Origin of the sequence: Nostoc sp. (assembly GCF_036917315.1) — a bacterium.
Lineage (GTDB): Bacteria > Cyanobacteriota > Cyanobacteriia > Cyanobacteriales > Nostocaceae > Nostoc.
The window spans coordinates 57,672-115,342 of the sequence record NZ_JBALDR010000006.1; the positions used below are offsets into that span (position 1 = coordinate 57,672).

Annotated in this window: 49 protein-coding genes and 2 pseudogenes (2 of these 51 cut by a window edge); 23 read left to right on the forward strand and 28 right to left on the reverse strand. The window is 41.8% G+C overall.

Going from position 1 to position 57,671, the window contains the following annotated elements; all coding sequences use genetic code 11:
* Window positions 1-670, reverse strand: the 5' portion of a protein-coding gene (locus tag V7K84_RS02755; RefSeq protein ID WP_334836168.1) for an aspartyl/asparaginyl beta-hydroxylase domain-containing protein. The gene continues 125 nt to the left of window position 1, outside the view; only the first 670 of its 795 coding nucleotides appear in the window; its start codon is at window positions 668-670; its stop codon lies off the left edge, out of view.
* A 117-nt stretch (window positions 671-787) separates the two neighbouring features.
* Between V7K84_RS02755 and V7K84_RS02760 the strand changes: the two genes are divergently transcribed.
* On the forward strand, window positions 788-2,287 hold the full coding sequence (locus tag V7K84_RS02760; RefSeq protein WP_334836169.1) for an amidohydrolase family protein: 1,500 nt from the start codon (window positions 788-790) through the stop codon (window positions 2,285-2,287).
* A 5-nt stretch (window positions 2,288-2,292) separates the two neighbouring features.
* Here V7K84_RS02760 and V7K84_RS02765 read toward each other — a convergent pair whose 3' ends face one another.
* The 6 genes from V7K84_RS02765 to V7K84_RS02790 all read right to left on the reverse strand — a co-directional run bounded on the left by V7K84_RS02765 (window position 2,293) and on the right by V7K84_RS02790 (window position 9,729).
* Window positions 2,293-3,204, reverse strand: coding sequence for a DUF4437 domain-containing protein (locus V7K84_RS02765; RefSeq protein WP_334836172.1), 912 nt, complete (start codon window positions 3,202-3,204; stop codon window positions 2,293-2,295).
* Between the two features lie 109 nt (window positions 3,205-3,313).
* Complete coding sequence (locus V7K84_RS02770) at window positions 3,314-3,604, reverse strand: protealysin inhibitor emfourin (protein ID WP_334836174.1); 291 nt, start codon at window positions 3,602-3,604, stop codon at window positions 3,314-3,316.
* A gap of 158 nt (window positions 3,605-3,762) precedes the next feature.
* Window positions 3,763-4,842: a M4 family metallopeptidase gene (locus tag V7K84_RS02775; protein ID WP_334836176.1), complete on the reverse strand. Its 1,080-nt coding sequence runs from the start codon at window positions 4,840-4,842 to the stop codon at window positions 3,763-3,765.
* A 413-nt stretch (window positions 4,843-5,255) separates the two neighbouring features.
* Window positions 5,256-5,972, reverse strand: a complete 717-nt coding sequence (locus V7K84_RS02780) for a class I SAM-dependent methyltransferase (protein ID WP_334836178.1) — start codon at window positions 5,970-5,972, stop codon at window positions 5,256-5,258.
* Window positions 5,973-6,217: 245 nt separating this feature from the next.
* Entirely contained in the window at window positions 6,218-7,216 is a 999-nt protein-coding gene (locus V7K84_RS02785) for a nodulation protein NodZ (protein ID WP_334836180.1), read from the reverse strand.
* A 242-nt stretch (window positions 7,217-7,458) separates the two neighbouring features.
* Entirely contained in the window at window positions 7,459-9,729 is a 2,271-nt protein-coding gene (locus tag V7K84_RS02790; protein ID WP_334836182.1) for a RelA/SpoT family protein, read from the reverse strand.
* Between the two features lie 348 nt (window positions 9,730-10,077).
* On the opposite strand from V7K84_RS02790, the gene patD reads away from it, so the two are divergent.
* A complete protein-coding gene (gene patD / locus V7K84_RS02795; RefSeq protein ID WP_334836184.1) occupies window positions 10,078-10,431 on the forward strand; it encodes a heterocyst frequency control protein PatD in 354 nt (117 codons plus the stop codon).
* Window positions 10,432-10,633: 202 nt separating this feature from the next.
* Here patD and V7K84_RS02800 read toward each other — a convergent pair whose 3' ends face one another.
* Window positions 10,634-11,230, reverse strand: a complete 597-nt coding sequence (locus tag V7K84_RS02800; RefSeq protein WP_334836187.1) for a TetR/AcrR family transcriptional regulator — start codon at window positions 11,228-11,230, stop codon at window positions 10,634-10,636.
* A gap of 278 nt (window positions 11,231-11,508) precedes the next feature.
* Between V7K84_RS02800 and V7K84_RS02805 the strand changes: the two genes are divergently transcribed.
* The 4 genes from V7K84_RS02805 to V7K84_RS02820 all read left to right on the forward strand — a co-directional run bounded on the left by V7K84_RS02805 (window position 11,509) and on the right by V7K84_RS02820 (window position 19,578).
* Window positions 11,509-13,098, forward strand: a complete 1,590-nt coding sequence (locus V7K84_RS02805; protein ID WP_334836189.1) for a DHA2 family efflux MFS transporter permease subunit — start codon at window positions 11,509-11,511, stop codon at window positions 13,096-13,098.
* Window positions 13,099-13,733: 635 nt separating this feature from the next.
* Window positions 13,734-14,459: a phosphoadenosine phosphosulfate reductase gene (gene cysH, locus V7K84_RS02810; RefSeq protein ID WP_334836191.1), complete on the forward strand. Its 726-nt coding sequence runs from the start codon at window positions 13,734-13,736 to the stop codon at window positions 14,457-14,459.
* A gap of 158 nt (window positions 14,460-14,617) precedes the next feature.
* On the forward strand, window positions 14,618-15,871 hold the full coding sequence (locus V7K84_RS02815; protein WP_334836193.1) for an exonuclease SbcCD subunit D: 1,254 nt from the start codon (window positions 14,618-14,620) through the stop codon (window positions 15,869-15,871).
* A gap of 176 nt (window positions 15,872-16,047) precedes the next feature.
* Entirely contained in the window at window positions 16,048-19,578 is a 3,531-nt protein-coding gene (locus V7K84_RS02820) for an NB-ARC domain-containing protein (RefSeq protein ID WP_334836195.1), read from the forward strand.
* Between the two features lie 284 nt (window positions 19,579-19,862).
* Here V7K84_RS02820 and hemL read toward each other — a convergent pair whose 3' ends face one another.
* From hemL to hemF (V7K84_RS02850), 6 genes are all read right to left on the reverse strand, one after another.
* A complete protein-coding gene (hemL, locus tag V7K84_RS02825) occupies window positions 19,863-21,161 on the reverse strand; it encodes a glutamate-1-semialdehyde 2,1-aminomutase (RefSeq protein ID WP_442940916.1) in 1,299 nt (432 codons plus the stop codon).
* Window positions 21,162-21,248: 87 nt separating this feature from the next.
* The gene (locus V7K84_RS02830; RefSeq protein ID WP_334836197.1) at window positions 21,249-21,854 is read right to left on the reverse strand and encodes an SOUL family heme-binding protein; all 606 of its coding nucleotides are present in this window, start codon (window positions 21,852-21,854) and stop codon (window positions 21,249-21,251) included.
* A 47-nt stretch (window positions 21,855-21,901) separates the two neighbouring features.
* A complete protein-coding gene (locus V7K84_RS02835) occupies window positions 21,902-22,648 on the reverse strand; it encodes a DevA family ABC transporter ATP-binding protein (protein ID WP_334836198.1) in 747 nt (248 codons plus the stop codon).
* 84 nt (window positions 22,649-22,732) lie between these two features.
* Window positions 22,733-23,920 carry an ABC transporter permease DevC gene (devC, locus tag V7K84_RS02840; protein ID WP_334836199.1) on the reverse strand — a complete coding sequence of 396 codons (1,188 nt, stop codon included), beginning with the start codon at window positions 23,918-23,920 and terminating at the stop codon, window positions 22,733-22,735.
* A 124-nt stretch (window positions 23,921-24,044) separates the two neighbouring features.
* Window positions 24,045-25,238 (reverse strand): ABC exporter membrane fusion protein, encoded by a 1,194-nt coding sequence (locus V7K84_RS02845; RefSeq protein WP_334836201.1) that lies wholly within the window; start codon window positions 25,236-25,238, stop codon window positions 24,045-24,047.
* 70 nt (window positions 25,239-25,308) lie between these two features.
* Entirely contained in the window at window positions 25,309-26,346 is a 1,038-nt protein-coding gene (hemF, locus tag V7K84_RS02850; protein WP_334836203.1) for an oxygen-dependent coproporphyrinogen oxidase, read from the reverse strand.
* A 455-nt stretch (window positions 26,347-26,801) separates the two neighbouring features.
* Between hemF (V7K84_RS02850) and V7K84_RS02855 the strand changes: the two genes are divergently transcribed.
* Entirely contained in the window at window positions 26,802-27,092 is a 291-nt protein-coding gene (locus V7K84_RS02855) for a hypothetical protein (RefSeq protein ID WP_334836205.1), read from the forward strand.
* On the opposite strand, the gene hemB is transcribed toward V7K84_RS02855, so the two are convergent.
* The 9 genes and pseudogenes from hemB to V7K84_RS02900 form a co-directional block, all read right to left on the reverse strand.
* On the reverse strand, window positions 27,013-28,005 hold the full coding sequence (gene hemB, locus V7K84_RS02860) for a porphobilinogen synthase (RefSeq protein ID WP_334836207.1): 993 nt from the start codon (window positions 28,003-28,005) through the stop codon (window positions 27,013-27,015). The two genes, V7K84_RS02855 and hemB, sit on opposite strands and share 80 nt — an antisense overlap.
* A 225-nt stretch (window positions 28,006-28,230) precedes the next feature.
* Window positions 28,231-29,217 carry a hydroxymethylbilane synthase gene (gene hemC, locus V7K84_RS02865; RefSeq protein ID WP_334836209.1) on the reverse strand — a complete coding sequence of 329 codons (987 nt, stop codon included), beginning with the start codon at window positions 29,215-29,217 and terminating at the stop codon, window positions 28,231-28,233.
* A 150-nt stretch (window positions 29,218-29,367) separates the two neighbouring features.
* A complete protein-coding gene (hemE, locus tag V7K84_RS02870) occupies window positions 29,368-30,435 on the reverse strand; it encodes a uroporphyrinogen decarboxylase (RefSeq protein ID WP_334836211.1) in 1,068 nt (355 codons plus the stop codon).
* A gap of 314 nt (window positions 30,436-30,749) precedes the next feature.
* On the reverse strand, window positions 30,750-31,889 hold the full coding sequence (locus V7K84_RS02875; RefSeq protein WP_334836213.1) for an aromatic ring-hydroxylating dioxygenase subunit alpha: 1,140 nt from the start codon (window positions 31,887-31,889) through the stop codon (window positions 30,750-30,752).
* A 307-nt stretch (window positions 31,890-32,196) separates the two neighbouring features.
* Window positions 32,197-33,480: pseudogene (locus V7K84_RS02880) on the reverse strand (glutamyl-tRNA reductase); the annotation flags it as partial.
* Between the two features lie 83 nt (window positions 33,481-33,563).
* Complete coding sequence (locus V7K84_RS02885; protein ID WP_334836215.1) at window positions 33,564-34,997, reverse strand: FAD-binding protein; 1,434 nt, start codon at window positions 34,995-34,997, stop codon at window positions 33,564-33,566.
* Window positions 34,998-35,002: 5 nt separating this feature from the next.
* On the reverse strand, window positions 35,003-35,656 hold the full coding sequence (locus V7K84_RS02890; RefSeq protein WP_334836217.1) for an L-2-amino-thiazoline-4-carboxylic acid hydrolase: 654 nt from the start codon (window positions 35,654-35,656) through the stop codon (window positions 35,003-35,005).
* Window positions 35,657-36,638: 982 nt separating this feature from the next.
* Window positions 36,639-37,643, reverse strand: a complete 1,005-nt coding sequence (gene hemF, locus V7K84_RS02895; RefSeq protein ID WP_099100160.1) for an oxygen-dependent coproporphyrinogen oxidase — start codon at window positions 37,641-37,643, stop codon at window positions 36,639-36,641.
* Between the two features lie 845 nt (window positions 37,644-38,488).
* Window positions 38,489-38,981: pseudogene (locus V7K84_RS02900) on the reverse strand (ISAzo13-like element transposase-related protein); the annotation flags it as partial.
* A gap of 377 nt (window positions 38,982-39,358) precedes the next feature.
* Here V7K84_RS02900 and V7K84_RS02905 point away from each other — a divergent pair.
* From V7K84_RS02905 to V7K84_RS02920, 4 genes are all read left to right on the forward strand, one after another.
* Entirely contained in the window at window positions 39,359-39,604 is a 246-nt protein-coding gene (locus V7K84_RS02905) for a hypothetical protein (protein WP_258169471.1), read from the forward strand.
* Window positions 39,601-40,434: a hypothetical protein gene (locus V7K84_RS02910; protein ID WP_334836220.1), complete on the forward strand. Its 834-nt coding sequence runs from the start codon at window positions 39,601-39,603 to the stop codon at window positions 40,432-40,434. The genes V7K84_RS02905 and V7K84_RS02910 overlap by 4 nt, the downstream gene beginning before the upstream one ends.
* A gap of 194 nt (window positions 40,435-40,628) precedes the next feature.
* Complete coding sequence (locus tag V7K84_RS02915) at window positions 40,629-40,811, forward strand: hypothetical protein (protein WP_334836221.1); 183 nt, start codon at window positions 40,629-40,631, stop codon at window positions 40,809-40,811.
* A gap of 335 nt (window positions 40,812-41,146) precedes the next feature.
* On the forward strand, window positions 41,147-41,992 hold the full coding sequence (locus tag V7K84_RS02920; RefSeq protein ID WP_334836223.1) for a DNA/RNA non-specific endonuclease: 846 nt from the start codon (window positions 41,147-41,149) through the stop codon (window positions 41,990-41,992).
* A gap of 66 nt (window positions 41,993-42,058) precedes the next feature.
* Here the strand turns inward: V7K84_RS02920 and V7K84_RS02925 are convergent, their stop codons facing one another.
* Window positions 42,059-42,460 carry a nuclease A inhibitor family protein gene (locus V7K84_RS02925; protein ID WP_334836225.1) on the reverse strand — a complete coding sequence of 134 codons (402 nt, stop codon included), beginning with the start codon at window positions 42,458-42,460 and terminating at the stop codon, window positions 42,059-42,061.
* Between the two features lie 526 nt (window positions 42,461-42,986).
* Here V7K84_RS02925 and V7K84_RS02930 point away from each other — a divergent pair.
* The 8 genes from V7K84_RS02930 (at window position 42,987) to V7K84_RS02965 (ending at window position 51,233) form a co-directional block, all read left to right on the forward strand.
* Window positions 42,987-44,144 carry a sulfate ABC transporter substrate-binding protein gene (locus V7K84_RS02930; protein ID WP_334836227.1) on the forward strand — a complete coding sequence of 386 codons (1,158 nt, stop codon included), beginning with the start codon at window positions 42,987-42,989 and terminating at the stop codon, window positions 44,142-44,144.
* Between the two features lie 87 nt (window positions 44,145-44,231).
* Window positions 44,232-45,233, forward strand: a complete 1,002-nt coding sequence (locus tag V7K84_RS02935) for a PstS family phosphate ABC transporter substrate-binding protein (RefSeq protein ID WP_334836229.1) — start codon at window positions 44,232-44,234, stop codon at window positions 45,231-45,233.
* A gap of 49 nt (window positions 45,234-45,282) precedes the next feature.
* A complete protein-coding gene (gene pstC / locus V7K84_RS02940; protein WP_334836231.1) occupies window positions 45,283-46,224 on the forward strand; it encodes a phosphate ABC transporter permease subunit PstC in 942 nt (313 codons plus the stop codon).
* A gap of 5 nt (window positions 46,225-46,229) precedes the next feature.
* Complete coding sequence (gene pstA, locus V7K84_RS02945; RefSeq protein WP_179064466.1) at window positions 46,230-47,129, forward strand: phosphate ABC transporter permease PstA; 900 nt, start codon at window positions 46,230-46,232, stop codon at window positions 47,127-47,129.
* Window positions 47,130-47,181: 52 nt separating this feature from the next.
* Window positions 47,182-48,009 (forward strand): phosphate ABC transporter ATP-binding protein PstB, encoded by an 828-nt coding sequence (gene pstB / locus V7K84_RS02950; RefSeq protein WP_334836234.1) that lies wholly within the window; start codon window positions 47,182-47,184, stop codon window positions 48,007-48,009.
* Window positions 48,010-48,270: 261 nt separating this feature from the next.
* Window positions 48,271-48,480, forward strand: coding sequence for a hypothetical protein (locus V7K84_RS02955; protein WP_334836236.1), 210 nt, complete (start codon window positions 48,271-48,273; stop codon window positions 48,478-48,480).
* A gap of 116 nt (window positions 48,481-48,596) precedes the next feature.
* The gene (locus V7K84_RS02960) at window positions 48,597-49,022 is read left to right on the forward strand and encodes a hypothetical protein (RefSeq protein WP_334836238.1); all 426 of its coding nucleotides are present in this window, start codon (window positions 48,597-48,599) and stop codon (window positions 49,020-49,022) included.
* A gap of 81 nt (window positions 49,023-49,103) precedes the next feature.
* Window positions 49,104-51,233 (forward strand): single-stranded-DNA-specific exonuclease RecJ, encoded by a 2,130-nt coding sequence (locus tag V7K84_RS02965; RefSeq protein WP_334836240.1) that lies wholly within the window; start codon window positions 49,104-49,106, stop codon window positions 51,231-51,233.
* A gap of 78 nt (window positions 51,234-51,311) precedes the next feature.
* Here the strand turns inward: V7K84_RS02965 and psb30 are convergent, their stop codons facing one another.
* Window positions 51,312-51,455, reverse strand: coding sequence for a photosystem II reaction center protein Ycf12/Psb30 (psb30, locus tag V7K84_RS02970; RefSeq protein WP_069068686.1), 144 nt, complete (start codon window positions 51,453-51,455; stop codon window positions 51,312-51,314).
* 242 nt (window positions 51,456-51,697) lie between these two features.
* On the opposite strand from psb30, the gene V7K84_RS02975 reads away from it, so the two are divergent.
* The 3 genes from V7K84_RS02975 to V7K84_RS02985 all read left to right on the forward strand — a co-directional run bounded on the left by V7K84_RS02975 (window position 51,698) and on the right by V7K84_RS02985 (window position 52,927).
* A complete protein-coding gene (locus V7K84_RS02975) occupies window positions 51,698-52,048 on the forward strand; it encodes a YkgJ family cysteine cluster protein (protein ID WP_334836242.1) in 351 nt (116 codons plus the stop codon).
* Between the two features lie 97 nt (window positions 52,049-52,145).
* A complete protein-coding gene (locus V7K84_RS02980; protein WP_334836245.1) occupies window positions 52,146-52,577 on the forward strand; it encodes a TMEM165/GDT1 family protein in 432 nt (143 codons plus the stop codon).
* Window positions 52,578-52,624: 47 nt separating this feature from the next.
* Window positions 52,625-52,927 (forward strand): TMEM165/GDT1 family protein, encoded by a 303-nt coding sequence (locus V7K84_RS02985; RefSeq protein WP_099100177.1) that lies wholly within the window; start codon window positions 52,625-52,627, stop codon window positions 52,925-52,927.
* A 125-nt stretch (window positions 52,928-53,052) separates the two neighbouring features.
* On the opposite strand, the gene V7K84_RS02990 is transcribed toward V7K84_RS02985, so the two are convergent.
* Entirely contained in the window at window positions 53,053-53,979 is a 927-nt protein-coding gene (locus V7K84_RS02990) for a cobalamin-binding protein (RefSeq protein ID WP_334836248.1), read from the reverse strand.
* 448 nt (window positions 53,980-54,427) lie between these two features.
* Here V7K84_RS02990 and V7K84_RS02995 point away from each other — a divergent pair, with 448 nt between their 5' ends.
* Window positions 54,428-56,656, forward strand: a complete 2,229-nt coding sequence (locus V7K84_RS02995; RefSeq protein WP_334836250.1) for a hybrid sensor histidine kinase/response regulator — start codon at window positions 54,428-54,430, stop codon at window positions 56,654-56,656.
* Between the two features lie 47 nt (window positions 56,657-56,703).
* Here the strand turns inward: V7K84_RS02995 and V7K84_RS03000 are convergent, their stop codons facing one another.
* Together V7K84_RS03000 and pruA are read right to left on the reverse strand one after the other, a co-directional pair.
* Window positions 56,704-57,159: a GNAT family N-acetyltransferase gene (locus V7K84_RS03000; protein ID WP_334836252.1), complete on the reverse strand. Its 456-nt coding sequence runs from the start codon at window positions 57,157-57,159 to the stop codon at window positions 56,704-56,706.
* Between the two features lie 306 nt (window positions 57,160-57,465).
* Window positions 57,466-57,671 carry the end of an L-glutamate gamma-semialdehyde dehydrogenase gene (pruA, locus tag V7K84_RS03005; protein WP_334836255.1) on the reverse strand. 2,767 nt of this gene lie beyond the right edge of the window, so only the last 206 of its 2,973 coding nucleotides appear in the window; the start codon falls outside the window, past its right edge — the gene reads right to left on this strand; it ends in the stop codon at window positions 57,466-57,468.

Below are 57,671 nucleotides of genomic sequence, written 5' to 3' on the forward strand. Positions count from 1 at the left end.
CTTGCTCTTTCTCAAATCGGATCGCTTCATCTCTAGGCTTATCCGGTTTAAAAAAGTCTACAACCAAAACAGTTCTATCATAATTAGTGTAATTATGTGGACAGTGTGGATAGCTATGATCTAAAACCAAGAACTTTCCTTCATGCCAATAAAGTTGATCGTGGCATATTTTCATAGCCACATCTCCCTCTGGCACTATTAATCCTAAATATCCACGATTTGTATGAGGGTTATAGTTTACATGCAGCTTAATATCCAAGCCTGGATGGAATGTACCATAATAGACGTTTCTGATGATATCATCATCAATTAAATTCACATTTTTTATCAAATTAGCTAAATTTGGAAAATACTTTTCTCTTAATAAAAGTGCTTTTTTTGATGCCTCATCTGGCCCATAATCAGGATATTGTATTTGATAAGCTTGAATATATTGTTCAATAAAAAGACCTTGAAATAAAATACCAAAAGCGCTGTATTTTGCATCACCCTTGGTTTTAATCGTTTTACTTTTAGGACCCAGAATATCGTAAGTTAACTTTCTCTCTTCATCAGATGCCTGGTTAATAAAGCGTTTAAATTCCTCTCTAATCACTTGCCAGTTATCTTCAAAAGTTTTGAGAAAAGTAAATTCCTTTGGGTCTATATGATACTCATTAAAAGTTTCCATTGTCTTTTCTCCTGAAGATGATTTCATAAAAAACCGTTATATAATAATGGGATTTGGTCTTCGTCCAGATTCGATGTTGGAATTCCTGACTAAACTCATTTTAGTGTGAGGTCTGCTGTGTCTGAAACTCCCGTATTAGATCAAATCATCAAAAATGTGCGGGTAGTTCGTCCCCATCAGGATGTAATCGAACTACTTGATTTAGGCATTAAGGATGGGAAATTTGCTCAGATTGCCCCTAATATTAGCCCAGACACAAGCAAAGAGGTATTTGATGGCAAAAACTTGCTGGTTTTTCCTGGGGTCGTGGATGCCCACATGCACATAGGTATCTATCAACCCCTAGACAAAGATGCTGTAACTGAAACCAAAGCAGCCGCAATGGGAGGCGTAACCACCAGCTTAAATTACATCCGTACAGGGCAGTATTATCTTAACAAAGGCGGCTCCTACCGCGATTTTTTTCCAGAGGTTTTGTCCTTATCCGCAGGTAATTTTTTTGTAGATTACGCCTATCACATTGCACCTATAGCAAGCCAGCATATCGACGAAATACCTCTATTGTTTGAGGAACACGGTATATCTTCGTTTAAAATCTTCATGTTTTATGGCGGATATGGGTTGCATGGTTTGTCAGACCAGCAAAACCTCTTTTTGATGATTAACAAAGAGGAAAGATACGACTTCGCCCATTTTGAATTTATTATGCGCGGTTTAACTCGCTTAATGGAAAAACATCCAGAAGCGCGAGATACTATCAGCTTGAGTTTGCACTGTGAAGTTGCAGAAATTCTCAATGCCTATACCAAAATAGTTGAAAATGATTCTAGTCTGAGCGGATTACACGCTTACAGTGCAGCGCGTCCGCCTCATTCTGAAGGTTTAGCAATTTGTATTGCTTCTTATTTGGCGCATGAGACTAACTGTGCAAATATCAATTTGTTGCACCTGAGTTCGCGTAAAGCAATGGAAGCAGCTTTGACTATGCAAACTGCTTTTCCTCATATCAATTTTCGGCGAGAAGTTACTGTTGGACATTTGTTATTAGATGTGGATACTCCTAATGGTATTTGGGCAAAAGTTAACCCTCCTATCCGTCCCCGTGCTGATGTGGAATATTTGTGGCAAGCAGTATTAAACAATCAAGTAGATTGGATAGTTAGCGACCACGCTTGCTGTTCTGCTGAACAAAAAAGAAATGTTAAAGACCCGAATAATATTTGGTTAGCAAGGTCTGGTTTTGGCGGTACAGAATATTTACTTTCTGGCGTATTCAGTGAAGGTAGCAAGCGGGGGATGTCTTACAGCCAGATGGCTAAATTGCTATGTTGGAACCCATCGCGGCGCTTTGGGTTGTTAGAAAAAGGCGATATTGCTATTGGTTATGATGCTGACTTGGTATTAGTAGACCCCAATGAAACCTTTGTGGTACGTGCTGCTGAGTCAGAATCACAACAAGGTTATACACCTTTTGAAGGAATGGAATTAACTGGAAGGGTAAAAAGTACCTTTTTACGTGGTAATTTGATTTACAACAATGGAGAGGTTATAGGTTCACCTATTGGGCGCTATTTAAAAAGACTTTCTAATATTCCCCATACAAACCCCGCTGCTTAAAAAAGCTATGTGTCTTGGGGCGCATATGACAATACTGTTGCAACTTGTGATAAATCTCTATCAACGCGGATAAAGAATAAGCAACCATCATCTGTTCTGTGCCAAGGAGAGGTGGTAAAGGTGGGGACATAGCCAAAGTAATCCTTTAGAAATCGGTAGTCTCCAATATCACAGTATCCAGCTAGGCAATACCCTTCCTCGTTATAACATTGAATCATTGGTGACTTGCCATCATAATGTGGCAAGATAGCAAGCAGCCAGACTCCACCCCCGTTATTATCCTTCCTTAGCCATTTCTTATTTGCTTGTACAAATTGAACTGTTTCTGTATTGCCCCACGGTAGCAATTTGCTATCCAACGCTGGGATGAAGTCACGTAGTCTAGCATCTGGATGATCGTTTAGCGCATATTTATAATTGAGAGAGCCGTTTTCCATCCAGAGGATTTCCGCTTCTTCATCACCTAGCACTTTCCAAGGTCCTACTCTCACTCCTGCGGGAATAAAGGAGTAACCATGCTTACTTAACTGCCACTCTCCCACTTGGATTGCACCCCTAAGTACGAAAATCTCCAAATCAGAAGTAAAGAAGCCAGATGGTGCTTCAAACTGCCGTGATATTACAACTCTTGAGGTTGATGCACCACTGTCATGCCAAGTAATTAATCGACGGCTTCCAGCTACTACATTCTCTGGCATTCCACTGACGCGCCATGCGTGTTCTTCTGGTAAAGCATTCGTATCAAAGTACTGGTACTGGCGAGGTACATACTCTTTAGAGATTGCTGTACGCCTTGCTGATAAATTCATGCGCCCTCTGCCGTCTCCACCCCAATCCTCTTTTACAGAGGCTACGTGCAAAAAATCATCAGTTTGGTTTTCTTTTGCGGAATTAAAATTTATATTTTCTTCGCCCACGACTTCGCATTCTCCTAATTATATGCTTCTCTTTAGGCATTCAATTTTATATTGCGTTGACTGAATTTTTAGAGAAAAATCCAATTGTTAATTCAGCAGATTACCTTTTCTATGCTAAGTTTTGTAGCCATTCAATCAAAGGTCTTAAAGTTCCTGGCAATGCTGCTTCGCTAACAGTTACCGTATGTTGTTTACCGTTATCTTCTACTGTTAATTTATACTGAAAGCGATCGCTCTGGGGATTTGGTGAAGTAATTACTTCAGGTAGCCTAAAGAAATCAGCAGCCTCAACCAGTCGGGGAAGTGTGGCAGCTTCATCTGGCGAGAGAGTGTCTGTATCAACGGTTGTTCTCTTGGTAATCCCAGCAAAACCGCCTGTGCGTTCAAACGATATCCGCATTTTTTTGCTCTCCGTTGTGCTACTTGGTTGGGAGAAATACAAAGACTGGGAGATGATAGTTTTCACCTCCCAGTTTAGCAACAACAAGTAGTACATCTAAAATTTAAGAGTTAAGAATTAGGAGTTAGAAGTTACGAAAAAACTCCTAACTCCTAATTCTAAATAACTCCTACCTTTTTCCAAGCGTTCTGTACAGCTTTTTGCTCATCACTGTCATTACCGTAGAGTTCGCCAGCAACTTGAATGGTGACGCTAGCAGCTTTTTTAAAATCTGCTTTGGCACGCAAGCGATCGCGTAAAGCTATGTACCATATTTTGCCAGCTTTTTCCCAGGCATACCCACCAATCTCAACAGCCGCTAGATAAAAGGCATGATTAGGGATTCCTGAGTTGATATGCACCCCAGCGTTATCTTCATCACCAGTATATTTATCTTTAACATGGGCTGGTTGGGGATCTTTACCCAATACCGAATCATCGTATGCTGTTCCTGGTGCTTTCATTGAGCGGAGGGCAGTACCTTTGACAGTCGGGACTAAAAGCCCTTCGCCAATCAGCCAGTCTGCCTCTTGTGCAGTCTGATTTTTGGACTTTTGTTTCACCAAGGAACCAAATACATCAGAAAACGATTCATTTAGTGCGCCTGGTTCGCCATAATACTGCAAACCCGCTTCATACTGAGTTATCCCATGAGCTAACTCATGCCCAATCACATCGATTGACTTTGTGAAGCGTTGAAACATTTCTCCGTCGCCATCACCATAAACCATTTGGTCGCCGTTCCAAAAGGCGTTGTCGTATTTAACGCCATAATGCACGGTGGAGTCTAAACGTAGTCCTTTGTCATCAATAGAATTGCGATCGAATATTTCATGAAATAAGTCATAAGTAGCACCAGCAGCATCGTAGGCTTCATTCACTGCTACATCACTGCTTGGTGGATCTCCTTCAGCACGCACTAATGTGCCAGGGAGTTGCTGTCCATTTTTGGCATCGTAGATGGTGCGGCGTTTCTCACCCGGAGAAGGTGCAAAGGAGACAGTACCTATAACATCTCTGCGTCCGCGAAGCTGTGCTGAAACATTTAATGTATGAAAAGCCCAACTCCGCTGCTGAGGATTGCCATTCACCACGACATTTTCCAGCATGTGGGGCGGAATAATACAACAAATAGGGCATCTAGAGACAAGTGGATGCTCATACTTAAACCCGGCTGATTTCTTTTTATTTCGAGCCATCCAAGATATTCTCCTTTTGAAACTAAGTGATGGCAAACAGTGGCTTTAACTCCACTGGAGAAAGGAGCAGAAAAACGGATCCAAATCGCGTGTCCCTGGTTTTTTCTGAAGGAAGTTTTCTACTCTGTATTTTCGGATAGGTCTGTAGAGGATTGATAGTATCCTCACGGGTACTTATGATGTGGAAATATTGTATAAAAACACCAAGCCAGTTTAATTAACACAAGTTTTAGCTAAAAGCCTTGTGTGAGTTAGCAAGACCTCCTTTACAGACCTAATGCGTTTATATGTTAGTTCTTATCAACAGAAATAATATTATTTATTACTGTTTTGTTACTATCAAGTTGTTAATGCTATAAATGCCTATTGGAGACAAGGGAATCTCAAATTTAGGCATCCAAAACCTAAAATTTTCACAAACAGCCACCAAATACCGCCAGACCATAATATTTCCAAGGTACTGCAACTGTATTAAATCCAGCTTTGCTCAACATTTGGAAATGAGCATCTAAGCTAGCTAACTGGTCTTGACTAGAATAACCTTGAGTAGTGCTGGTAGCACGTTTAGCGCGAATCTCTGTCAAATTAATTCCCTGTTCAACTGCCCATTCCTCTCGTGCCGCCTTGTAAACTTCTGCTAAGGCTGGCGATTCTGGTAAAGTAGGGTCTGCATTCCAAAAACAGCCGTCTTGAGTGAGGCTAGCAGCAATTCGCTCAAATAATTTCAACTTCATCTCATCTTGGAGATGGTGAATTGCCAAAGATGAGACACAAGCATCAAATTTACTACCAATATTCAAGTTCTCTGGATTATTTGCCCAGTCACCAAAATCTGCTTGTATAGCAGTCCAGCGTTGTTGATATCCAGCTGCTGTGATTTTATCTTGGGCAAATTGCAACATTCTAGGTGAGTAATCTAGGGCAATTACTTGGGCATCTGGAAAGCGGTTGAGTATCTTGAGACTAAGTTCGCCTGTACCACAACCTAATTCTAAAATACGCCGACTTGTGGAAGGTAAACAACGGCTAATTACCTCCAACATCTCATCGTATCGCGGTAAAAGTTGGCGAATACCAGTGTCAAAATCCGTAGTGTTGGCAAATACCTCTCCAGGAAATAATTGTTGCATAAGGATTGGAACTAATATATACACTAATCACTATTCCCAAGCAATTTTGGGGACGCCTTCTCAAGATGTGACATCATCTAAAATTAAGAATCTATTACACCTCAATTGATAATCATTATAGTCAAGTCGCTTTACTTCAATTAAAAATTAATTAAAAATTCAATCAGTTGGGCTTGTACCCAAAATTAATTAAAAATCATTATTATTCTCAATTTTAATTTTTAACTTTCTAATTCAAAAAAAGATCACGAAAGAACTGTTTTTTCTCTGAGCCAAGCAATTAAGTTTTTGACTTTTCCTTTTAAACTGTATTGAGAAGTATCAATTGTATTAGCTTCTGGAATATCAGAAATCAACTTTGCGACTACACCAAAAGTAGAAGTTTGGTTGTATATTAGATAATTACATTTACTTAATAAATAGATATCTATTAAAGCTTGAACGCCATTTTCAAATCTATCTGGACATTCAGGATTCTGATGTAAAGAAGATCCTGAAGCAGGATACCACTTATCTGTAACTAAAATATTAGTATATTTCTCTCTAAAAGAATCTTCTACTGCGTGATTATCAGTAGCTAAAAATATTAAACTTTTAGGATGTTTTTCAAGAATCTTATCAACAAATTTTAAATAGAGGTTTTTGGAAGTTTTTCTATCAGTATATCTAACATGAACCCCGATTACTATATCTTCAAAAGAACTATCTACAGTTTTTTTAATAATTGCTTCAATATTAGGTTGTAAACTCAGATTTTCTCTAATTATCTTTTTTAAAATAGTTTCATTACTCAGACTTTGTAGATAAGCGAAATCTCCTAAAAAATGCCGTCTTAGCTTATAAGTCTCTGTTACATACGACCATCTAATCAAAATATCTTCACTATAATCTATGCGAGACATATTAGTAGTATATTTTGCCCATATTTTTGGGTTGTTATATCGCAAATCATCTGGCGATTCGTATGATAGCAGTACTTCATTTACAGATTTATCTAAGCTATTCTTCCAGACACTTGGATAAACAGATTGAGTAGAAGGTATTTCTGAAGCTTGAGTGACATTATGAAGATTAAAAAAGTCAGGAAAAACATTGCTGCGATTATTCGAGTAAACCTCATCGCTCCAATCAACAACTATCTTTCTATTAGTAAGTTGAGCATATAAAATACTGTCCAAGAGAGCGAGAAAACGATTTCCCATCCCTGCTTTGCCTTTCACTAATAAAAACTTCTCTGAAATCATTTTTGATTGCTCCTAACAATTTTAAACTCAAAAAATCGTTGACGAACCCGCCAGGGAAGATTTTATTCATATTTTCTATATCGCCAGAATAATATCACTCATGATCGGTCAAATCAATAGTTGACGAACCTGCCAGGGAAGGTTTTATCTCTTTAGACGGAGTTTATAGCCGCCATATTGAGTTCCCAGACAGGCTGCTAGGTAAGCAAGAGAAGGTTTTTTTGGGGATATTGATACCCCTGTTACTCGTCAATTTGACCGACGCGGCGGATATTCAAAATGTCGCTCATTTTCTTAATTTGGACGAAGACTTGCTCTAGTTGAGAGCGATCGCGTATATCTATTCCTAAGTCGATCAATGCAGGTTGGCCAGTAGAGGTTTTCACCTGGGCATGACGGACGTTGATCCCTTGGTCGCTTAACCGTGACAAAATATCCTTCAGCACCCCAACACGATCCAGAGCTTCAATTTGTACATCTACTGGGTACGTATGCGGACGACCACTATTTTCTGCGGCTGGGTTCCACCTAACTGGTACTAAGCGTTCGTACTCCACAGTCTCTAGATTATGGCAGCCTTGGCGATGAATTGAAATCCCCCTACCTCGCGTCACCACACCAATAATTGGTTCGCCAGGAATCGGGGTACAACACCCAGCTAAATAATATACCAAACCTTCCACCCCAAAAATTGGCGAATCAGTGAAACGTGAGGTAGTTGGAGGTGCATCTCGCAAAGCTTTTGATGTCGCTGGTTCTTTGGGGATAAATAGCGGCACAGTGGAAATTGGTTGTTGTCCCTTCGCGACTTCTCGCCAGCGATTTAGCACTAGGTTCAACGTAATTTCTCCATAACCCAAACCAGCGAGTAAATCTTCCACGCTATGGTAGTTACACTTTTCGGCGACAATCTGCATTGCATCCGACTTCAGCAAACTATCAAAACCAGTTTTACCCAGTTCCTTTTCTAACAATTCCCGTCCACGGGCGACATTTTCTTCCCGGCGCGATCGCTTGTACCATTGTTTTATGCGATATTTTGCCGCCGAAGTTCTAACAAAGTTCAACCAATCCAAACTCGGATGGCAGTTCTTTTGGGTGAGGACTTCTACAATATCGCCATTGTGCAGCCGCGTTGACAGTGGCACCATTCGCCCATTCACCCGCGCCCCTGAACAGTGGTTTCCGACTTCTGTATGAATGCGATAAGCAAAATCTACAGTCGTAGCACCGGGACTTAAAGGCACAACATCCCCCTTAGGGGTGAAGACATAGACATCATCTTCAAATAGATTATCTTTGACGCTATCAAGATATTCTTGGGCATCCTTGAGATCGGTTTGCCATTCCAGCAGTTGCCGCAGCCAAGTAAACTTGTCATCTGTGCCTGTCAAATGGCTAATGCTAGAACCACCTGTTTCTTTATACTTCCAATGAGCGGCAATCCCATACTCGGCGATATGATGCATTTCGATTGTCCGAATTTGCACTTCTAAAGGACGGCCAGTTAATCCAATCACCCCAGTATGCAACGACTGGTAACGGTTAGGCTTTGGCAGTCCAATGTAGTCCTTAAATCTTCCAGGAATTGGGCGAAAAGCATCATGAACCACCGCCAAAGCCCGATAGCATTCCTCATTGCTTTGAACAATTATTCGCAGCGCTGCCAAATCGTAAATTTCATGAAATTCCTTTTGCTGGCGGTGCATTTTTTGGTAAATGCTATAAAGGTGTTTGGGACGACCGCTAATATCCTGAAAGCGGATTCCGGCTTGCTGCAAACGCTCTTGCAACATATTCGTAGCTTTAGCCAACTTTTCTTCTCGCGCCGTCCGTTTTTCGGAAACATGCTCTTGCATTTCGCGAAAAGCTTCTGGTTCCAAATACTTAAAAGCCAAATCTTCCAGTTCCCATTTAATTCGCCAAATCCCCAAGCGATTGGCTAAAGGTGCGAATATATCTCGCGTTTCCTGGGCACTGCGGCGGCGGCTGGCCTCTGACATATATTGTAAAGTTCGCATATTATGCAAACGATCTGCCAATTTCACCACAATTACCCGAATATCTTGCGCCATTGCCAAAAACATCCGCCGGAAGTTTTCGGCTTGACTTTCGGTTTTGCTGGTGAAATTGATTTTAGAAAGCTTGGTGACACCTTCGACCAATTGCCGCACTTCTGCGCCAAAGCGTTCTTCTATTTCTTGACTTGTAACTTCTGTATCTTCAACGACATCATGGAGAAATCCAGCTGCTATCATAGCAGCACTGCCTCCCAAGTCACGCAGCAATTCAGCCACAGCAATGGGATGGGCGATGTATGGTTCTCCAGATTTGCGGTATTGACCTTGATGGAGTTGGTAAGCAAATTCAAATGCCCGACCAATTAAGACGGCATCATTATGCCTTCGGTCATCTTCCCCTGCGCCGCTAGTTGTCGATGACTCCTTCAAACATTTTTTTAACCATTCGGGAATGGCAAGGTCAACTGATGAATTTATCGCTATACTGCTCATACAATTTGGGTTTAGAGAGGATCGGTAGATAAGTGAATGATAAATAAAACTAGCAGCATCGCCCTGAAAAGATGCTGTTGCCTAAAAAAGGTGGAAAAAGCAGTGTAAGGATGATTCTCCAATTGCAATAGCGCAGTATAAAGTCTTTGATATAGCAACTCTTAGAGAAGCAAGAGCGTCTGGTAGTCATCCAGTTTGAGTTTCAAGGATCGTTAAAGAAAGAAAATCCATTGATGGCAAACAAAGCCCCAAATCAAGATTTGAGGCTTCTAGTGCTGATAAGTCTTTAAGAAAGTTTATTGTAGAAGAAAAATTACTTGACATTAATACTATCTTAACTAGCACTGGATGTCTTTAAACCGTGAGAAATATCTGGCATTCGTAACTTTATTAGAGCAATTACGCTCCGATGCCACAACTACCCAAGTCGTTGCGCCAGAACTGCGGCAGCGTGTAGCCACGTTGCAGCAATTTTTCGGGCAACAGATTGTGCCTTTGGCTGATGAAAACTGGCGAGTGCAGTCTTATCAAACGGAGATGAGCAAGCAATTGCGCCTTTTGGCAATAGATGTGATGTTTTTGCAAGGAGCGCGGCAGGCATCTACTGCACAAACGAGACTTCAAACGATTAGCGATCGCTTGACAACCCTCATTCAATACTGTGATGCCATTCTGCAACCAGAAGCGGAAGGAGAAAAATAACAATTGTTCACCTTTTTCTCTAATCCCTCCATCATCTCATTTCTGACCTATGATGGAAAGTTATTTTGCTAACAAGTTGGGATTGGGGATTGAAAAGAGGCAGAGGGGCAAAGGAGCAGAGGGGCAAAGGAGCAGAGGGGCAAAGGAGAAAACCTTTCTGCAACTTCTCCCTTGCTCCCCTGCTCCCCTGCTCCCCTGCTCCCTACTCCCTACTCCCTACTCCCTTTATCAAAAGATTCATAGTGCGGCGCATGTATGCTTCTACTGGCTCGGTTGTGGGTTTGAAGATTAGTGCATAATATAGTGAACCGCTTACAAGGTCGATAATTAAGTCTACGTCTGCGTCCTTGTGAATTTCGCCTCTAGACTTGGCACGTTCAAGTATTTTAGAAAAGGCTTCACGTCTGAGTTTCGTATATTTTGTCCAGTAAACCTCGGCAAATTGAGGATTGCTAGACGCTGTACTAACAATCAGCGCAAGTGTCTGACGACCAAGGGGACTATCGATTTTTTTGGCGGCATTATTAATCAGGATATCCATGTCTCCCCAAAAGCTGTCGGTATCGGGGATCGCTAAATCATCTCTGAGACTTTCTATCGCGTCTGCAACTAGTTCTTCTTTGGAAGTGTAACGCCGATAGATGGTTGTTTTACCAACTCCGGCACGAGAAGCGATCGCTTCTATACTCATGCTTTCATATCCTACCTCTGCAAGCAAATCCAAAGTTGCTTGCAGAATAGCTTGATCGACGTGGATGCTGCGTGGGCGTCCAGAGGTGCTGTTGATTTGCTTACTCATAAAAATATCATCCCCAAGCAATATCTTCTTGGCCATTTGCTTCTACTTTTGGGCATAGAACATAGCTTCTGGGAAAGGAAATAAGCCTCATAACCCAATTCTCATGCACTAAAACAGCAGCAATGACCATCCATCTTTAGCATAGGTATTTCTGCCGCTTTTCAGGAAAAACTCTCTTGACCGTTTTTATATGATACGCTACCGTAGCGTATATATACAATACTTAATTTTAGCTTTGGCATTCCTTGAAATCTCCCAAATATTATTTGTGCTAAATAATGGCTACCAACATTAAAAGTTCTAGTTTTGACGAATTTGGTTATGTCCACGGCCCATTGAAGTGGGCGATCGCTTTTACAGCTTCTCTGGGTGCAATTTTAGAAGTAATTGATACTAGTATTGTTAACGTTGCCCTGACAGATATACAGGCTAGTTTGGGTGCAACTGTTAGTGAAGTCGGCTGGGTGGTAACTGGATATGCGATCGCAAATGTCGTCTTAATTCCCTTATCTGCATGGCTGGGAGATTACTTTGGACGCAAAACCTACTTTATTTTCTCGTTGATTGGCTTCACCCTGGCCTCGGTTTTATGCGGTTTGGCATTTAATCTGCCGATGCTAGTTTTTTCTCGAATTCTTCAAGGTTTGTGTGGTGGCGGGTTGCTAGCTAAAGCCCAAGCGATTTTGTTCGAGACTTTTCCACCTGCTGAACAGGGTTTAGCACAAGCAGTTTTTGGGGTAGGTGTAATTGCTGGCCCAGCCATCGGCCCGACTTTAGGGGGATTTTTGGTAGATGGTTTAGGCTGGCGGTGGATTTTCTTTGTTAATATTCCCTTCGGGATCGTTGCAGTGGCGATGTCAGTGGTCTTTTTGCCCAAAGACAAAGATAAGAGTGAGACACAAAGCCAAGCCGTCGATTGGTTCGGGATTGGGTTTTTAGTTATCGCTATTGGCTGTATGCAAACTTTGTTAGAGGAAGGAGAGAAAGATGACTGGTTTTCCTCCAGTTTTATTACCACATTAGCGATCGCCAGTATTATCGGTTTGGGATTGTTTATTTGGTACGAGTTGAAAATAGACCATCCTGCCGTTGACTTGAGAATTTTACGTCACCGCTCTTTAGCTGCTGGAAGTGTGTTATCAGCCGTGGTGGGTATGGGGCTTTATGGCACGCTCTTTGCTGTGCCGATATTTGCTCAGAGCGTGCTGCACTTTACAGCGACGCAGACAGGACTATTGTTAGCGCCTGGTGCTTTAGCGTCTGCGATCGTGATGGTTTTATTAGGTAAACTGTCTAGTAAAATTGATGCCCGATTTTTAATTGCAATGGGCGCTGTCGGCTCGTCTGGAGTCATGTTTCAACTCGCAGCAATTACCCCACAAACTGGCATAGATGATTTATTTTGGCCATTGGTATGGCGTGGGGCTTTTACTGTGTTGATGTTTCTGCCTTTGAGTTTGGCAGTTTTAGGCCCGCTACCCAAACAGGATATTTCTGCCGGCTCTGGTTTCTACAACCTCACCCGACAACTGGGTGGTAGCATTGGCATTGCTTTACTCACCACTTTGCTTGACCGACGAGAAGCTTTTCATCGAGCCATCTTATTAGCAAAACTTAGTCCTTATGACCCAGAAACCAGTCAACGCCTCGATTTACTCAACGGGGCACTCCAAGGTCAAGGCATAGATGCGACAACAGCGCAACAACAAGCACTAGCTTTATTAAGTCAAACAGTAGATATTCAAGCTGCGGTTTTATCTTACGCAGATTGCTTTCGAGTGGTAGGGATAGGGTTTCTTTGCTCATTACCTCTGTTGCTATTTCTGGGTAAAGGCGGTGCAGGAGCGAAAGCGCCAGTCGGTCACTAGGAGTAAGGTAAATAGCGATCGCATCTCTATTCTAAATTCTCTGACTGCAAAACTAAGTAATAACACGGCTTTAGGATTATTCTCTGCCGAAAGTGATAGCAGAAAATTAATACACACGGATTGATCTAAATGAAAAAAGTAAAAGTCCCACTCAGTTTTGAGCGGGACTATATGAAGTCTTATTGCTAAAATGAGAAATCTTGATCTTAGAAAAAGTTCATTATTGTAATAACCCCAACGCTGGTTAACATCATTAAAGCGCCCATAATTATAGACTGGCCTAATGGATTGCTGAATTTTGCGTTGTTCATTTTAAGTAAAATCCCTTTTATTAATAGTTCCTTAACCATATCAAAATCAGTATAAATATCTATAAAAATAATGTAAAACTTAAACTACCTTAAACTTTCTTAGTAAATACTTCATTTATGCTTATGTAAGAATTTTTACTGGGCATTGGGCATTAGGAGTTTTGTTTATCCCCTTGTCCCCTTGTCCCCCTATTCCCCATTCTCCATTCTCAAAATGTAGTAATTTCCACACAAAATAATTACCTTATCTCCGAGCGGAATACGTGTCTTGATGGAGTAAGATCGATCTTAATCAAGGTAAAAATATTTGAATAGAAGATTATCATGACAGTCTCCACGGCATCTAGAAACCAAGCGATCGCTTTTGACTTAGACAAATTAAATGAGCAATTTGAAAGTGCCACTCCCAAAGACATACTGGCATGGTCTATAGAAAATATCCCAACGGGACTGGTGCAAACAAGCGCCTTTAACGTGGATGACATGATAATTACTCATATTCTGTACACTGAACTGAAGCATCCCGTTCCTGTAATTTTTCTTGACACCTTGCACCACTTCCCTGAAAGCCTAGAATTGGTAGCCAAAGCCATACAAATCTATAACCTGGATCTGCAAACTTTCAAAACTCCAGATGTAGACACTCGTGAAGCCTTTGAAGCCAAGTACGGCGACAAACTCTGGGACAAGGATATTGCCCAATTCCACCACATTACAAAAATTGAACCACTACTACGAGGTCTAGACGAACTCAACAGTGTCGCTTGGATTACCGGACGCCGCCGGGATCAAGCAGTAACCCGTGCAAATATGCCCATATTTGAATTCGACGGTAAAGGTCGGCTGAAAGTAAATCCTATAGCTACTTGGACACGCCAAGACAGCTGGGTTTATGTGGCTGAACATGGAGTCATCTACAACCCCCTCCACGACCAAGGTTATCCCAGCATCGGCGACCAACCCATCACTACCAAAGTAGGTGAAGGTGAAGACGAACGCGCTGGACGCTGGCGGGGAAGTGATAAAACAGAATGTGGAATTCATATTTAGTCATTGGTTCATTGGTCATTTGTCACTTGTACTGCCCTTCCCCGCAGGACGCTACGCGAACGACTACGCTCAGGAACCGCATTCGCGTAGCCTCTCGTAGAGAAGCATTTGTCATTAGTATTAGACAAAGGGCAAATGACTAAGAACAAAGGACAAATATGATTAAAATCCTCCATCTCTCTGACATCCACATGGGAAGCGGCTTCTCCCACGGACGAATTAATCCTGCGACTGGATTAAATACACGGTTGGAGGATTTTGTCAATACTTTGTCTATATGTATTGACCGAGCGCTGACAGATGCCGTCGATATGGTGATATTTGGTGGCGATGCTTTCCCGGATGCTACACCACCGCCTTATGTACAACAAGCTTTTGCCAGCCAGTTTCGCCGTCTCATGGATGCCAATATTCCCACAGTCCTGTTGGTAGGCAACCACGACCAACATTCCCAAGGACAGGGAGGAGCGAGTTTAAATATTTACCGTACTTTGGGAGTGCCAGGGTTTGTTGTTGGTGATACATTAACTACGCACTGTATCGAAACCCGTAATGGCAAAGTGCAAGTAATTACTCTGCCTTGGCTGACTCGTTCTACCCTGATGACTCGCCAAGAGACAGAAGGTTTGTCTTTGGCGGAAGTCAATCAACTATTAACGGAACGCCTGCGAGTTGTGTTAGAAGGGGAAGTTCGCCGTCTTGACCCCAATGTGCCAACTATCCTTTTAGCTCACTTGATGGCTGACAATGCAACCTTGGGTGCAGAACGCTTTTTGGCAGTAGGTAAAGGCTTTACTCTACCCCTATCTTTGTTGACACGACCTTGTTTTGATTATGTAGCGTTGGGACACGTCCACCGCCATCAAAATCTGAATAAATCCAACAACCCGCCGGTGATTTATCCAGGAAGTATTGAACGGGTAGATTTTAGCGAAGAAAAGGAAGACAAAGGCTATGTCATGCTGGAACTGGAGCGGGGAAGCGCTGAGTGGGAATTTTGTCCCTTAACAGTTCGGACTTTCCAAACCATTGAGGTGGATATCTCGAAAGCAGATGAGCCGCAAGCGTTGTTAATGAAAGCGATCGCTAAATATAATATTCAAGATGCTGTAGTGCGGCTAATTTACAAACTTCGCTCTGAACAGATGGATTTAATTGATAGTTCTTCTCTACATACTGCTTTAAATCCCGCTCATACCTACACCATTCAAGCAGAATTAGTGAGTCAATTAGCCAGGCCCCGGATTCCTGAATTGAGCGCAAGTAGCAGCATCGACCCAATGGAAGCGTTAAAAACTTACTTAAATAATCGCGAAGACCTGAAAGACATCGCAACCTCAATGATGGATGCAGCCCAGAAGTTGCTAGCAGATGAAGTGGAAGTTTGGCTAGAAGCAGCAACTAATGAGTAGGATAAAGCCAATTAATTGACTATACTCCACAGTTAATAGATATCTTTGCTGAAATTGACCAGCAACGTCAGATTTACACGTGGATTATAAGTGGGTAAGTAATCTAAAATAACATTGGGTGAAAAAGTACTTAAGTTCTGTGCTAAATCTATCTTTGTCTGTAGAGGAATTTGAGTATGCTAAGACGCAAGCGCGGAGTTATACTCACTTCTGTTGGTTTACAGAAGTTTGAGGAAGCAAGGCACAAGTTTGAGTTTCGAGATAATTTTGGCAAGAGATTCACTCTTGAAGAGTTAAGCTACCGCACGAACTTAGACCCTCTAACAATTAGAAAAGTTTTGAACCGTAGAAAGGGAGTTGACAAGCGAACACTTGAGGCTCTCTTTCTTGGTTTTGATAGCCGCCTATGCGAAGGCTACTATTCGACCTCAGACCCCAATTGCCGTCAAGATTGGGGGGAAGCTGTTTCTGTCTTAGCATTTTACGGACGTACAGAAGAACTCAGTACTCTGGATGAGTGGTTGCTGAAGGATAGCTGTCGATTAGTGACCATTCTCGGAATGGGTGGAGTCGGGAAAACTAGTCTGTCGATCAAATTGGCAGAATTAATGCAGGATAAATTTGATTGTATTGTCTGGCGATCGCTGTATGACGCTCCACCGATTGATACATTCTTGGGTAGCATCATTCAGTTTCTGTCTGACGAGCAAGAAACTGAGGCAGAATTGCCGGAAAGCGTTAGTGATAAGATTTCCCTGCTGCTTAACTACTTTAAGGAAATGCGCTGCTTGGTCGTGTTCGATAATGTAGATGCTGTATTACGCGGTGGGAGTCGAGCAGGACAATATAACCTTGGATATGAGCAGTATGGCGAACTCATCAAACGAGTAGGTAAATCAGACCACCAGAGTTGCTTGCTACTCACAACGCGAGAAAAACCTAAAGAGGTCGCCTCTTTAGAAGGAGAAGCCTTACCAGTGCGAACTTTGAGATTGGGTGGACTCAAAGAAGGAGAGGGAGAGGAAATTCTTAAGAGTAAGAGGCTCAAGGGTTTAGAAACTCAATTTAACGCACTGGTCAAACGCTATGGAGGCAATGCCTTAGCCTTAAAAATTGTGGCAACTACGATTCAAGATTTATTTGATGGTTATATTTCTGAGTTTTTAAAAGAGGAAACCACCGTATTTGGCGATCTTCGTGATTTATTAGAGCAGCAATTTGAGCGTTTATCTGATGAGGGAAAAGATGTAATGTACTGGCTAGCGATTAATCGGGAGCCAGTAACCCTCTCCAAATTACGAGAAGATTTAGTATCGCCTTTTCCCCAACTCAATTTAATTGAAACCCTAGAATCTTTGGGACGGCGATCGCTCATCGAACGAGATACAGCCTACTTCACCCTACAGCCAGTCGTGATGGAGTATGTGACAAGTCGCTTGATTGAGCAAATTTGTGAGGAGATTGTTAAGCAGGAGTTTTCGCTTTTTAGAAGCCATGCTCTGATCAAAGCTACTGCCAAAGACTATATCAGAGAGACTCAAATTCGTCTCATTCTCTATGCCGCGATCAACCGATTAATTCCACTGTTGCAAGGCAAAAAAAACTTGGAATATGAACTGACTCAAATCTTACTCAAACAGCGAGAGAAATCCCCCTTGGAACCGGGATATGTAGCAGGTAATATTCTTAACTTACTCAATCAGCTAGGAACTAATTTAACGGGCTATGATTTCTCTGGCCTAAGCATTTGGCAGGCTGACCTCCGAGATGTAAATTTGCAAAATACGAATTTTGCTTACACCCATCTAGTGAGATGTACGTTTACTGAAACCTTTGGTGCTATTCATGCGGTAGCCTTTAGTCCTGATGGAGAACTTCTGGCGGTAGGTGACAGTAATGGAGAAATTCATCTGTACCAAGTTAGCGATGTGCAACCAGTCTTCATCTGCACGCGACACAAGAGTTGGGTAACATCGCTGACGTTCAGCCCTGATGGTAAGATTCTCGCTAGCGGTAGCACAGATTACACAATAAAGCTATGGGATGTTAGTACTGGTCAGTGCCTTCGCACCTTAGAAGGGCATACAAATGAGGTTTGGTCGGTTGCATTTAGCCAAGATAATTGCACATTAGCAAGTGGCAGCGATGACTGCACCGTGAAGCTATGGAATAGCAGCACTGGGGAATGCTTCAAAACACTCCAGGGACATCTTAGTTGGGTACTATCTGTTGTCTTTAGGGGAGATACTCAACTGTTGAGTGGTAGTGACGATCGCACTGTTAAATTGTGGGATATCAACACTGGACAGTGTATGCAAACGTTTGAAAAACATCATAGTAGTGGAATACGGTCAATAACCCTCAGTCCAGATGGTCAGATACTGGCAAGTGGCAGCGAGGATCGCACTATTAGGCTATGGAAAACTCAAACGGGTGAATGTCTCAAAACACTTCTGGGGCATTCCAATCGAGTTTTTTCAGTGGACTTCAGCCCGCAAGGCGACCTTTTGGCTAGCGGTGGGCACGATCACACCGTGAAGTTATGGGGTGTCGATACGGGTGAATGTTTCAAGACCCTACAAGGACATTTCAGTTGGGTTTTTGCAGTTGCCTTCAGTCCCCAAGGTAAGCTTTTGGCTAGCGGTGGACACGATCAAACCGTGAAGCTATGGAGTGTCGATACAGGTGAATGCGTCAAGACCCTACAAGGATATACCAATCAAATACTCTCTGTTACCTTTAGTCCTGTTGGTGCTAGCTTGCCAAGCATTGGTCAAATTTTTGCTAGTAGCAGCCGCGATCGCACTGTAAGGTTATGGGATGCCGCAACTGGTGAATGCCTCAAAGTGTTAAAAGGACATTCCAACTCGGTTCATTCAGTTATCTTTAATCATGAAGGAAATATCCTAGTCAGCAGTAGTGTAGATAAAACACTAAAAATATGGGATGTTCCTTCAGGTAAAACCTTAAGAACTTTACAAGGACATCGCGCAGCAGTTTTGTCGATTGCCTTGAGTCCCGACAGCCAGACGATCGCAAGTGGCAGTGAGGACTGTACTATAAAACTATGGGACGTTCGTTCAGGTCGAACCTTAAGAACCTTACAGGGACATGATGCTGCGGTTTGGTCAGTTGCCTTCATTTCTGAAGCAGAGATATTGGCGAGTGGCTCCTGGGATCAAACGATCAAGTTATGGGATATTCACACGGGTAACTGCCTCAGAACGTTAGCAGGACACACGAGTTGGATTTGGGCAATTGCGATCGCCCCTGATGGTAATACCCTGGCAAGTGCTAGTCCAGATCGAACAATCAGGCTGTGGAATCCGCACACGGGTGACTGCCTCAACGTTTTGCAAGCAGACACAAACTGGTTGCAATCGATCGCCTTTAGTCCTGATGGTAATATTCTCGCTAGCACGAGTCACGATCTGACAATCAAGTTGTGGGACGTTTGCACGGGTAAGTGCCTGAAAGTTTTGCACGGACATACAGGCTTGGTTTGGTCAGTTGCCTTTAGTCCAGATAACCAAACCTTGGTTAGTGGCGGTGACGATGAAACGATTAAACTTTGGGATATCGGAGCAGGCAAATGCTTAAAAACCATGAGAGCGAGTAAGCCCTATGAGCAAATGAATATTTTCGGAGTTAAAGGTTTAACTGAGGCGGCAACTGCCACGTTGACCTCTTTAGGAGCAGTTATCTAAGTTCAAACCACTATAGGAATCCGCTTTGATTTCTGAACTAATTTGCGTAGGCAGGCAATAGCCCGCATTTCTCACAAGCTCAAGGCGTTTGATGGAGCAGAAGAGAAGTAATGAGTAATGAGTAATGAGTAATGAGTAAAAACTTCTTACTTCTTACTTCTCCCCTGCACAAGCGCAGGCTTTAGGAGGTGTGGTGAGAAATCCGGGATAGGCAATAGGCAACAGTCAAGAAGGCTTCTTAGTTGTACTGAGTTTTTTCAGAAATCAAATATGAGTCCTATAGTTCACTGAGACATGACTGTTCGGGCTGCTTCGAGGGTGCGATCGATATCTGCTTCGGTATGAGCTAAAGAAGTAAATCCGGCTTCAAATTGAGATGGAGCTAAATAAACTCCATGTTCTAACATACCGCGATGGAAGTGAGCAAATTTACTTAAGTCAGACTTCTTAGCATCCTCATAATTGCGAACCGGGCCTTCGTTAAAGAAGAAACCAAACATCCCGCTAATCTGACCACCGCAGGCAGCATGACCTGTTTCTTTTACAATCTCCAGCATTCCCTCTGTGAGTCGCTTCGTAATGCGATCGAGATACTCGTAAGTTCCAGGTTGTTGCAACAACTCTAACGTCTTAATCCCTGCCGTCATTGCCAGTGGATTGCCCGAAAGCGTTCCGGCTTGATACACGTTTCCGGCTGGAGCAACCATCGACATAATTTCTTGGCGACCACCATAAGCGCCTACGGGCAGACCGCCGCCGATGACCTTACCTAAGGTAGTTAAGTCAGGAATAACACCAAACTTCTCCTGCGCTCCACCGTAGGCAATCCGAAAGCCTGTCATCACTTCATCAAATACCAATAGCGCTCCATGCTCTTGCGTCAGTTTTCGCAAACCTTCAAGAAAACCCGCAGCAGGTGGAATAAAACCTGCATTCCCAACCACTGGTTCAAGAATTACACCAGCAATTTCGTCGGGATTTTGCTCGAATAATACTCTTACTGCTTCTAAATCGTTGAAAGGAGCGGTCAGCATGTTGCTAGTCACAGATTTGGGTACACCAGGAGAATCGGGCAAGCCGAGAGTGGCAATACCAGAGCCAGCCTTAACGAGAAACATATCGGCGTGTCCGTGGTAGCAGCCTTCAAACTTGATTGCTTTCTCTCGCCCCGTAAAAGCTCGCATCAGACGAAGAACAGCCATACAAGCTTCCGTGCCGGAGTTGACAAAACGCACCATCTCGATACTGGGAACAGCATCAATTACCATCTGTGCCAGTACATTTTCTAGATAGCAGGGCGCACCGAAGCTAGTTCCTTTATGCAGGGCATCGTGCAGAGCAGCAATGACTTCAGGATGAGTGTGACCGCAGATTGCTGGCCCCCAACTGCCGACATAATCGATATATTGATTGCCATCTACATCCCAAATGTAAGCGCCAAGGACGCGATCGAATACGATTGGCTGTCCGCCAACAGATTTGAAAGCCCGCACGGGGGAACTAACTCCTCCTGGCATTAATCTTTGGGCAGCAGCAAAGATTTCCTGCGATTGGGTGGTTTTTAAGCGAGTCGTTGCAATCATAATTTTTTCTCCTGAGATATTTGATCTGATGCGATCGCCAAGAGTGAGAATCTAGTTATTAAGAGTGACAAGCAAAACGTGCAGATATTATTTCAATTCGAGCATGACTTCATTGCGTCTAAATGCGGGCAAGATGAACGGAGAGTCATAGAAAGCATAAATTGCTTTACCTTTTGTCTCGATACCTTGCCGAGCCAGAAAAGCAGATAATTTGGCTTCGTTTTCCTGCAATTGTTCATCCTCAGCTAGACCGGAGAAACAAATTGCCGCTACTTTGTTGCTGGGAACTTCTTTGATAGTAATGCGAGAGTCTTTTGGTTTTGGCAGCGTTGCCAGCGTGTATTCTGAAGGCATCACGAACTGTACCGCCCAAGCGCTTGTGGCGAGATTTTCTCCCGCTTCTTGTTGAATGACAGGCGCAGTCATGGCGATTTTTTCACTTGGCTGGGATTGCGTGACAGGCGCAGTCATAGCAATTTTGGTTACAGACGTGTTTTCACCAAATATGTAAGCGGCAAGAATCGAAAATGCAGCCTTGTTTGCTCGATCTCTTTCAGTTTGAATGACTGTTTCAGCAACAATTTTTGGCTCGTATTGCCGGATTTCAATATCATTATAGGATTGCAATACGGAATATTTTGGTTCTTCGGTTTGACTCATAGGGCTTTCAGAAATAACTAAAATTAATGCCATTAAAAGAATCAAAAATCACGATCTCACTAGCCACATCAGGTAGTTTCTTACTTTCCCACTTCTTGTACTAACCGTCCATCTTCCATGTGGATGATGCGATCGGCAATATCGAGAATTCGATTATCGTGAGTGACGAGTAAAATAGTGCAACCCTGCTCTTTAGCTAGACGCTGCATGATATCTACAACATCGCGACCCGACTTTTTATCGAGAGCAGCAGTGGGTTCGTCGGCAAGAACAATTTTAGGACGACTGACTAAGGCACGAGCGATCGCAACTCGCTGCTTTTGCCCTCCAGAAAGGCTGTCTGGATAATAATCGATGCGATCGCCTAAACCAACACTTTTCAGAGTATCCGTTGCCAGCCGATCTATATCTTGCTTTAGGTACTCGTCGTGTAGTTCCAAAGACATTCGGACATTCTGCTTTGCAGTTAAGAAAGTTAACAAATTGTGTGCTTGAAAAATATAACCAATCTGCCGCCGCACTTGCATCAGTTCTCGCTTACTAGCCCCAGACATTTCCTGTCCCAAAACTTTAAGATTGCCTTCTTGAGCGGATCTCAATCCACCTATTAGTGTTAGTAAGGTGGTTTTACCAGAACCGGATGGCCCAGTCATAATCACAATCTCTCCAGAATAAATGTCGAGATTAATATCAAACAAGACTTGCTTGCAAAGTTCTCCCCGACCGAAGTAGTAATCGAGATGGCAAACTGAAATAACTGGTTGTTGAGAATTGTTTTGAACTTTGAGTTTTGAGCTTTGAATTTCCTGACTAATTTCTTGCAGCATGAGAGTTCAACTGTAAATTTGGGTTTTGTTCTAGAAAACTATGAGTTTTGAAATGCGATATTTTTCTAAACTTCAACTCAAAACTTAGAAGATATCAGCCGGATCGGCTGCTCGTAACTTTTGTATAGCGATCGCTCCGGCTCCAATACACATGACGAAAGTCAAAACTAGCACAGTTACCGCGCGAGCTAGTTTCATCGCAGTCGGTAAAAACGTCACGGATTGAAAAAAGATGTAAAATCCACTCGATAGCAAAAAACCTGGAAGAAAGCCCAAAACCGCTAAAATAAAAGCTTCTTGAGCGATAACTCCAATCAGATATATATCGCTGTAACCCATTGCTTTTAACGTTGCGTATTCGGGCAAATGATCGGAGACATCAGTATAGAGAATTTGATAAACGATAACTGCTCCGACTAAAAAACCAATTGCAACACCGAGGTTAAAAGTCGGGCCAATAGAGGAACCTGTAGACCAATATGCACTTTCACGGGCAGTGAATTCAGCAAGGTTTAGTACCAGTAAATCATCCGGTAGCTTGGCTCGCAAATCAGCCTGGATCTGCTCGATCGAGGCATTTGATTCTACGTCAATAATACCCAGATCGATTTCGTTTGCTTGGCGTTGGGGAAAGAGCCGCAAAAAGGTAGAATCGCTGACGATTAGATTGCCGTCAGCAGAAAAAGAAGAACCGAGCTTAAATAATCCAACTATTTGAATTTGATAATCGTTAGCTTGAACAAAAAGCGGATTCTGTTTTTTTAGTAAACTAGGAACGTCCCCAAGCTGAGGAACCAATCCAGCTCTGTCAAACAGCGCTCGATTTAATAACTTCAGTTTATTCAGTTGTCCATCGAGTTCTGGTAAGTCAAATGCTGGCTGATTCGGATTGATCCCGTAGACAAAAATTTGACGGCTAGCTCGATTTTCAGGATTTCGCCATGATGCTTGACCGACATATAGCGTCGCCAGGGATTTTACACCGTTAACACCTGCTATTTTATAGAGCTTATTTCTAGAAAAACTTTTGATAGATTGCAAGTTATCAGACAGTTTATTGACTAAAAATAAATCTCCTTTAAGGCTGGTATAGGGGGTAACTTGCGAATCAAAGAGTGCATCCCTAACTCCCAGTTGAAAAAACATCAGAAAATCAGCAAAGGCAATTCCTGCTATAGCAACGAACAATCGAGTCTTTTGACGGCTCATTTGCCGCCAAGCAAGTGGGGTTTTACGGAATAATTTACCGAATATAAATGCTTTGATAGTCAAGTCGCTTCGCTCCAATTATAAATTCAAAATTCAAGAAGTGAAGACGCGATGAATCGCGTCTCTACAAAATGGTCTATTTGTCGCATTATGTTTGAGAATTAGTATTAATTTTGCCTGTTCCTTTTTATTGGTTGATATTGTTATTCGGCTGAATGGCAACCTGTACTTGCAAATTAGTTAAGTTCGCAACTCGTTTGCTATCTTGGGGAGCGAGTGCAATTCTCACTTCAATGACTTTGCGATCGAGGTTTTCTCCAGGTTCGCCGCTAGTTACTTCTTGTTGGATCACCTGTAATCCAATGAGCCGAACAGTTCCGCGCAACTCTGGGGAGAACGACTCGCTAGAAATCGTTACCTGTTGACCTTCACGAACTTTGCCAATATCAGTTTGATATACCTCTGCGATCGCTTGCATCGAGCTAGTTTGTCCGAGTTCGGCAATGCCTTTGGAGCCAACAACTTCTCCGGGTTTGGCCTTAATATCGAGAATGCGACCTGCTATGGGCGCGCGAATATAAACTTCAGCGAGATCGGCTTCAGCTTTTTTGACTGCGGCGATCGCTTTGTTAACCTCGGCATCAGCTGCTTGCACGTCTACCGGACGTACCTCAGCAATCTTATTTAGGGTTGCCTTAGCTTGCTCGATCTGCTGCCGTAGAGTATCTACACTCTTATTTTGGTTAGCTCTCGCTTCGGTAAGCTGGGCTTGCGCTGTTTCTAGAGCAAGTTGTTTTCGATCTACTTCTACAGCAGAAATCGCGCCGTTTTGGTAAAGCGAGGAATAGCGATTGTACTCACTATTGGCAGTTTTGACTTCGGCTTGCCAGCGAGAGATGGTAGCCTCTCTAGTAGCTATTTCACCCTTTAACTCTTGTTCAAGGCGCACGATTTCAGCTTTTTGGGCGGCAATCTCTCCCGATTTTGCGCCAGCTTGCACCTTGGCTAACTCTGCCTGGGATACTTTGACTTGTGCTTGTGCTTCTAGTAGAGCATTTTGCAGCCGATCGCGCGAATCCATAATGGCGATCGCTTGACCTGCTTTAACGCTACTGCCCCGCTGTACAAGCAATTTGGCTACGCGATCGTTGCTTAAGGTAGCAGGTACGGATACTTTGATGACTTCCGTTGCTGGTTCTATCCGTCCTAAAGCGGTAACTTCTTCAATCTTTGGTCTGGTTTGCACAACTTCAACGGGTTTGCTGGTTGATTTTGATTGAGAAATACCGTAAAAAGTGATAATTCCTGTAAGGGCGGTACCACCGACAACTACAGCCAGCGTCCATTGCTTTGAAGGTTTCGAGAGCAATTGTAAATTCATGTCAATCCTTCAAATTTCAGTGAGGACTTTAGTAACGTAAAGCAGGCAAGCAACGGTTTTACGGCAAAAGTTAAACCAGAAGCGATGTCAGGCTTGCCCAATCTTGAGGCTTTAAGAATACTTGGTACAACTCGGCTTCTGGGGTGTTTGGTTCGGGTTGATAGCCGTACTCCCAACGCACTAATGGAGGTAAAGACATCAAAATTGACTCCGTGCGCCCGTTAGTTTGCAAGCCAAAAATTGTGCCCCGATCGTAAACTAAATTAAATTCAACGTAGCGTCCGCGCCGATACAATTGAAAATTACGTTCGCGATCGCTATACTCCATTGACTGCCGCCGCTTGACAATTGGCGCGTAAGCAGGTAAAAAAGCTTTACCGCAATCCTGCACGAATGCAAATAATTCTTCCCAATTGCGGGATGCTGGTATGCCAACGCGATCGCTGGTAATTGCTGATGCTCCTTTAGGATCGGGGCCTCGATAAAGCTGACCTTGACCGTCCTGATAGTCAAAAAAGATCCCGCCAATGCCCCGCATTTCTTGACGATGTTTGAGATAAAAATACTCGTCGCACCAAGGTTTAAAGACTGAATAATATTCGGGATCGTGCGCGTCACAAGCCTGCTTTAATGTGTAATGAAAATGGGTTGCATCTTCAGCAAAAGGATAGTAAGGCGTTAGATCGATGCCACCGCCAAACCACCAAACCGGGCCAGCTTCAAAATAGCGGTAGTTGAGATGAACGGTTGGCACGTAGGGATTGCGCGGATGCAATACCATTGAAGTTCCGGTGGCATAAAACTGATGTCCCTCCGCTTCAGGACGTTGTGCCAAGATTGAAGGCGGTAGGTGAGAACCCCAGACTTCAGAGAAATTAACTCCACCTTGCTCGAATACTGCCCCGTCGCGGATGACGCGCGATCTGCCGCCGCCCCCTTCAGGTCGTTCCCATGCATCTTCCTGAAACGTGCCTCCGCCATCTAGCTGTTGCAAACCCTGAGAAATTTCGTCTTGCAACTGTCGCATCAATTGACTGACTCTAGTCTTGGCATCAACTGGGGGTAGAGATTTGGATAGAGTTGCTTGAGGAGTTAAAGTAGTCTTCATAAGATCAACCTATTTTTCCTATTTCCTAATAACGAACATTTTTGTTTAGCCTCCTAACTTTTTAGATCCCCCTAAATCCCCCTTAAGAAGGGGGACTTTAAGAGATTCTTTGCCCCCCTTTTTAAGGGCAGGGCTGATTCATTCCCCAAAGAGCTTGAAAAATCAAGGGTTCTAGCGATTAAAAATTAGTTATTTTGTTACTCGCGTGCCGATGAAACCAACTATTTTACTGATATTTCAGTGCTTAAATGTTCATCTCTTCGTCACGCTTACTTACAATTTTCTTGCTAACCATCTTGACAAATCCTGTTTGAAATGGAATGAATCAGCCCTGCTTTTTAAGGGGGGTTGGGGGGATCTAAGACTTTGAAAACACGCCCTAGCCCTTCTTAAAAAGGCTACCGTGTACACACAAATCTTTTAGAGTTGTTGCGTAACGTAGGGAAGGTTAATTTTTGCAGGTCGATGCATTAAAGGTGCAGGTCGATGCATCAAAGGTGCAGGTCGATGCATTAAAGGTGCAAGTCGATGCATTAAAGGTACAAGTCGATGCATTAAAGGTGCAGGTCAATGCATCAAAGGTGCAGGGCGATGCATTAAAGGTGCAGGTCGATGCATTAAAGGTGCAAGTCAATGCATTAAAGCTACAAGTCGATGCATTAAAGTTTAATTACCAAGCTTCGCTAACCAACGAGCAGCATCTTTGGCATGATAAGTCAAAATCAAGTCAGCGCCAGCCCGTTTAAAGCCAGTCAATGTTTCTATTACCACCCGTTCTTCGTCAATCCAACCGTTGAGGGCAGCAGCTTTAACCATCGAGTATTCGCCAGAAACGTTGTAAGCAGCAACGGGTAAGTTGCTTGCTTCCTTAACGCGCCAGATAATATCCATGTAGGCCAAGGCTGGCTTGACCATTAACATATCTGCACCTTCGGTAATGTCGAGTTCGATTTCTCTTAAGGCTTCACGACCGTTACCGGAGTCCATTTGGTAGGTTCTGCGATCGCCAAATTGCGGTGTTGAGTCGGCGGCATCGCGGAAAGGCCCGTAGTAAGCCGAGGCATACTTGGCGGCGTAAGATAATATCGGCGTATCTTGGTAGCCTGCTTCATCTAAACCCAAACGAATGGCTTGCACGAAACCATCCATCATTCCAGATGGCGCGATGATATCTGCACCTGCTTTGACTTGTGAAACTGCCGTTTTTTTCAGCAATTCCAGCGTTGGGTCGTTGAGAACTCGACCCGTCAAATCTCCTACTTCTAAATAGCCGCAGTGACCATGACTAGTGTATTCGCACAAGCAAGTATCGACGATAACGATTAAGTTAGGTACGGCTTCTTTAACGGCAGTAGCAGCTTTTTGAACGATCCCGCAATCGTGCCAAGCGCCCGTTGCATCTGAATCCTTATCTTCAGGAATGCCAAATAAAATAATGGCTGGAATGCCGAGGTCGTAGACTTCCTTCGCTTCTTCCACTATTTTGTCTACAGAAAGCTGGTAAACTCCAGGCATGGATTTGACTTCGTTACCGATCGCCTCACCCGGTACAGCAAAAAGCGGGTAGATTAAATCGCTAGTTGTCAGAACGTTTTCGCGCACCATCCGCCGCAATTGGGGATGGCTTCTTAGCCGACGCGGGCGATGAATTGGAAACATAGTATTAAAATGAACGATTAAAGGCTTTATTTAGCCAATAGACTTCTTGCAGAAATGGGTAAAGGGTAAGGGGTAAAGGGGAAAGCGGCGAGCGAAAAAACCCTTTCCCTTTAATCGTATTTTTCTGTCTCTCCTCTGCCCCCCTGCTCCTCTGCTCCTCTGCTCCTCTGCCCCTCTGCCCCCCTGCCTACACAGCGACAGGATATTTTTTTGAGTTGCAACTCCCTAACTACGCTGGACTGTCTGGAAAATTTCAGCCAAAATCTCTGTAGCTCCCTGTTGCCGCAATTTATGAGCTAATCGAATACCTAAATTTTCTGCCTCGCTAACAGTACCCGTAACAGAATCTTTAACTAGACGTTTGCCATCGACGCTGGCGACTAACCCTGTTAATGTCAGTGTATTTTCGTCTAGCTGCGTATCAACACCAATTGGTACTTGGCAGCCACCTTCTAGTTCTCGCAAGAAGGCACGTTCGGCTAAAACGCGATCGCGAGTATGAACGTGTTCGATTGCTTTGAGTAATGACAGCACTTGCAAATCGTCAGCGCGGCATTCAATCCCTAACGCTCCCTGTCCGACGGCATAAAGAGAGAGTTCGGTTGGCAGAATTTGATGAATGCGATCGCTCATCCCCAATCGCTGCAAGCCTGCTGCTGCCAAAATCAGCACATCGTACTCTCCATCATCCAACTTTGCCAAGCGCGTATTTAAGTTGCCGCGCACATCCTTAAAAGTAAAATGGGGGAAGTGATAACGCAATTGGGCAAGGCGGCGCAGAGAAGAAGTGCCGATAACTGTGCCTTCTGGCAGCGTATCGATTTGCTTATCTTTGTGCTTTTGATGCACGACTAAAGCATCTGCTGGATTTTCCCGTTCTGTTACGGCTGCTAACGCTAACCCCTCTGGCAAGCAGGTTGGCAGATCCTTGAGAGAGTGAACCGCAAAGTCAATCTCCAAGTTCAGCATTCCTAATTCAAGTTCCTTGGTGAATAATCCCTTATCGCCAATCTTGGCTAAGGCCACATCTAAGATGTTGTCGCCTTGGGTGGACATGGTGTGAACTTCAAAGGAAATATCGGGAAAGTGTTTTTGGAGTTGTTCTCGAACCCAGTAAGTTTGCACGAGTGCGAGTTGGCTTTTACGAGAACCGATGCGGATGGTGCGAATGGGACTGGAAATGTTAGATGAAGCGGGTTGCACTGAAGTCATAGCTTTTAGTTGAGATTATTTGACCAAATAATTCGTAATTCGTAATTCGTAATTAAAGAGGGTACAAGCCCCCACCATAATCTTTGATTTGGTGGTGCAACAATTCAGTGTGAGTTCAAGCTCAGACTGATTGCAACTACGAATTACGAATTAGTAATTACGAATTGGAGCGCAGCGACTTGATGCGTAGTTGAGCTGCTTGACTGTCTCGAAAAAGAAAGCAACATTCTCTTCTGGAGTGTTCGGTAAAATCCCGTGACCGAGATTGAGGATGTGCTTCTGATTCCCCGCTTTGCGGATCGTGTCCAGAATGCGATCGCGGATTAGCTCTTTAGTACCGAACAACACGCAGGGATCGATATTTCCTTGGACTCCAATATTTGCGCCGAGTCGCTGCCGTGCTACTGCCATATCTACAGTCCAGTCCACGCTAATGATATCGACACCCGATTGCGCCATTAACTCTAAGATTCCAGCACTGTTGTTGATATACAAAATCAGGGGCGTGTCCGGGTGCGTTGCTTTCACCTGTTGCACGACTTGTTGCAGGTAAGGTAGAGAAAACGTTTGGAAATCTTCAGGGCTGAGTTGTCCCGCCCAAGAGTCAAACAGTTGTACGATTTGGGCACCGGCATCAATTTGGTAGCGGGCGTAAACTGCGATCGCATCTGCCAGCTTTCCTAAAAATTGATGCAGCATCGCAGGTTGACAGAAAGCCATCCTTTTGATGATTGCGTAGTCTTTCGAGCTTTTACCTTCAATTGCATAGGCAGCTAGCGTCCAAGGAGCGCCAACAAAGCCCAAGACGGTAGCTTGACCGTTAACTTCTTGGCGTAGCGTCTTCAGAATTTGCTGCACGAAGGGTAAAGAAGCTTCGGGATCGAGGTCAGTCAGCGCTTCAATTTGGGCTGGCGTGCGGATTGGCTGCTCAAAGATTGGCCCTTTACTTTCGATAATGTCAAAGGAGATACCCATACCAGGTAACGGCGTGAGGATATCTGAGAACATGATCACCCCATCGGGTTGGAAGGCACGGAACGGTTGCAGCGAGATTTCCACGGCTAAATCAGGGTTCTCGGAGCGATCGCGGAACGAAGGATACTTCTGACGCAAGTCTCGATAAACTTTCATATAGCGACCTGCTTGGCGCATCACCCATACCGGAGGGCGATCGAGTACCTCACCTCGCGCTGCTTGCAGTAACGTATAATTCTCCATACATTTCTCCTAAATTCAATAATTTCTTGTCATTTCCAGGCAAAGTATGCAGAATTGCCTTGAATAATTTGAGATGAAGCTAAAAATTATGGCGTTGCAATGGATCTACTTAAGCAATAGACTTCTTGCAAAAGTCGGGGTAAAGGGTAAAGAAACTCAAAACCTTTTCCCTAAGAGTGCAAAAACATATTTTTGCAAGAGACTCCATGAGCTGCGCTCACAAGGAACAATGAAAATGTCTTTTCCTCCTGCCTCCTGCCTCCTGCCTCCTGCCTCCTGCCTTCTGCCTCCTGCCTTAATAAGACAAAAGCTGTTCATAAGCGATCGCTCACTATGGCTGAAACAAACCATTCTGTTTTCTCAGAAGAAGGTGGCATTAAATTTCCGTTCGAGTTATCTGATTGGCTCCGATCGGGTTTCATTAAAGTTCCGTTCGAGTTATCTGATTGATTCTGATCAGGTTTCATACCCCATCCCATCGCCAAACATTTTTGCCGAAGTTTGCGATAAGCAAGAGATAAATTATCACAAGGAACGTGAACTTCGTCTGACAACTTATCGGGGACTGCCATCGGATATTCAGACTCAACCACTCCCTTATCTTCCATTACAACTTTGTAAGCTGCTCGTTGAAATATGCCATCGGCCCAAGGGAAAGTTAAAAAACTGCGAAACTGAATTCGCTTGGTAATAGTGGTGCGATCGTCAACAGGAACATGCACAGTAAAATTAACCAGCTTGCCACGACCGAAGTCAACCACTAACCGAGTGATATTAGGCATATAAAAGCCTAGAGTCACCTTCACATTGGCTTTCAATGGGCGAAACACAAAGGCGAAAAGGTCTTTTGCTTTGGTGTAATCTCTGATATTAACTTTGGCGTGACCCTCCCAGTCCCCTACATTCAGCTCGTAATCTTCCATTTTTTGCTCTAATGCAAACCCATTGCCGAAGGACTTGGAATGAATAATAGATACGTGAGACATATCCATATCATTCTCTAGCGTGCGGGTGTAGTGAGTGTTCAGTTCGTATTCAAAGAAAATTTTCTGTAGGCTTGGGTCTTCAAATTCTGGCAAGGGTGGGATTGGTGGACGCTCTTCTTCTGGTAAGTCTCCATAAAATAGCCAGATAAAACCGTATTTTTCCTGTATTGGATAGCTATCTACGCGAGCATTCTTAGGAATAGGAATTCCGGGTTGATTAGCAGGAATATTAATACATTTCCCATCTGCTTGAAACTTCCAGGCATGATAGGGGCAATGGATACAATCATCTTTTACCCAACCGAGAGATAAGGCAGCACCACGATGGGGACACCGATCTTGGAGAGCTATCAGTTGTCCTTTAGCGTTACGGTAAAAGACAAATTTCTGATTGAATATCCGAACTTGCTTGGGCTTTGTAGTAACGGCGGTGCTGAACTCACAAGCGTACCAGAAGTTTTTTAACATACTTACTTCCTGCTATTGCTATTAAGAATCATGGATTTTCTTAAGTTACGCTTTGAGCAATAACTTCTTCAACTTTTGTATGGACTTCAATACTTTCAAGTCTCATTTGAGCAACTTTGAAATGTTCCCGGTTCAGTTGAGCAACATTGATGTTTTTTGCTGCTATCTCTACGCTGCTGATTGATAGGGAGGATGTTTCGGCAACAAAATTAGATGATGTTTCGGCAACAAAACTTGATGATATTTCGGCAACAAAACTTGATGATATTTCGGCAACAAAATTAGATGATGCTTGGGCAACAAAACTAGATTGCACCTCTGGCGTATCTAGATTAAACAACTCTTGCAGAACTTGAAGGACAAGGCGTTGAGCTTCTACATCTCGCTGCGTCCGCAGTTGCACCATCGGTTCGTGGAGAATTTTGTTGATAATCCTTTGAGTTAAGGCTTCGACAGCTTCTTGATGTTTTTTAGCAAAATCAGACCCCATACGGGACAAAGCTTTTTCTAACTCTTGTTCACGAATTTTTTCGAGTTTGTCCCGTAAACAGCTAATAATGGAAACGGTTTCTCGCGATCGCAACCAAGTTTGAAATGCTTCTAAATCCTCTTGGATTAATGCTTGCGCTTCTATTGCCATTTGCCGACGACTTTCTTGATTCTGGGCAACGACAGTTTTTAAATCATCAACATTAAACACCCGCACGTGAGGTAACTCATTAACGTCCGCATCAACGTTACGAGGCACTGAAATATCGACCAGCATCAAAGGCTGTTCGGGTTGCAATGCAGCTTTGAGTTTTGCTTTGTCGAGTAAGGGTTCAACTGAAGCAGTGCTGGTAAAAACCAAATCGGAAGCTGCCACTAAGGACATCAATTCAGCGAGTGGATAATATTGCACTCCAGCATCACTAAATTGATTCGCCAATTCCTCAGCTCGTTCAATGGAACGATTGACAATTGAAATTTGAGTTGCGCCTTTAGAGATTAGATGTTGCACCAGTCGCCGAGCCATGTTACCAGCGCCGACAATTGTCACTCGGCAAGCCGATAACTTTTCTACTTTGATCTGGGCTAATTCTACTGCCGCAGAGCTAACCGAAACCGCACCCGTACCTATTGATGTTTGCGTTCTCACCCGTTTTGCAGTGGTAACGGCTTGCTTGAACAACTGATTGAGGATGCGTTCGCCCTGATTGTATTGCTGAACCAGTTGGTAGGCGTGTTTGACTTGGGCTAGAATTTGTCCTTCTCCCAACACCAAGCTATCCAAACCGGAAGCAACTTGCATCAAATGCTTAACAGCATCTTGCTGTAGCAGAGTAAACAAGTATTGCTGCAAGTCTGCAAAAGGCAGTTTACTGTACTCGCAAAGAAACTCTGTCACCTCTTGAGCTGCCCGATCTATCTGGTTTACAACTACGTAAATTTCTAAACGATTGCAAGTGCTAAGAATGGCAGCTTCTTCAATGTGAGAGTATTTACACAGCTGGGCGATCGCGTTTTCAATTCGTTCTTCTGGAATACTCAGTTTTTCCCGAATTTCAACCGGAGCTGTTTTGTGACTAAGACCTACAAGTGCGATATTCATGTTTCCTCCTCTGAAGTTTGTCTTCTTCTAGAGCCTCGGTCAAGTAATATGGATGGTTCTAAACAAGATGATTGAGAAGTGACTTATACTGCGATCGCAGACTTAGTAGCAACATTCTCAACGAGTTGGTTTTCCTGTGGTGCGATCTGTTCGTACTCAAAAAAGCCAGAGTTAAATATTCCTTTGGGATCGTACTTATTTTTGATTTGATTAACTTTTGGCCAGTAATCGCCAAATTGGCTTTGCCACTGTTGAATAGTAAAATCTATCCAGCAAGTTAGATATCTTTTTCCGCCCATCTCTAAACTCAGGTTACTGAGCTTTTTCAATTCAGCTAAGATCGGTTGAACTTGCGATTTCGGAATGCTGGGATAAATTCCAAACCCAAAAATTAGTTCTTCCTCTTGCGGTAAACGAAACATCGGCATGGTGTTATTCCGGTTTACCAAGCAAAAGCAGCCCATTTGCGCTTTACTAATATCGAGAAAAGAAGGCAACTGTTTCAGAGCCGTTTCGATGTAATCTTTAGCCGATGACGCGGGAAGAAAAACATCCATCCAAGGGTGAGCGATATCCTTACTATCTACTTGAATCATCGGTTCGATGAATTGTGCAAATCCCAAGTCTTCAGTATGGATATGACGGTAAAAATTTAAGCCAGCAAGGATTTCTTTGTCATCAATAACCTCAAGAGAATTTGCTTCAACAGTAATCCGCAACGTGTAAAACCATTGAATCAAAGGTTGCATTATTCCTGTTGCCCTAGATACTCCTTGCAAACAGGGAACTGGGAAAGATACAAGATGATCCACCCTTTGTTCGGTGACTAAAACCCGTTTGTCATCCAAAAGAGCATCTAGGTTGTCATAGAACAACAAATACGTGCGGGTTTGGGAAGGGTAAACTTTGAGTTTGTGCTGAACTTGGGTAATAATTCCAAACTGACCGTAACCGCAAAGTACGTGATTAAAAAGTTCGCTGTTTTCTTCAGGCGAACACCAGAGAATCTCGCCTTCTGCGGTTACAACTTCTACACCAAGACAATTATCAGCTTGATTTCCGTAACGAAAAGAGGCTGCACCTATACCACCCGCAGAATGCGTTCCTCCTACAGAAACACCAAAATAATTGGTTAATACGGGAGGAACTAAACCATCAGGAATACAAGCATCGATTACTTGATTCCAAGAAGTCCCCGCATCAGCTTTAAACCAGAGTTGGTCTTTTTGGATATCTCGAATTTTATCGAGATTTCTCATATTTAAAACGATTCCATCTTCGTTTAAAGATTGACCGCCTAACGAATGTCCCGCAGCGCGTGAAGAAACTACTAATCCTTTTTGAGCGGCATATTTGACAGTTTGGGCAATATCGTTAGCGTTTTGAGGAGTGACAACAACTTGAGGAGACTTTTGGAATATACCACCAAAATCTTCGGAAACTTCTGTCAAAATTTCTGAAGCGTTGCTGACTTCACCTGCAATCAAATGCTTGAGGTCTTGAACAATGCCATTCATAAAAGTTACGATCCTTTAGAAAGAGATGTTTTTAAAAGATTCATCCCAATCTGCAAGATTTTAGGAGTCAAGCGAATCAAATCGAGAATATGAGAAAACAAACTCGGTGTTTTTTGTGGCTTTACTTCTAACCCTTTGGCAGGTCTTTCATACTTGAACATACAAACGCAGTCACCATCTGCTTGCTTGCTAATAATTGCGGCTTTCATCCCAGGAAATGCTCTCCTGGTTGCTTCTTGTTCCATCTCGCAAATAACTCGGCAAGGGCTTTCAAGTCCATATTCTTTGGCAATTGAAAGAACCGGGCAAACTCGTTGAATTTCTAGTGCAGCATCTTTTCCTTCTTGGGAAATATCTACGACTTGCATTTTGAAGCCCATGATCCGAAAGATCGGAATTGCATCGGTAAAGCCTTTGGCTATGGTGGTATTGTCAATGAAAGCACCCATGAACGCTTTTTGATGACCAGGGTAGGCTAACATCATTTGTTCAAAAGCTGCATCTTCTCCAATTTCATCTGACAGTTTCTTGTAGGCTGCAAATCGATTCCTAAACATACTCACTGCTTTGGAGGAATCCATTTGCATCACATCGTTCATGGTAATGTCGCCAATACCTATAACGTTATCCATTGCCAGTTCTCCGTGTTTGTTACTCATTTAAATGACCTAAAAAAAACGAGCTAATCAATGGCTGATTACTGCTAAATTTTAGATAGCGATCGCCATAAACTTTTTTGCTCCTAAAATCCTACGATTGACAACATAAACAGCAATTTATCTCCTGAGTAATTCAGGGCTAGCATGTCCTTGGTGATTCAGGACTAGCATGAATTGAACTCCAGAAATATAGTAAAATGATCGTTAACGTTAGGTATCTGCTAGCAAACATACACAGGAATACAATGTCAACTTCTTGCACCTGCTTGATGGAGAGATGACTCAACCATTGAACTTGGAAAAACTTGCTAATTTCAGTTTTGAAGTTGGCGAATTCAGTTGAGTTATACCAGCGAAATAATTTGTTAATTTTTAGCAAAATACTTGTCGGCAATTTTTCCATAAACACCTTGTTACTTCCTATTTAGAGGCTATCTCTAAAGAAATTTAAAGAGTAAAAATTAGGCGATTCTTATACCATTTCACTCAATTCTTGATACAAATTACTTCTCTTACTTTCCCTGGCTCAAGAGCCTACCCTGCTCAAGAACAGGCTGCCATCTGTATCAATCTTCAGGTGATATCAGGTTCGGTTAAATACTTATAACATCTGTAGGTTGGGTTGAGGAACGAAACCCAACGCTTGATCCTTGTTCATGTTAGGTTTCACTGCCGTTCAACCCAACCTAAATTGATAAATTCTATTATAAGTAATTACACGAACTTGATATGAAACGGTATTAGCCCTCTTTTTCTCACTTTGGGAGAACCCAATCAATGAAAGCCTTTCAGAGCTTAAATCTCTAGGTTTTGGTTACAAATTTTAGTCCCTGTTAGAAAATAAACACTCAAAGCTTGACTCAATCAAAGTTTCAGAATCTTGCTTCGATTATTGTTTTCCGAGAGCAACAAAACAGGGTTAGGATTTGGGTAGCCAACATTTTTGATCGGCTGCTGTTTTCAAATCTGCTCTTGACCGTTTTTACACCCATTCCTGGGGATTTCTCAGTACCTCTAGAAGCTTTGCTTCTTGACTATCAGCCGTGGGTTGGTCATTATAGTTCCAAAAAGCTTCTCCAGGCATACAATTAAGAACACTTTGTGTACTCACGATGCCGCTTTCCAATCCGAATCGAACACCTCTGTCATGCAGTAGAATAAATTCGGCATAACGTCCGCGTCTGATGCGCTGCCAATATTTCTCCTGTTCCGTAAACTCCATATCCTTACGTTGTTTGACAATCGGAAAATAAGCAGGGATGAAAGCTTCAGAACAAGTTTTTACAAAGGAAAGTAAAGTTTCGACATCGGAATGTTGTAAATTGTCAAAGAAAATTCCACCTACACCTCTACACTCACTGCGATGAGGAAGATAAAAGTATTCATCACACCACTTTTTCAAGCGTGGATAGAGTTCTGGATCGTGGCGATCGCAAGCTGCTTTATGTACTTGATGAAAATGAACTGCATCTTCTTCAAATAAGTAAATTGGTGTTAAATCACCTCCACCGCCAAACCACCAAGAACCAGGTTCAGTGCCATCACCCAGTTGGAAGTAGCGATAGTTAACGTGTGCTGTCGGTATCATTGGATTAGATCCATTAATGACAACACTGGTACTCGTAGCGAAGAAAGAAGTACCTTTTTGATCTGGCGTTATAGTTGTTGGGTCTGCCATCACAACATCAGATCCTCGGAAAGTCACACCAGGAGGTAACTCACCCTGCATCGATACGTAGTTGATACCTACTTTTTCAAATACATTCCCATTCCGCAGCGACTTGTCAATATATATAGCACCATTACTGTTTTCACCTTGTACCCATTGGCCTCTTTCATCTCTTGTCCAGCGTTGTTCGTCAAGTTTACTTCCATCTATTTCTTCAATAGTTTGGCAAACATTATCGAACATATCTAGCAAAAAACTTTCAACTCTATTACTAATTGGTGGTTGCTTGACTGCTGGATTTTCAAGAATTTGAACCATGACAACTGACCTCGTAGTGACTAAATAGTTATTTGCAAAAAAAGAATTTTGGAATCTAGAAAAATTGGAAGTTGCTTCTCAACCTTTCATCTTGAGGTTTCATTGATTAAGTATGTTTGCTTTGTAGCAAAAGTCTGGGAAGGAAAGAGCTAGCATTTCGCGTTAATTACTTTTGGTTTTCGCGTTACCTAAGTCCTTTCGCTATCTATCTTTTTACTTTAGTCAGGTTTTTACTAGTGAAGATATAGAATTTTAGGAAAATTATAAAAAAATATTAAAAACGTAACTGCCTAGTTTGGAGAAGAAAAATAAGATAACTTCAATAGCTATAACCAGTCACACTTCAAATCAGTTTTTGACATTATTTTGACTTAACTAAAAAATAAGTTATTTTTAGCTAATATTTAACTTAAACATAATCAATATCTCAGTCTTTAGATAGAAGACAGACTATTATTGGAAATTATGGGTGTTTGTACTATTTTTTTAGCTTTTTCAAAATTCGAGACTTCCAGAAAATAAAATATACAATTATTTAAAATGATAATCATTTTTATAAGCGAAAAATATGCAAGATAAATATCTGCACTCAAGAGCAACTTAGGAGCAGCCGCACAAGCGACGCACCACCTACTACGAATGAAATAAACACTTTCTTTCCCTACTCTCCATATTTCTTGAAAGTGCAGTAGGACATGGCTTTTTTAGTTAAATGCATCCATAAAGTAAGTTTGACTGACTAGCTTAATAACTGGATGCTTATCATACCTAGTCATAAGTTTTAGCAAAATATAATGCTGTTTTAACCAGATCAAAAATATTTTTATTTCAATGATTATCTTAAATTCAGTTTCGGGTATTTTTTTGAGGTTGAATCTTGGCAGGTCGCTTGAGACTATACCCTAAATCATTTAATTTGACACGAATTGTTTCCGAAGTTGGTAATTCTTCATCATTGTAACCAAATTTATCGATTAATTGATGTCTCACTTCAGTAGCAGAAAGACATGTATACAGTCTTTGGCTTTTGCAACTTGGGTTTATTTGGCTTTGTAAATCGACAATTTTTTTGATATCTTCTAAAAGATTTGGTAGTTTTGCTTCTGCTTTATAACGTCCTCTACTTCGATAATTATCTACGCAAGTTATATTAGTAGTTAATTCTTTAATTCCTTTACTAATAGTTACACGATTCCATCCTAACTCTCGCTCCGCTAGAGACTGTCCCCCATGTCCTAATGCCACAACTGTTTGTGCTATAAATTTACGTTTGTCCGCACCTTTTAATTGCTGTGCGGTTTCCTTCAACAACTTTTTCAGTGAATCCGTTAATTGTATTGACACCTCTATCTACCCAAAAATCAAATCATCATTAAATTTACTACAAAAAGGCGAGAGAGAGGCTAATAACGGCAATCTCTCCTGTCTTTATATAATGATTATTATTACTATAATTGTATATTTTATTTTCTGGAAATTTCTTAAAATACGTGCAGTGTTGTCACTACTAAATAACTTTTTTCTTAACTTCACTAGTCTTTACTGGTGAAATTTTTTAGAAAACTTACCCTAGATCACAAAGGACTTTTGAACTTTCGTTTTTTGTAACCTGGATGCATAAGGAGGAGCAAGAGGCATATACGGTGATTAAAGGTAGTATGCCGAAAGCGCTTAAGTTTCGGTTTAAAGCGCTCTGTGCACAATATGGATTAAAGATGAGTGAAGTCTTGGAAGTATTAATCAGCGAATGGGTAAAAGCTGATGGCCCAACTTCTTCTTTCATGACTAACACCTTAGATGAAGACCGAGACGATATCACGCATATCAAGGCATACATTCCCTCCTCCCTGAAGATACAATTTAAAGTTCTTTGTGCTCAAAGAGAGGTTATGCAACGCTTTATCCTCCACAACCTTATTCGTGAATGGGTAGAAACAACCCAGGAAAGAAACTTGCCATGAATCTATTATTTCGTTCAACTAACATCGACAAACCTAACAAAAGTAGGCAATTAAGTCTAAAGAGTAGTAATCCCTTTATCCAACTGATATTTAATAGGGACACTATATCTGAGACTCGCAAGCTTCTAGATAGAGCTATAGTATCTGCTGCCAAAGATACATTACCAAACTGCAAGCCACCTGCCTTAACTCCCTCCCACTGGATCTGGCAACTTGCCGCTTCCTACCATTTAACTCACTCTACTGGGCTATTAATGGAAGAAGCAGCTGGGCGCTTTGCTAGATTGGGACGCTGGAGTTTAGCACAGTGGGCAGCACAGAAAGCTCGTGAAGAACAAGGTCACGATCGCCTCGCCTTGCTTGATATTCAGTCGATGGGATATGAGGCGGAAGCTGTAGTCAAAGCACTCCTCCCTCCGACTGCTATGGCTTTGCTGAGTTTCTTCACTCAGAGCGTACAAGCAGCAGATCCAATTGGTTGCGTTGGGTATTGCTATACGATGGAACGTCTAGCAATGAATATCAAAGCAGAGCATATCCAACAAGTGGAAGCGATACTACCAGCTAATACCTATGCTACTCGCTGCCTGCGAATGCACAGTTGTTTAGGTAGTGACGTAAAGCATGTGGATGAGACAGTTAAAATAGTGGCAGCACTAAGTTCAGAGGAGCGCACTAACATAACTGTCGCCTGCTATGAAACCGCACTGTTGTACTTCGGCTCGCTTAAGGAGAAGTATATATCAGAAGTGGAATTACAGCAGGTATTGAATCAGTTGAGGTTAGATCCTTGTAGTCAGAATAATTCTATTCCTCAATACGTTTGCTAGTGCAGAGAGCGCTGAACAATGATTAATTTGTTGGCGTTGCAGAGAGAAGCGGGATGATTTAGCAAATTATAAAATCTCTCCGTCTGCTTCCCCTGTATAAGAACTGCTTGCTACAATTCATCCACTTGTTGTGGAATGCCAATTTGTTTAACCAATTCTTAATCACATACTTGAAACAACCTGAGGAAAATACAATGAACGTCGCAATCACAAGCATTGGGCAGCAACTTTTTGCCTGGAAATCTTTTAGATACTTCTTGAAGCACAACTTCGAGACTTGGTTTCAAGTTCCGAATGACGACGAAATTGAACTGGAAGACTTTTTGAAAGATCAATTCGGCCAAGGACTATTTTTTAATATTCCTTCCTCTTTCTAAGCTTTCGTGAGAGGGTAAGATAAAGCGCATTTTGTCAATCAGTCAAAATACTCTTTAGACCTCAGTAGAGCGAAAATAGCGATCGCTTGGGCGCGGGCACTCCGCGCCATCACTCAATTATTAAAGCAAATAATATATAAGTTTTTCATCTTATTTAGGTGATTATCTAATTTCAGATCATCACCTAAATAATTACTAGATGTTAACGCAATATTTACAGCTTTTTAACCTCTCTTTATACAACCATAGCTATATTGCGATTGGGAAGTTTTACTGAATTTCTGTAACTTTAACAGAAACAATTGTAGTTTGTTTAGACAAATAAATAGTAACAAATGAAGAAGTCTGATTTTCTCAGGGCTATTCTAACTATTGCTGTACCAACAGCAATATCTTTCACTCTGCTTAATTATCTACAAAAGCCACTAACAGCCCAAACCTCAAGTGTTCATCTAAGAATGGGCAATCCTAGTAATGCTGGCAGTAGTTACAGTAATCTTTTGTTGAGCAAATCTCAATACGCAGTTTCTTACAATTGCTACAGAGGGACATCAAATTGGGTAAGTTGGCAGCTAAACACATCATGGCTAGGAAGCGCACCTCGCCAAGATGATTTTCGTGCTGATACTACATTACCTTCAAGCTGCTACCGAGTTACTTCTTCCGATTACACTGGTAGCGGTTTTGATAGGGGACACATGACTGCTTCAGCAGATAGGACAAATACAGTTACCAATAACTCTGCTACTTTTTTAATGACGAATATAATTCCTCAGTCACCTGATAATAATCAGGGGCCTTGGGCTGCACTAGAAAACTATTCTAGAGACTTAGTAAACCAGGGGAAAGAACTCTATATTATTTCGGGTTCCTATGGCACTGGTGGAACTGGGTCGAATGGAACAAAAAACACAATTGCTAATGGTAACGTTACAGTTCCGACCAGAACATGGAAGGTTATTGTAGTATTAAATTCATCAAATTCTGATGCTAGCAGCGTCACTACTAATACAAGAGTAATTGCAGTGAATATGCCTAATTCGCAGGGAATTAGAAATGATAACTGGACAAACTACAGAGTTAGTGTTGATTCCATTGAAACAAACACTGGTTACAATTTACTCTCTAATGTTTCTTCGTCTGTTCAAAGTGTAATTGAGTCTAGAGTTGACAATTTGTAAGGATACTTACTTCACTTAAAACTTAAAGCCTGTCTGTAAATTATAGACAGGCTGGTGTTTGATTAGTTAGGTTTCTACAACTTTTGTCGAAATTCCGCCTAAATCTTTATCTGGAGTTTTACCAACAATATAGACATCAATACTTATCGTACCTAGGCGATAAACCTTGATATTAGTGAGGCAATCTCTTAGTGTTTTGACAAGTGATTTAAACTTTGGCACATTTTGTTGTTGTATTTCATCGTGCCATTCTTTTTCTTGGGTACAGTTCCGAAAAAAATAATCTAGTTCTACTTCTTCAACTGATGTTTCTTGAGGATGTCCTGTTAACTGGAGAAGTTTTTGAGCGGTCATTGGTTCTTGCGCTTGATTAGACCACAAAAAAGCTTCAAAAGGATATTCTGATTCACTTATCATTAACAAACCATCGGAGGCTTGTTTAAGTTTTCCCGTAATCTCGTTAGTCATAAAATTTATTTATGGTTATGAGCATTGATTTTTGAGTTTGCCAATCAGAGAATTAAGATTAATTTGGGTAGGCTAACCTTGAAGAGGATTTCCAGAATTATATCCTCTGTCTTTCAATCCTTATTTGCAATTAGATAACCGATTAGAGTAGCAAAATCAAAGCATACCTTGATTTAGTAATGAGTGCGATCGCTAGATATGATTGTCAAAATGCTTTAATGCGACTACTTTGTTTTACAAACAGCTTTACGGCTAAAAAAAGTCGAGTTTTCACTCCTGTTTTGTATTACTAATCACATATTTTTTAGCAAATATTATGTATGTAGCCGGATTGTTTTGCTTGCCAGCAGAAAAACCCGTTTTTTGAAATGCCTTGGTAAATCAGATTTATTTGCTACTTTTGATCGTAAATTACTTACTTAGTCAAAAAAATTTAATCCAGATGATAAATATTATTCTATATACCCTATAATTCTCATAATCACGGTATCCATGTAGAAATACCGTAGATTTAGGGGTGATTCTGATGGGCAAGTCGCAACAACTGACACAATTAAGTAAATTCCTGAGTGAGGAGATGCAGGCTTATGCCATGAAAGCCTTGCGGACTATACAACTATCGTATCAACACGCAATTAGAAGTTGGTTGAATGGACGCAGTATCCAAAGCTTTGTGAGTCTGTTTTTAATAAGTATTTTTTTGAGTATAGCAGTTGCCTCCTGTTCGGGAAGCAGTTCCGCCAGCAAAAATGATGTTAAGTTAAAACTCGTTTCATTCTCTGTCACCAAAGCCGCTCACGATCAAATAATTCCCAAATTTATCGAAAAGTGGAAGCAAGAACACAACCAAAATGTCACATTTGAGCAAAGCTATGGTGGTTCTGGCGCTCAAGCGGCTGCTGTGATTGACGGTTCGCAAGAAGCAGATATAGTACATTTGGCACTTCCCCTCGATGTCAGCAAAATTCAGCAAGCAGGTTTGATTAAATCAGGTTGGGAAACCAAAGCTCCGAGAAGTGGTATCGTGAGTAGATCGGTTGCTGCGATCGTTACTCGCGAAGGCAACCCGAAAGGCATTCAGACTTGGGCAGACTTGGCAAAAGATGGCGTTAAAGTGATTGCCGCTAACCCAAAAACTTCTGGTATTGCTATCTGGGAATTCTTGGCTTTCTGGGGTTCGGTAACTCTAACAGGTGGTGATGAGGCAACAGCGCTAGATTATGTCACCAAAGTTTATAAGAATACCCCTACTCTAACGAAAGATGCCCGTGAGGCTAGCGATTTATTCTTCCAAAAAGCTGAGGGAGATGTCTTAATTAACTACGAAAATGAGGTGATTTTGGCGGGGAAAAATGGGAATAAGCTACCTTATGTTGTACCCCAAGTCAATATTTCCATTGACAATCCTGTGGCGATAGTTGATAAAAACGTTGATAAACACGCTACAAGAGAAGTTGCACAAGCATTTGTTGATTTTCTTTACTCTACAGAAGCTCAACGAGAATTTGCCAAATTACAATATCGTCCTGTTAACCCTAGCGTTACCCAAGAAGTAGCATCACAATATCCGCCAATTAAAACTTTATTCACATCTCAAGATTTAGGTGGTTGGGATATTATTCGGAGCAAGTTTTTTGGAGATGGGGCAATATTTGACAAAATTCAAGCTGCGAACAAAGCATGATAAAAGAGATATCATTCTGCATTCTCTACATTTTGCAGCTAGCCAAGCATAAGTAATTCTCAGCCACTTTATCTCAATGGATAATTTATGAGCTTTTGTAACCGATTTCAAAATAGTTTTTTCTTAACATCTTTAATGCTTCTTGCCAGCAGTATCACTGCTTGTAACAGCGGACAGGAATTAAAAAGTCAAGTAAGTATTGATGGTGCTGCTGTAGGTTTTCCTGTTTCTTTAGCAGTTGCAGAAGAATACGGTAGAGGAAAACCTGAAGCTAAAGTTAGTGTTGCCTCAAGCGGTACGGGTGGTGGTTTCAGTAAATTTTGTAATGGCGATATTGATATAGCTGGTGCTTCTCGTACCATTCGAGATGAAGAAATCAAAAAATGTAAAAGTAAGAATATTGAATTTGTCGAGTTACCTGTAGCTTTAGATGGTATAGCCGTAATTGCTAACCGTAAAAATAACTTCGCCAAATGTCTAACTATTAAGGAACTGGGCAAAATTTGGGGCGCAAAATCAGACGGGAAAATCTTGACTTGGAATCAAGTTAATCCCAAATTCCCTAACGAAAAACTGAAGCTGTATGCTCCTGCTTCTGATACTGGAACCTTTGATTATATGACTCAAGCTGTGACTGGCAAAGCCAAGAATGGCCGTACAGATTACACCCCTAGTCACAATCAAAATCTCCTAGTACAAGGTGTTTCAGGTGATGTATCAGCCTTGGGTTATGTTGGGATATCTTACTACATTCAAAACCAAGATAAACTCAATTTAGTTGCTGTAGAAAGTCCTACAGGAAAGTGTGAAAAGCCAGTTCCTGTAGATAATGTCATCAAAAATATCTACACACCTTTGTCTCGTCCTCTGTTTCTTTATGTCAGTAAAAAATCCTTAGATACCAAGCCAGCAGTCAAAGAATTTGTAGATTTTTATCTAGAAAATTCTTGGAAGTGGGTAGATAGTGTTGGTTATGTGGCACTACCTGATGAAGCTTATGTCAAAGTCAAACAAAAATTTGCTACTGGTGAAACGGGGACAAAATTCAAAAAAGCAAAACCAGGTGAACCAATTACAAACTTTATTTAAATAAAGTTCCAGTCATTGTAGTCTGAATGTAGTTAAAAAATAACTGTTTATGCAAAATCTAAATTCTCAAGACGATCCTTCTCTACTATCCAGACAATCACTGGATAAAAATGCATCGGAAGATATCTCTGAAAAGATTGTTGCAGTAATTTTATTTGCTTGTGCTTTAGTTTCGGTTTTAACTACCTTTGGAATTGTCGTAATTATCTTTCAGGAGACATTCGGTTTTTTCCAAGAAGTTTCCTTTGCTCAATTCTTTCTTGATACTAAATGGACGCCTTTATTTGCAGATAGACATTTTGGCGTTTGGCCCTTGATTAATGGCACTTTTTTAACAACGGCTATTGCAATGGCAGTTGCTATTCCTTTGGGGTTATCTTCTGCTATTTATTTAAGTGAGTATGCTCAACCAAAAGTAGCAGCAGTTTTACGTCCAGCAGTGGAACTTTTAGCGGGAATACCAACAGTAGTATATGGTTACTTTGCGCTATTGTTTGTCACACCATTGCTACGGAATATTATCCCTCTGGAAATATTCAACGCTTTGAGTGCAGGGTTAATGATGGGAGTAATGATTACCCCTACGGTTGGTTCTATCAGCTTAGATGCGATTAAAGCAGTTCCCCGCTCTTTACGAGAAGGCTCTTATGCTTTAGGTATCACTAAACTGGAAACCATTTTTAAAGTAGTTCTACCAGCCGCGCTTTCTGGAATCATTGCCTCAATTATATTGGGTATTTCTCGCGCTGTGGGTGAAACAATGACTGTTCTCATCGCCGCCGGACTACAGCCAAAGCTGACTGTTAATTTTGCGGAATCAATAGAAACAATGACAGCTTACATGGCACAAATTTCTGGGGGAGATAGTCCACGTGGTAGTCTCAATTTCAAAACCTTATATGCTGTAGGTGCTGTTCTGTTTATAATCACCCTAGCTTTGAATATTGTTAGTTACTGGATTGCAAATCGCTTTAAAGAAAAATACGATTAATAAGTATGGCTACAAGTTATCAACCAAATAGTTCTCTAGATTCTACGGCAGAATTTACCGATAATGTTGAAAGTAGGGAGACATTAGGGAAAGTATTTGAAGTAATTTTTTTGTTAGGATTGCTGATTGGTTTATTTATCCTAGCATTACTACTTTTTGATATTTTTAAAGACGGATTAGGTAGATTTTTGTCACCCGGCTTTCTGACCGAAACTCCTTCTCGTTTTGCCGATCAAGGTGGCATTCGCCCTGCAATTATCAGCAGCGTTCTTTTGGGAACTGTTGTAATCTTGGTTACTGTTCCTATTGGTGTCGGAGCAGCTTTATATCTAGAAGAGTATGCACCTAAAGCTTGGTGGACAGCGATTATTGAGATTAATATCAGTAATCTGGCAGGCGTACCTTCTATCGTTTATGGATTGCTGGGTTTAGGAGTTTTCAATTATCTACTTGGGTTTGGCCCCGCTTTGATTTCTGGTGCATTGACTTTATCTTTGTTGTCTTTACCAGTAATTATTGTTACTTCTAGAGAAGCAATTCGTGCCGTCCCAGATTCTCTGAGAAATGCTTCTTATGGATTAGGTGTTACCAAATGGAGAACTATCAGCAGTCACGTCATACCCTATGCTATTCCCGGTATTCTGACAGGAGTGATTATCTCTGTATCTCGTGCCATTGGTGATGCAGCATCTCTAATTGTTGTCGGTGCTGTGGGTTTTCTCACTTTTGACCCTGGTTTGTTCCAGAGATTTATGGCATTACCCATTCAAATTTACAGTTACATCACTCGTCCTGAACCGGGTTTTGCTGGTGCAGCAGCAGCGACAATTATTGCGTTGTTGCTCTTGATTTTAGCTTTAAATGGTGTAGCAATTTATATCCGGCAACGCTTCTCAATCCGTTAGGTAATTAAATATCTAATTGGATACATTCACAGCTTATTTGGAGATACGCAAAATGACTTATAGCAATAGTAGAAGTAAATCAGATAGCGCCACAATTGAACAAGGTAATAGCGTTTTCAATGTTGAAGGTGTGAAGGTCTTCTATGGAGGATTCCTAGCACTTTTAGATGTTTATCTAAAGATTCCTGATAAACAAATTATTGCTTTTATTGGGCCTTCAGGATGCGGTAAAAGTACCTTACTGCGTTGCTTCAACCGGATGAATGATTTAATTCCTGGTGCTAAGGTTGAGGGTAGACTGAATTATCGCGATCGCAACATTTACGATCCTAAGATAAATTCTGTAAAATTACGCCGCCAAGTCGGAATGGTTTTTCAACGGCCGAATCCTTTCCCCAAGTCAATCTACGAAAATATTTCCTTTGGGCCGCGGGCTAACGGTTATAAAGGTAACATCGATGAATTGGTGGAAGATTCCCTCAGACGCGCTGCTATCTGGGATGAAGTGAAAGACAAACTCAAAGAGAAGGGTACTGCATTATCTGGCGGACAACAGCAACGACTTTGTATTGCGCGTGCGATCGCAATGAAGCCAGATGTATTATTGATGGATGAACCATGTTCTGCTCTCGACCCAATTTCTAGCCGCCAAGTAGAAGAACTCTGCTTACAACTCAAGGAGCAATACACCATCATTATGGTGACACACAATATGCAGCAAGCTTCAAGAGTGGCAGATTTCACGGCTTTCTTCAATACAGAAATTGACGAGTATGGCAAACGTCGTGGCAAATTAGTCGAGTTTAATCCGACAGCGCAAATGTTCAGTTCTCCTCAAACTAAAGAAGCTGAGGATTATATCAGTGGACGCTTCGGTTAAAGAGGCATCACAGCAGAAGGGGAAAGGTAAAAGCCAAGTTCAGTTGTGAGCGACTATTATCAAAACCTTTCCCTTTCATCTAAATCTAGCCAACTCAATGTCCCCTTACAAAATACTTTTGTCTACTGAAATTAAAGTATAGCAATCCTATATTGAGTTGTATAAATTATCAAACCGCCAAGCCGCCAAGAGCGCTAATGAAAGAAGGAAAGAAGTTTACAAATGATTTAGGACTGCTATATAAGCTTGACATTTAACACAGTGGAAATTCAAGAATTAAAAGCATTGATTAAAGAAACCATACGTGAAGTTCTGCAAGAAGAAAGACTTCGCCTTTGCCAAATTCTTATTCCTTACATAAGTGATAATGAGCAACGCGAACTTGAAGCCGAGTTTGGTGTACCTTCAGATGATGCTGAGGATGAAGTAATTGATATGACCGATTGGGTAACATATAGCAACAAAAAATAATTTGTAATTCGTAATTTAATAACTGGGCATTACCAATAGTAATTCGGGAAAATATACTGATGCTTGGCAGTGCTTAATTAAAGTAATATTTCAGTTTAGTACTTATACTGTGTATTATGTTTAAGTCTCTGTCATTTGCTTTAGTTACAGCTACCATTCTAGTAGCAGCAATCAATAATCCCAGCGCTACTTTAGCTAAAACTTGTGCCTCTAAGTGTGGGTCACATCCGATTCAGTTTACACCTGGGCAACACATCAGGGTTGAAGTTATAAATAGCACACCTAACTTAATCAAAATCCAAAAACCCTCTGGAACTGATGCAATATCCTTGAGTCCAGGGCAGAAATTAAATTTAGGACAAATAGAGGGTACTGAGCCAAATACATCTCTGATATTTTGGAGCGAAAAGGGTTTATCACTACAAGCAATAGTCTCCAAACCTAACTTTGGTACATTGCGGCTAGAACTCCGTCCGACCTGGCGCTCTCCAGGCGATCGCTCGTTATATATTATGGATGATGGTAGGATAAACGTGTTATAGGTAGCAAATAATGTTATTAGTTATGAGTTAAGAAACAACTTTCAATTCAACACTCATAACTGAAAACTCCTAACTTGTATTGTGCTAGACCGACCTGTATCTGAAGTATCAAAGCCTCACCGACGCTTACCCGATCAGCGCTGGCAAATTTATCCGCAAAAACCAGAATTTGCCCAAAAGCTGGCTATTTTGACAAATCTTTCACCTATTGTCAGCCAGTTGTTGATTAATCGGGGTATGGAAACACCAGAACAGGTACAAGCATTTTTAAATCCAGAGTCCTTAGTTTTGCCTTCGCCGTTAGAAGATTTCCCAGATTTGGCGATTAGTTTGGAGTTGTTGGAAAATGCGATCGCTTCTCAAACAAAAATTGCTATTTGTGGTGATTACGATGCTGATGGGATGACCAGCACTGCTCTACTTTTACGTAGTCTCCGCACTTTAGGCGCACAAGTAGATTATGCTATCCCCAGCCGGATGCACGAAGGCTATGGTATTAATAAACGCATAGTTGAAGAATTTCACAGTGAAGGTGTAGGGCTAATTCTCACCGTAGATAATGGTATCTCTGCGTTTGAACCAGTTGCGAGAGCTAGAGAACTTGGTCTTGCAGTGATTATCACCGACCACCACGATATACCCCAAAAATTACCGCCAGCTAACGCTATTCTCAATCCTAAACTAATAGCCGAATCCTCACCTTATCGGGGTGTTGCTGGTGTTGGTGTTGCCTACATTTTGGCAGTGTCTCTAGCACAACAGTTAGGGCAGACTAAGGGCTTAATTCAGCCGATGCTAGCGCTGTTTACGCTGGGAACGATCGCAGATTTAGCCCCCTTAACTGGCGTAAATCGCCGCTGGGTGAAACGTGGTTTACAGCATTTACCCAAATCCAACTTAGCTGGGGTACAGGCTTTGATTCAGGTAGGCGGCGTGCAGGCGAGGGATGAGGGAGCAGGGGGAGCAGGGGAGCAGGGGAGCAGGGGAGCAGAGGAGAAAATTTCTAATCCAAAATCCAAAATCCAAAATCCAAAATCTTTAAAGCCTGAAGATATCGGGTTTCGTCTGGGGCCGCGCATTAATGCTATTGGTCGGATTGGTAATCCCCAGACTGTGATTGAATTGCTGACTACAGATGATATAGGGGTGGCGCTGGAACTCGCAATGCGATGCGAACAAATAAATGCCAGTCGCCAGGAAATGTGTCAGCAAATTGAACAAGAAGCGATCGCTTATGTAGAGACAGAATTTGTTGGATCTCTACAGCAAGATCGTGTATTAATTGTTGTTCAACCTAATTGGCATCACGGCGTTATTGGCATCGTCGCCTCCCGCTTGGTGGAACGCTACGGTGTTCCTGTGTTTATCGGGACTTATGAGGATGAGGAACATATACGCGGTTCAGCACGCTCAATTCCAGAGTTTCATGTATTTGAAGCTTTGGAATATTGTCACGATCTACTAGGGAAATTTGGCGGACACAAAGCAGCCGGGGGATTCTCTCTACCAGCAGAGAATTTACAGGTGTTGCGATCGCGTTTGATTGAGTTTGCTAACCAGTGTCTCGAACCCGAACATCTCAAACCTCTGCTGAAAATTGATGCCGAAGTCAACCTCAATCATCTCAATCAGCAGCTTTATCAACAGCTTAATGCTCTTCACCCCTGCGGTATGGACAACCCCGATCCAGTTTTTTGGACACCTAATGTCCAAGTGGTTGAGCAAAAAATCGTTGGTAAGGGTCACATTAAACTGACAATTGCCCAAACTGTTGATAATCAGGAGTATAAAATCAAAGCGATCGCTTGGCGTTGGGGCGACTATTTCCGCTTACCACCGCGAGTGGATGTCGCTTACAAACTGCGAGAAAATTACTTTAACGGTAACACCAGCATCGAGCTAGAGTTAATCGGAGTCAGACTGCCAATTCAGGTTCAACAATTTTTTGCTTCGCCACCTATCCAGTCAAGCACCACATTTGAGTACAACCAGCGAAAATATACTTGTGGTTTCTATAAAAATGGTATTAAAGCAGAATTAAGAATTAGAAATTCTGAAGGCAAAGTCTTAGCCATCCAGCCAGGACATATAATTGGTTTGCTGGGTACTAATCGTCAAAACGCTAAAGAAGTTGATATTTCTCAACCACAGTATGACAATATTATCCAAGCTGCCCTTCAAGCTTTATCAGTACTGAGTGCTGAGTTATGAGTTATGAGTTATGAATTCTTAATTAACTTTTCACTCCTAACTCTGAACTGTTAACTCCTTAGTCAGCACTCAGCACTCTTATAGGTTGCCGTTGCGAAATGCCAGTACAAAGATTACTGCTGGGCCAGCAATCACGATGAGCGCCACGGACAACAATTGGAAAATAACTTCCCAATTGATACTGGTAAAAGCGTTAAACAAGTCAGACACAGCGTCAAACATTTTTCCTTTTCTCCTCCCAATAGTCTTAAAAAATTCAATAACTTAAATTAGAAAACCCGAAATCGATCATATATGGCTATGGACTGTTAGATTTAATTTACTTAACAAAATTATAAGAAAAGATATAAAAACGTAAAATAGGGGCATTGGGATTAGGCCAGAGGTGACAGGTGACAGGGAATAATCTGTACCCTATTCTCTGTACCCTATTCCCTTCTTCAATCCCTAATCCCTAATCCAAAATGTCAACTTGGCAATGTATAAAGCAATGTGGAGCCTGCTGTAATCTCGATCCAGCAGAGCGTCCAGATTTGGAAGACTATCTCTCACCACCAGAACTAGAACTCTACCTCAGCATGGTAGGCGAAGGGGGATGGTGCGTTAATTTCGACCATACCACTCGAGAATGTCGCATCTACGCCAATCGTCCGCGCTTCTGTCGCGTGGAATCAGAAGTGTTTCAAGATATGTATGGGGTTGAACCAGAAGAAGTCAACGATTTTGCTATTGACTGCTGTCGCCAGCAAATAGAAGGAGTTTATGGCGATCGCAGTTTAGAAATACTACGCTTCGACAAAGCTGTTGGCCTTTGACACTTCCACCCTCCTTTTTTGTATGTAGTTGCAATTTATGACAAAAATATGAGAAAATGATAGAAATATGAAAAGACCCTAGCAAAACTACTGCCTAATGAAACTTGACTCTGTACCTTTGGAGATTTCTGGCATATCTCAGACTGAGGTTGAGCTAGAACTGGAAGACAGCAATGATTTTAACTTAACTCCTGCGATCGCTCTGTCAGTTCAGCCTGTAATTGCCGATAGTCCTCAAAAGCAGCAATCAGTGTTGGTAGTTTTTGGTACGACTTTTGTAACCATTTTTCTAGCAGAAATTGGAGATAAGACTCAGCTATCGACTCTGTTAATGAGCGCACAATCTCATTCGCCGTGGGTGGTATTTATCGGATCTGCGGCGGCGCTAATAACTACCAGCCTATTAGGCGTACTTTTAGGTAGTTGGATAGCCAATCGACTCAGCCCGAAAACTGTAGAAAAATCAGCCGGCGTGATGTTGTTAGTAATTTCTATAATGCTGTTTTGGGATGTATTTACTAGTCATTAGTCATTTGTCATTTGTAATTATAAAAATTACCCACCGCCCTTAATTATATGGATTGGCATTTATTAGGACTTAGCTTTATTACAGTTTTTTTATCAGAATTGGGTGACAAAAGTCAGCTAGCAGCGATCGCACTTTCAGGACGTTCTAATTCTCCACGTGCAGTATTTTTCGGTGCAGCAGGCGCATTGCTGTTGACAAGCCTATTGGGATCTTTAGCAGGGGGTGCAGTAGCCGAATTACTACCTACACGCGTTTTAAAAGCGATCGCGGCTGTAGGATTTGCCATTCTTGCTGCACGCCTGCTGTTATTTAACAATGAACCATCAGCAGATTCTGAACAAACACCTTAGAGAAGAATTCAGAATCCAGGAATCAGAATTACTCTTCGTCGATGATTAGAATTATCTAATGACTCGAATTAATACTGAATTCTGACTGGAGCCGGAGCGTCTCCGGCTCCAGTCAGAATTCTTATTTACAAAAGTTCCCAAGCAGTTCCTTTGTAGCCGTATTGAAAAATTTCTGGATGCAAAATTTCTGCCAAAATCTCTAGAGAATCTACCAGTCGTGGCCCTGGACGATTGAAGTAAGAATTGCCATCAGTAATGTAGACTCTACCAGCTGCGGTAGCGTGTAGTTTTTCCCACTCTGGACGTTGAGTTAATAAATTGGCTTCTTTGCGAGTGCGGTTTAAATCAAAGCCACAAGGCATAAAAACAATTACATCGGGATTAGTTGTTACTAGTGTTTCCCACGGCAGGATCGGAGAAGGCTGACCTGTAGCGCAAAATAGAGACTGTCCTCCTGCTAAGTTAACTAATTCAGGAATCCAATTAGCGGCGACCATCAAAGGATCGGTCCACTCAATACAGGCGACAGTAGGCAATTCATCTAAAGAAAGTCCTTGGATTTTTTGCTGACAAATTTTGACGCGAGCTTCTAAATTTTCTAAGACTTTTACCGAGTCTACGTCAAAAGTATTGCCGACTCGCTCAATGTCAGCCCAAACATCCTGGAGAATATTGGGTTGTAAAGAAATAATCTGAGGTTTACTGTCAATGAGTGTAGCAACTGCCTTTTCAACATCATGTAAGCTAACAGCACAAACATCGCACTGGTCTTGAGTGAGAATATGGGTAGGCTGCAATTGCTCTAAAACATCTGTTTTAATTTCATAAATACTGAGAGCAGATTGCAATAAATTGTTCACTTCGTCGTGAATTTGGCTGCTGGAGGCATCACTGTTTAAACGTGCTTGGGTACAAATGGGGCGATTGAGGATTTCTGGAGGGTAATCGCATTCGTGCGATCGCCCCACAATACCATTAACCAACCCTAGTGTCGCTAAAATCTCCGTTCCACCGGGAATCAGGGAAACAATTCTTACATCACTATCTGTCATCGCTCCACCTCCGCAAAAGCTGCCGTTACCTTAAGTTTGGCAGAATTTGAGCCATTAGGTATCTTTCTCTAGGAGAATCAAGGGTATTTTGCTAGTCAGCACTAAGCAAGAAATTGTACTGAGGATTGGGTATTGGGAAAAACTCTTTCCAATACCCAGTCCCAGATTAAAAATACTATACTACTTATACTACTTAATAGTAGAATTACTTAATAGTGAAATTACTTGAAATGCTAATTTTCCCCTGGCACAAATTAATAATATGAAGTAACAGAAGTAATCAGCAAAATCTAGCTTATAACTGATTAGCCAGAATCATAAAATTTAATTAGAAAAATTATACTTTCCGGTTATGAAAAACCATCTCAAGTAATTGTAGTTATACAAAGACAGTTCTACTTTTTCCGTAGAACTGCAAGTCCAAATTATTTTTTCTTGAGGGCAACTAATGCAGGTGGTGTCAGCTAGAAATATTACAGAGCAGAACCAGGCCCAAGAGGCTTTACGAATCAGAGAAAATAGCCGGCGAAAACAAAGCCAAACGCTGGTGCAACTGGCAAGAAGCAAAACATTTCAGCAAGGTAATCTCAATGCCGTGTTGAGGGAAATCACAGAAACTGCTGCTCAGACGCTGTTAGTAGAGCGAGTTGGGGTATGGTTATATAATGAAGAACGTTCAAAAATTGAATGCATTAATTTGTATGATGTCAGGACTAAGGAGCATACCCTTGGTAACTCTCTTTTAAAAACAAATTTTCCTGCTTATTTCCAAGCTTTAGAAGAAGAGCGTACTATTGCTGCGGAGAATGCCAGAAACGATCCCAGAACCCAAGAATTATCCGAGTCTTATTTTTCAGTTTTGGGCATCACATCTATACTAGATGCACCAATTTGGCTAGAGGGTCATTTGGTGGGCGTAGTGTGCCACGAACATATAGGTGAAGAACGCCAATGGACTTTAGAAGAAGAGAGTTTTGCTGGCTCAATTGCAGATTTTGTGACGCTGGCTATAGAAGCGAACGAGCGAAACGTCGTAGAGGAAGCACTGCGACAGAGTGAGGCACAATTTCGGGCGATTTTTGAGCGTTCCTCTATCGGCATTGGCCTGATAGATATGAAAGGGCAGATAGTCGATACTAATCTGGCACTGTGCGAGATTTTAGGATACAGCCGAGAAGAGTTATACGGCAAGTGCTTTACAGATTATATTTCCATAGAAAGGGAGCATTTAAAACTTTACAAACGACTGATGTCAGGAATTCGCACAGACTTAAAGAGAACTTCGAGGGACGGTTTACAACCCTCCAACCATCAGAAACAGCTTGTCGAAAGACATCGTATTGAGATAGAAAGATGCTGCCAGCATCAAAATGGTAGCTTAGTTTGGACTCATATCTCTGTTTCTGTTATACCAAGCAGCAATGGTGAACCTGAGTTTTTTCTAGCGATGATTGAGGATATTACTGAACGTAAGCAAACAGAGTTGAAACTACGCGCCTCTCAAGAAGCAGCAGAAGCTGCCAGTCGAGCAAAAACTGAATTTTTAGCAACCATGAGCCATGAGTTACGGACGCCTCTCAATGCGATTATGGGTTTGTCACAGTTACTGCAACAAGAAATAGTTGGCTCTCTGAATGAAAAACAGAACGAATATGTAAGTTGTATATATAGTAGTGGTGAACATCTGCTGGCAGTGATTAACGATATCCTTGACTTATCTAAGGTAGAAGCAGGTAAAGAGGAACTGTTACTATCATCGTTGTCAGTGGCAGATATATGTAATTATGCCATCTGGACAGTGCGCGATCGCGCCTCAGAAAAGGGATTGCAACTCACACATCAAATTGACCAAGAAGCTGATATTTGTATTGCTGATGAGCGGCGCATCAAGCAAATGCTACTCAACTTGCTCACCAATGCCATTAAATTTACCCCAGCAGGTGAAGTATCGCTGGTAGTCAAAAAAGTGCCACAAGGGATAACGTTTACAGTTTCAGATACTGGCATTGGTATAGATTCAAGCCAGTTTCAATTTTTATTTGAACCGTTTAAACAGCTTGACAGTCGGTTAAATCGGCAGTATGAAGGCACTGGTTTGGGTTTAGCCTTGACGCGTAAATTAGCGCGTTTACATGGCGGAGATGTGACCTTTACATCAATTTTAGGAAAGGGCAGTCAATTCACTCTGTTCCTACCAAATCCAGAGCATCCGGGAAATGATGAAAATGAGACAAATGAGATAGATAAGATAGATGAGACAGAAGAGGAAGCAAATTTTACCTCGTCCTCCTCTTCTTCAGTCATCCCCACAAATAAAACTATTTTGCTTGTAGAAGAAGAGGAAAATACAGCAATAGTGTTGCAAGATTATCTCCACACAATTGGCTACCAAGTCAAGTGGATAGATAATAGTAACGACTTTTTGAAACAGGTACAAAGCTTCCAACCCAATTTAGTTTTTTTTGATTTGCAGTTAGTAAAGGATGTTCATATCTTGAATTTATTGAATATCCTTAGAAAAGAGCCTTATCGGGAACATTTACCGATTGTAATGATGACCTTTCGCGAACCTTTAGAGGAAGAAATTGCCATGCTACCAGGTAGTGTTGATGACTACCTTATCAAGCCAATTCGCATACTCCAGCTAGAGTCAATTCTAATGAAATATTTTAGTTAATTGCTTATGAAAATACATTTTTTTCTGAACGCCGATTGAAAAAAATATTAGATAGTTTTACTTGAATGTGAAAATATTTTTCTCATTTTCACATGGAGAATACTAACTTCTTCAAATATTTCTCCTTCTTCTATAAAATCCAGCTTTTTGTATAAATCTTTAAGATATTCTTGAGCATGAATCACTACTTCTGGAATATTTTGGTTAGCTATCAGCTGTAGGGCATTTTCCATAATTTTCTTACCAATACCTTGCCCTCTAACTGTCGATAAAACAGCTAACCTTTCTATTTTGGCAGTTTTATCATCTAAATATCTGATTCTAGCAGTACCCACAACTTCCATATTTAAATAAGCAATTAGATGATCGGATATTTCATCTTTGCCATCAAATTCTAAAGCGGGGTCTACTCCTTGTTCTTCTTGAAAAACTGATTTTCTAATTGCTTGAATTGCCGGAAAATCTTCAGGTAATTCAGCAACTTTTATAACTAAATTACTCATGAAACTCTCTTTTAGGTTACTACCTATTGTAGTTTAAGGTGAGTTTGATGCACCTCTCCATGCTTTGAACGAAAGTGCAAGCCTGTCCCTCTACGGTGTACACACAAGTCTTTCTGACTCCCTCTAACTCCCCCTCTTGGCAAGGGGGGATTAAGGGGGGTAAATCCAGGATTGGGGCTTCATTACCAAGATGTGTGTACACCGTAGGACTCGGAGAGGGAGGATTTTACCCAGTAAAATCAGGGAGAGGTGTTTTGATTGTGCAAATTAGACGGATACTATATGAGCCGTGGAATTCACGTTAGTTTAATCTGCTCCTTCAATTGGTGCAAAACCTTGACGTTGAATATTTTCTGTAACCGCGCGTGGTTCTAAAAATTGCAGTAAGTAATCAGGGCCGCCTGCTTTAGAACCGACTCCAGAAAGTTTGAATCCACCAAAGGGTTGCCGCCCAACGATCGCTCCGGTAATATTGCGGTTGATATACAAATTACCGACTTCAAACTCTGTCT

What these genes read in the sequence shown, in the direction of transcription:
- pstB (WP_334836234.1), top strand. Translation starts at nt 47,182, where the DNA reads ATGACTTATAGCAATAGTAGAAGTAAATCAGATAGCGCCACAATTGAA.
- V7K84_RS02995 (WP_334836250.1), top strand. Translation starts at nt 54,428, where the DNA reads ATGCAGGTGGTGTCAGCTAGAAATATTACAGAGCAGAACCAGGCCCAA.
- V7K84_RS02780 (WP_334836178.1), bottom strand. Translation starts at nt 5,972, where the DNA reads ATGCAACAATTATTTCCTGGAGAGGTATTTGCCAACACTACGGATTTT.
- V7K84_RS02820 (WP_334836195.1), top strand. Translation starts at nt 16,048, where the DNA reads ATGCTAAGACGCAAGCGCGGAGTTATACTCACTTCTGTTGGTTTACAG.
- hemF (WP_334836203.1), bottom strand. Translation starts at nt 26,346, where the DNA reads ATGAAGACTACTTTAACTCCTCAAGCAACTCTATCCAAATCTCTACCC.
- V7K84_RS02985 (WP_099100177.1), top strand. Translation starts at nt 52,625, where the DNA reads ATGGATTGGCATTTATTAGGACTTAGCTTTATTACAGTTTTTTTATCA.
- cysH (WP_334836191.1), top strand. Translation starts at nt 13,734, where the DNA reads ATGACAGTCTCCACGGCATCTAGAAACCAAGCGATCGCTTTTGACTTA.
- V7K84_RS03000 (WP_334836252.1), bottom strand. Translation starts at nt 57,159, where the DNA reads ATGAGTAATTTAGTTATAAAAGTTGCTGAATTACCTGAAGATTTTCCG.
- V7K84_RS02905 (WP_258169471.1), top strand. Translation starts at nt 39,359, where the DNA reads ATGAGTGAAGTCTTGGAAGTATTAATCAGCGAATGGGTAAAAGCTGAT.
- V7K84_RS02980 (WP_334836245.1), top strand. Translation starts at nt 52,146, where the DNA reads ATGAAACTTGACTCTGTACCTTTGGAGATTTCTGGCATATCTCAGACT.
- hemF (WP_099100160.1), bottom strand. Translation starts at nt 37,643, where the DNA reads ATGGTTCAAATTCTTGAAAATCCAGCAGTCAAGCAACCACCAATTAGT.
- V7K84_RS02845 (WP_334836201.1), bottom strand. Translation starts at nt 25,238, where the DNA reads ATGAATTTACAATTGCTCTCGAAACCTTCAAAGCAATGGACGCTGGCT.
- pstC (WP_334836231.1), top strand. Translation starts at nt 45,283, where the DNA reads ATGCAAAATCTAAATTCTCAAGACGATCCTTCTCTACTATCCAGACAA.
- hemE (WP_334836211.1), bottom strand. Translation starts at nt 30,435, where the DNA reads ATGGAGAATTATACGTTACTGCAAGCAGCGCGAGGTGAGGTACTCGAT.
- hemC (WP_334836209.1), bottom strand. Translation starts at nt 29,217, where the DNA reads ATGACTTCAGTGCAACCCGCTTCATCTAACATTTCCAGTCCCATTCGC.
- V7K84_RS02830 (WP_334836197.1), bottom strand. Translation starts at nt 21,854, where the DNA reads ATGGCATTAATTTTAGTTATTTCTGAAAGCCCTATGAGTCAAACCGAA.
- V7K84_RS02920 (WP_334836223.1), top strand. Translation starts at nt 41,147, where the DNA reads ATGAAGAAGTCTGATTTTCTCAGGGCTATTCTAACTATTGCTGTACCA.
- V7K84_RS02935 (WP_334836229.1), top strand. Translation starts at nt 44,232, where the DNA reads ATGAGCTTTTGTAACCGATTTCAAAATAGTTTTTTCTTAACATCTTTA.
- psb30 (WP_069068686.1), bottom strand. Translation starts at nt 51,455, where the DNA reads ATGTTTGACGCTGTGTCTGACTTGTTTAACGCTTTTACCAGTATCAAT.
- V7K84_RS02790 (WP_334836182.1), bottom strand. Translation starts at nt 9,729, where the DNA reads ATGAGCAGTATAGCGATAAATTCATCAGTTGACCTTGCCATTCCCGAA.
- V7K84_RS02770 (WP_334836174.1), bottom strand. Translation starts at nt 3,604, where the DNA reads ATGCGGATATCGTTTGAACGCACAGGCGGTTTTGCTGGGATTACCAAG.
- V7K84_RS02915 (WP_334836221.1), top strand. Translation starts at nt 40,629, where the DNA reads ATGAACGTCGCAATCACAAGCATTGGGCAGCAACTTTTTGCCTGGAAA.
- V7K84_RS02815 (WP_334836193.1), top strand. Translation starts at nt 14,618, where the DNA reads ATGATTAAAATCCTCCATCTCTCTGACATCCACATGGGAAGCGGCTTC.
- V7K84_RS02875 (WP_334836213.1), bottom strand. Translation starts at nt 31,889, where the DNA reads ATGTTAAAAAACTTCTGGTACGCTTGTGAGTTCAGCACCGCCGTTACT.
- V7K84_RS02785 (WP_334836180.1), bottom strand. Translation starts at nt 7,216, where the DNA reads ATGATTTCAGAGAAGTTTTTATTAGTGAAAGGCAAAGCAGGGATGGGA.
- hemB (WP_334836207.1), bottom strand. Translation starts at nt 28,005, where the DNA reads ATGTTTCCAATTCATCGCCCGCGTCGGCTAAGAAGCCATCCCCAATTG.
- V7K84_RS02975 (WP_334836242.1), top strand. Translation starts at nt 51,698, where the DNA reads ATGTCAACTTGGCAATGTATAAAGCAATGTGGAGCCTGCTGTAATCTC.
- V7K84_RS02805 (WP_334836189.1), top strand. Translation starts at nt 11,509, where the DNA reads ATGGCTACCAACATTAAAAGTTCTAGTTTTGACGAATTTGGTTATGTC.
- V7K84_RS02930 (WP_334836227.1), top strand. Translation starts at nt 42,987, where the DNA reads ATGGGCAAGTCGCAACAACTGACACAATTAAGTAAATTCCTGAGTGAG.
- hemL (WP_442940916.1), bottom strand. Translation starts at nt 21,161, where the DNA reads ATGATTGCAACGACTCGCTTAAAAACCACCCAATCGCAGGAAATCTTT.
- V7K84_RS02800 (WP_334836187.1), bottom strand. Translation starts at nt 11,230, where the DNA reads ATGAGTAAGCAAATCAACAGCACCTCTGGACGCCCACGCAGCATCCAC.
- patD (WP_334836184.1), top strand. Translation starts at nt 10,078, where the DNA reads ATGTCTTTAAACCGTGAGAAATATCTGGCATTCGTAACTTTATTAGAG.
- V7K84_RS02910 (WP_334836220.1), top strand. Translation starts at nt 39,601, where the DNA reads ATGAATCTATTATTTCGTTCAACTAACATCGACAAACCTAACAAAAGT.
- V7K84_RS02835 (WP_334836198.1), bottom strand. Translation starts at nt 22,648, where the DNA reads ATGCTGCAAGAAATTAGTCAGGAAATTCAAAGCTCAAAACTCAAAGTT.
- V7K84_RS02990 (WP_334836248.1), bottom strand. Translation starts at nt 53,979, where the DNA reads ATGACAGATAGTGATGTAAGAATTGTTTCCCTGATTCCCGGTGGAACG.
- V7K84_RS02960 (WP_334836238.1), top strand. Translation starts at nt 48,597, where the DNA reads ATGTTTAAGTCTCTGTCATTTGCTTTAGTTACAGCTACCATTCTAGTA.
- V7K84_RS02775 (WP_334836176.1), bottom strand. Translation starts at nt 4,842, where the DNA reads ATGGCTCGAAATAAAAAGAAATCAGCCGGGTTTAAGTATGAGCATCCA.
- V7K84_RS02890 (WP_334836217.1), bottom strand. Translation starts at nt 35,656, where the DNA reads ATGAGTAACAAACACGGAGAACTGGCAATGGATAACGTTATAGGTATT.
- V7K84_RS02925 (WP_334836225.1), bottom strand. Translation starts at nt 42,460, where the DNA reads ATGACTAACGAGATTACGGGAAAACTTAAACAAGCCTCCGATGGTTTG.
- V7K84_RS02885 (WP_334836215.1), bottom strand. Translation starts at nt 34,997, where the DNA reads ATGAATGGCATTGTTCAAGACCTCAAGCATTTGATTGCAGGTGAAGTC.
- pstA (WP_179064466.1), top strand. Translation starts at nt 46,230, where the DNA reads ATGGCTACAAGTTATCAACCAAATAGTTCTCTAGATTCTACGGCAGAA.